At 36.5% G+C, this 57,671-nt stretch carries 54 protein-coding genes and 2 riboswitches (1 of these 56 running past the window's edge); of the genes, 48 read left to right on the top strand and 6 right to left on the bottom strand.

Annotated features, from left to right (window positions below):
* A protein-coding gene (locus Q0E20_RS01260; protein ID WP_295995120.1) for an aminoacyl-histidine dipeptidase crosses the window boundary here: on the bottom strand, window positions 1–618 show its 5' end (the start). Its footprint begins 831 nt before the window's first position; the window shows 618 of its 1,449 coding nt (coding positions 1–618); it begins with the start codon at window positions 616–618; its stop codon lies beyond the left edge, outside the window.
* Between the two features lie 233 nt (window positions 619–851).
* Here Q0E20_RS01260 and Q0E20_RS01255 point away from each other — a divergent pair, with 233 nt between their 5' ends.
* Genes Q0E20_RS01255 through Q0E20_RS01245 form a run of 3 tightly spaced genes read left to right on the top strand, consistent with a single transcriptional unit; the run spans window position 852 to window position 4,079 of the window.
* The gene (locus Q0E20_RS01255; RefSeq protein ID WP_295995117.1) at window positions 852–2,303 is read left to right on the top strand and encodes a nicotinate phosphoribosyltransferase; all 1,452 of its coding nucleotides are present in this window, start codon (window positions 852–854) and stop codon (window positions 2,301–2,303) included.
* Between the two features lie 8 nt (window positions 2,304–2,311).
* Window positions 2,312–3,082, top strand: a complete 771-nt coding sequence (gene nadE / locus Q0E20_RS01250) for an NAD(+) synthase (protein WP_295995115.1) — start codon at window positions 2,312–2,314, stop codon at window positions 3,080–3,082.
* Between the two features lie 19 nt (window positions 3,083–3,101).
* On the top strand, window positions 3,102–4,079 hold the full coding sequence (locus Q0E20_RS01245; protein WP_295995112.1) for an asparaginase: 978 nt from the start codon (window positions 3,102–3,104) through the stop codon (window positions 4,077–4,079).
* Between the two features lie 144 nt (window positions 4,080–4,223).
* On the opposite strand, the gene Q0E20_RS01240 is transcribed toward Q0E20_RS01245, so the two are convergent.
* Window positions 4,224–5,000, bottom strand: coding sequence for an adenosylcobinamide amidohydrolase (locus Q0E20_RS01240; protein WP_295995108.1), 777 nt, complete (start codon window positions 4,998–5,000; stop codon window positions 4,224–4,226).
* 171 nt (window positions 5,001–5,171) lie between these two features.
* Here Q0E20_RS01240 and Q0E20_RS01235 point away from each other — a divergent pair, with 171 nt between their 5' ends.
* The 3 genes from Q0E20_RS01235 to yfbR all read left to right on the top strand — a co-directional run bounded on the left by Q0E20_RS01235 (window position 5,172) and on the right by yfbR (window position 7,648).
* Window positions 5,172–6,083, top strand: a complete 912-nt coding sequence (locus Q0E20_RS01235; protein ID WP_295995105.1) for a mechanosensitive ion channel family protein — start codon at window positions 5,172–5,174, stop codon at window positions 6,081–6,083.
* A gap of 46 nt (window positions 6,084–6,129) precedes the next feature.
* Window positions 6,130–6,984: a D-alanyl-D-alanine carboxypeptidase family protein gene (locus Q0E20_RS01230; RefSeq protein WP_295995103.1), complete on the top strand. Its 855-nt coding sequence runs from the start codon at window positions 6,130–6,132 to the stop codon at window positions 6,982–6,984.
* 76 nt (window positions 6,985–7,060) lie between these two features.
* Entirely contained in the window at window positions 7,061–7,648 is a 588-nt protein-coding gene (gene yfbR / locus Q0E20_RS01225; RefSeq protein ID WP_295995100.1) for a 5'-deoxynucleotidase, read from the top strand.
* Between the two features lie 32 nt (window positions 7,649–7,680).
* Here yfbR and Q0E20_RS01220 read toward each other — a convergent pair whose 3' ends face one another.
* A complete protein-coding gene (locus Q0E20_RS01220) occupies window positions 7,681–8,559 on the bottom strand; it encodes an epoxyqueuosine reductase (protein ID WP_295995096.1) in 879 nt (292 codons plus the stop codon).
* Window positions 8,560–8,686: 127 nt separating this feature from the next.
* Between Q0E20_RS01220 and Q0E20_RS01215 the strand changes: the two genes are divergently transcribed.
* From Q0E20_RS01215 to Q0E20_RS01130, 18 genes are all read left to right on the top strand, one after another.
* On the top strand, window positions 8,687–9,469 hold the full coding sequence (locus Q0E20_RS01215) for a xanthine dehydrogenase family protein subunit M (protein WP_295995093.1): 783 nt from the start codon (window positions 8,687–8,689) through the stop codon (window positions 9,467–9,469).
* Window positions 9,469–9,921 carry a (2Fe-2S)-binding protein gene (locus Q0E20_RS01210; RefSeq protein ID WP_295995090.1) on the top strand — a complete coding sequence of 151 codons (453 nt, stop codon included), beginning with the start codon at window positions 9,469–9,471 and terminating at the stop codon, window positions 9,919–9,921. The genes Q0E20_RS01215 and Q0E20_RS01210 overlap by 1 nt, the downstream gene beginning before the upstream one ends.
* Window positions 9,921–12,212: a xanthine dehydrogenase family protein molybdopterin-binding subunit gene (locus tag Q0E20_RS01205; protein WP_295995088.1), complete on the top strand. Its 2,292-nt coding sequence runs from the start codon at window positions 9,921–9,923 to the stop codon at window positions 12,210–12,212. Before Q0E20_RS01210 ends, Q0E20_RS01205 begins: the two co-directional genes overlap by 1 nt.
* A gap of 33 nt (window positions 12,213–12,245) precedes the next feature.
* A complete protein-coding gene (gene yqeC / locus Q0E20_RS01200; protein ID WP_295995085.1) occupies window positions 12,246–13,004 on the top strand; it encodes a selenium cofactor biosynthesis protein YqeC in 759 nt (252 codons plus the stop codon).
* Between the two features lie 8 nt (window positions 13,005–13,012).
* Window positions 13,013–13,729 (top strand): nucleotidyltransferase family protein, encoded by a 717-nt coding sequence (locus Q0E20_RS01195; protein WP_295995083.1) that lies wholly within the window; start codon window positions 13,013–13,015, stop codon window positions 13,727–13,729.
* Complete coding sequence (yqeB, locus tag Q0E20_RS01190) at window positions 13,726–14,538, top strand: selenium-dependent molybdenum cofactor biosynthesis protein YqeB (protein ID WP_295995081.1); 813 nt, start codon at window positions 13,726–13,728, stop codon at window positions 14,536–14,538. Before Q0E20_RS01195 ends, yqeB begins: the two co-directional genes overlap by 4 nt.
* Window positions 14,522–15,253 carry an XdhC family protein gene (locus tag Q0E20_RS01185; protein WP_295995221.1) on the top strand — a complete coding sequence of 244 codons (732 nt, stop codon included), beginning with the start codon at window positions 14,522–14,524 and terminating at the stop codon, window positions 15,251–15,253. Before yqeB ends, Q0E20_RS01185 begins: the two co-directional genes overlap by 17 nt.
* Window positions 15,243–15,557 (top strand): XdhC family protein, encoded by a 315-nt coding sequence (locus tag Q0E20_RS01180; RefSeq protein ID WP_295995079.1) that lies wholly within the window; start codon window positions 15,243–15,245, stop codon window positions 15,555–15,557. The genes Q0E20_RS01185 and Q0E20_RS01180 overlap by 11 nt, the downstream gene beginning before the upstream one ends.
* Before the next feature lie 99 nt (window positions 15,558–15,656).
* Window positions 15,657–16,469: a diadenylate cyclase CdaA gene (gene cdaA / locus Q0E20_RS01175; protein ID WP_295995077.1), complete on the top strand. Its 813-nt coding sequence runs from the start codon at window positions 15,657–15,659 to the stop codon at window positions 16,467–16,469.
* The gene (locus Q0E20_RS01170; protein ID WP_295995218.1) at window positions 16,466–17,383 is read left to right on the top strand and encodes a YbbR-like domain-containing protein; all 918 of its coding nucleotides are present in this window, start codon (window positions 16,466–16,468) and stop codon (window positions 17,381–17,383) included. Before cdaA ends, Q0E20_RS01170 begins: the two co-directional genes overlap by 4 nt.
* Window positions 17,384–17,385: 2 nt before the next feature.
* Window positions 17,386–18,987: an NAD(P)/FAD-dependent oxidoreductase gene (locus Q0E20_RS01165; RefSeq protein ID WP_295995075.1), complete on the top strand. Its 1,602-nt coding sequence runs from the start codon at window positions 17,386–17,388 to the stop codon at window positions 18,985–18,987.
* 130 nt (window positions 18,988–19,117) lie between these two features.
* A complete protein-coding gene (gene glmM, locus Q0E20_RS01160; protein WP_295995073.1) occupies window positions 19,118–20,470 on the top strand; it encodes a phosphoglucosamine mutase in 1,353 nt (450 codons plus the stop codon).
* A gap of 215 nt (window positions 20,471–20,685) precedes the next feature.
* Complete coding sequence (locus Q0E20_RS01155; protein ID WP_295995071.1) at window positions 20,686–22,770, top strand: dynamin family protein; 2,085 nt, start codon at window positions 20,686–20,688, stop codon at window positions 22,768–22,770.
* Window position 22,771: 1 nt separating this feature from the next.
* A complete protein-coding gene (locus Q0E20_RS01150) occupies window positions 22,772–23,407 on the top strand; it encodes a hypothetical protein (RefSeq protein WP_295995069.1) in 636 nt (211 codons plus the stop codon).
* A 1-nt stretch (window position 23,408) separates the two neighbouring features.
* Complete coding sequence (locus tag Q0E20_RS01145; RefSeq protein WP_295995067.1) at window positions 23,409–26,624, top strand: ATP-binding protein; 3,216 nt, start codon at window positions 23,409–23,411, stop codon at window positions 26,622–26,624.
* Complete coding sequence (locus Q0E20_RS01140; protein WP_295995066.1) at window positions 26,611–27,345, top strand: HNH/ENDO VII family nuclease; 735 nt, start codon at window positions 26,611–26,613, stop codon at window positions 27,343–27,345. Before Q0E20_RS01145 ends, Q0E20_RS01140 begins: the two co-directional genes overlap by 14 nt.
* A gap of 4 nt (window positions 27,346–27,349) precedes the next feature.
* The gene (locus tag Q0E20_RS01135; protein ID WP_295995065.1) at window positions 27,350–27,757 is read left to right on the top strand and encodes an SMI1/KNR4 family protein; all 408 of its coding nucleotides are present in this window, start codon (window positions 27,350–27,352) and stop codon (window positions 27,755–27,757) included.
* Between the two features lie 3 nt (window positions 27,758–27,760).
* Window positions 27,761–29,476, top strand: coding sequence for an NERD domain-containing protein (locus Q0E20_RS01130; protein ID WP_295995064.1), 1,716 nt, complete (start codon window positions 27,761–27,763; stop codon window positions 29,474–29,476).
* Between the two features lie 45 nt (window positions 29,477–29,521).
* Here the strand turns inward: Q0E20_RS01130 and Q0E20_RS01125 are convergent, their stop codons facing one another.
* On the bottom strand, window positions 29,522–30,877 hold the full coding sequence (locus Q0E20_RS01125) for a hypothetical protein (RefSeq protein ID WP_295995063.1): 1,356 nt from the start codon (window positions 30,875–30,877) through the stop codon (window positions 29,522–29,524).
* 540 nt (window positions 30,878–31,417) lie between these two features.
* Between Q0E20_RS01125 and glmS the strand changes: the two genes are divergently transcribed.
* The 10 genes from glmS (at window position 31,418) to Q0E20_RS01075 (ending at window position 40,573) form a co-directional block, all read left to right on the top strand.
* Window positions 31,418–33,250 (top strand): glutamine--fructose-6-phosphate transaminase (isomerizing), encoded by a 1,833-nt coding sequence (gene glmS, locus Q0E20_RS01120; protein WP_295995062.1) that lies wholly within the window; start codon window positions 31,418–31,420, stop codon window positions 33,248–33,250.
* A 58-nt stretch (window positions 33,251–33,308) separates the two neighbouring features.
* Window positions 33,309–34,295, top strand: a complete 987-nt coding sequence (gene trpS, locus Q0E20_RS01115; RefSeq protein ID WP_295995061.1) for a tryptophan--tRNA ligase — start codon at window positions 33,309–33,311, stop codon at window positions 34,293–34,295.
* Between the two features lie 29 nt (window positions 34,296–34,324).
* Window positions 34,325–34,810 (top strand): hypothetical protein, encoded by a 486-nt coding sequence (locus Q0E20_RS01110; RefSeq protein ID WP_295995060.1) that lies wholly within the window; start codon window positions 34,325–34,327, stop codon window positions 34,808–34,810.
* A gap of 104 nt (window positions 34,811–34,914) precedes the next feature.
* On the top strand, window positions 34,915–35,727 hold the full coding sequence (locus Q0E20_RS01105; RefSeq protein ID WP_295995059.1) for an amino acid ABC transporter substrate-binding protein: 813 nt from the start codon (window positions 34,915–34,917) through the stop codon (window positions 35,725–35,727).
* A gap of 123 nt (window positions 35,728–35,850) precedes the next feature.
* Window positions 35,851–36,507 (top strand): amino acid ABC transporter permease, encoded by a 657-nt coding sequence (locus tag Q0E20_RS01100; RefSeq protein WP_295995058.1) that lies wholly within the window; start codon window positions 35,851–35,853, stop codon window positions 36,505–36,507.
* 9 nt (window positions 36,508–36,516) lie between these two features.
* The gene (locus tag Q0E20_RS01095; RefSeq protein WP_295995057.1) at window positions 36,517–37,275 is read left to right on the top strand and encodes an amino acid ABC transporter ATP-binding protein; all 759 of its coding nucleotides are present in this window, start codon (window positions 36,517–36,519) and stop codon (window positions 37,273–37,275) included.
* A gap of 55 nt (window positions 37,276–37,330) precedes the next feature.
* Window positions 37,331–38,596 (top strand): hypothetical protein, encoded by a 1,266-nt coding sequence (locus Q0E20_RS01090; protein WP_295995053.1) that lies wholly within the window; start codon window positions 37,331–37,333, stop codon window positions 38,594–38,596.
* A gap of 141 nt (window positions 38,597–38,737) precedes the next feature.
* Window positions 38,738–39,184: a universal stress protein gene (locus Q0E20_RS01085; protein WP_295995050.1), complete on the top strand. Its 447-nt coding sequence runs from the start codon at window positions 38,738–38,740 to the stop codon at window positions 39,182–39,184.
* Window positions 39,185–39,306: 122 nt separating this feature from the next.
* Entirely contained in the window at window positions 39,307–39,597 is a 291-nt protein-coding gene (locus Q0E20_RS01080) for a metalloregulator ArsR/SmtB family transcription factor (RefSeq protein WP_295995047.1), read from the top strand.
* A gap of 100 nt (window positions 39,598–39,697) precedes the next feature.
* A complete protein-coding gene (locus Q0E20_RS01075; protein ID WP_295995044.1) occupies window positions 39,698–40,573 on the top strand; it encodes a DMT family transporter in 876 nt (291 codons plus the stop codon).
* A gap of 30 nt (window positions 40,574–40,603) precedes the next feature.
* Here Q0E20_RS01075 and Q0E20_RS01070 read toward each other — a convergent pair whose 3' ends face one another.
* Window positions 40,604–41,593 (bottom strand): AEC family transporter, encoded by a 990-nt coding sequence (locus Q0E20_RS01070; protein WP_296032988.1) that lies wholly within the window; start codon window positions 41,591–41,593, stop codon window positions 40,604–40,606.
* Between the two features lie 213 nt (window positions 41,594–41,806).
* On the opposite strand from Q0E20_RS01070, the gene modA reads away from it, so the two are divergent.
* The 12 genes from modA (at window position 41,807) to Q0E20_RS01010 (ending at window position 54,550) form a co-directional block, all read left to right on the top strand.
* Window positions 41,807–42,595, top strand: a complete 789-nt coding sequence (gene modA / locus Q0E20_RS01065) for a molybdate ABC transporter substrate-binding protein (RefSeq protein ID WP_295995040.1) — start codon at window positions 41,807–41,809, stop codon at window positions 42,593–42,595.
* Window positions 42,596–42,690: 95 nt separating this feature from the next.
* Window positions 42,691–43,359: a molybdate ABC transporter permease subunit gene (gene modB, locus Q0E20_RS01060; RefSeq protein WP_295995036.1), complete on the top strand. Its 669-nt coding sequence runs from the start codon at window positions 42,691–42,693 to the stop codon at window positions 43,357–43,359.
* A gap of 8 nt (window positions 43,360–43,367) precedes the next feature.
* On the top strand, window positions 43,368–43,997 hold the full coding sequence (locus Q0E20_RS01055) for an ATP-binding cassette domain-containing protein (protein WP_295995033.1): 630 nt from the start codon (window positions 43,368–43,370) through the stop codon (window positions 43,995–43,997).
* A 401-nt stretch (window positions 43,998–44,398) separates the two neighbouring features.
* Complete coding sequence (locus tag Q0E20_RS01050) at window positions 44,399–45,964, top strand: nitrite/sulfite reductase (protein ID WP_295995030.1); 1,566 nt, start codon at window positions 44,399–44,401, stop codon at window positions 45,962–45,964.
* A gap of 299 nt (window positions 45,965–46,263) precedes the next feature.
* Complete coding sequence (locus tag Q0E20_RS01045; protein ID WP_295995027.1) at window positions 46,264–47,238, top strand: sulfate ABC transporter substrate-binding protein; 975 nt, start codon at window positions 46,264–46,266, stop codon at window positions 47,236–47,238.
* A complete protein-coding gene (gene cysT / locus Q0E20_RS01040) occupies window positions 47,219–48,061 on the top strand; it encodes a sulfate ABC transporter permease subunit CysT (RefSeq protein WP_295995024.1) in 843 nt (280 codons plus the stop codon). The genes Q0E20_RS01045 and cysT overlap by 20 nt, the downstream gene beginning before the upstream one ends.
* Before the next feature lies 1 nt (window position 48,062).
* On the top strand, window positions 48,063–48,890 hold the full coding sequence (locus Q0E20_RS01035; RefSeq protein WP_295995020.1) for a sulfate ABC transporter permease: 828 nt from the start codon (window positions 48,063–48,065) through the stop codon (window positions 48,888–48,890).
* Complete coding sequence (locus tag Q0E20_RS01030; protein WP_295995018.1) at window positions 48,890–49,951, top strand: ABC transporter ATP-binding protein; 1,062 nt, start codon at window positions 48,890–48,892, stop codon at window positions 49,949–49,951. The genes Q0E20_RS01035 and Q0E20_RS01030 overlap by 1 nt, the downstream gene beginning before the upstream one ends.
* Window positions 49,952–49,964: 13 nt before the next feature.
* Window positions 49,965–51,665: an adenylyl-sulfate reductase subunit alpha gene (locus Q0E20_RS01025; protein WP_295995016.1), complete on the top strand. Its 1,701-nt coding sequence runs from the start codon at window positions 49,965–49,967 to the stop codon at window positions 51,663–51,665.
* Window positions 51,649–51,963 (top strand): ferredoxin family protein, encoded by a 315-nt coding sequence (locus Q0E20_RS01020; protein ID WP_295995014.1) that lies wholly within the window; start codon window positions 51,649–51,651, stop codon window positions 51,961–51,963. Before Q0E20_RS01025 ends, Q0E20_RS01020 begins: the two co-directional genes overlap by 17 nt.
* 14 nt (window positions 51,964–51,977) lie before the next feature.
* Window positions 51,978–52,877, top strand: coding sequence for a sulfate adenylyltransferase subunit CysD (gene cysD, locus Q0E20_RS01015; protein WP_295995010.1), 900 nt, complete (start codon window positions 51,978–51,980; stop codon window positions 52,875–52,877).
* A complete protein-coding gene (locus Q0E20_RS01010; protein WP_295995007.1) occupies window positions 52,877–54,550 on the top strand; it encodes a sulfate adenylyltransferase subunit 1 in 1,674 nt (557 codons plus the stop codon). Before cysD ends, Q0E20_RS01010 begins: the two co-directional genes overlap by 1 nt.
* Window positions 54,551–54,660: 110 nt before the next feature.
* On the opposite strand, the gene cytX is transcribed toward Q0E20_RS01010, so the two are convergent.
* Window positions 54,661–55,839, bottom strand: coding sequence for a putative hydroxymethylpyrimidine transporter CytX (gene cytX / locus Q0E20_RS01005; RefSeq protein ID WP_295995004.1), 1,179 nt, complete (start codon window positions 55,837–55,839; stop codon window positions 54,661–54,663).
* A gap of 52 nt (window positions 55,840–55,891) precedes the next feature.
* A riboswitch (TPP riboswitch) is annotated at window positions 55,892–55,997 on the bottom strand.
* An 82-nt stretch (window positions 55,998–56,079) separates the two neighbouring features.
* A riboswitch (TPP riboswitch) is annotated at window positions 56,080–56,174 on the top strand.
* A gap of 99 nt (window positions 56,175–56,273) precedes the next feature.
* On the opposite strand from cytX, the gene thiD reads away from it, so the two are divergent.
* Both thiD and Q0E20_RS00995 read left to right on the top strand, forming a co-directional pair.
* The gene (gene thiD / locus Q0E20_RS01000) at window positions 56,274–57,107 is read left to right on the top strand and encodes a bifunctional hydroxymethylpyrimidine kinase/phosphomethylpyrimidine kinase (RefSeq protein WP_295995000.1); all 834 of its coding nucleotides are present in this window, start codon (window positions 56,274–56,276) and stop codon (window positions 57,105–57,107) included.
* 13 nt (window positions 57,108–57,120) lie between these two features.
* Window positions 57,121–57,671, top strand: a 551-nt coding sequence (locus Q0E20_RS00995; RefSeq protein ID WP_295994996.1) for a hydroxyethylthiazole kinase, incomplete at its 3' end; no start/stop codon positions are given.

Below are 57,671 nucleotides of genomic sequence, written 5' to 3'. Positions count from 1 at the left end.
AGTTAAAGCTAGCCCCGCATCATAACCTGGCAGATTATTTTCGCGTAATAAAGGTATTGATACATTAACGTGGCAACCGCCAGCACAGCTAACGCAGAATTCATGTTCTACTTCGGTGTCTAGGTTTATTAGATAATCACCTGTCACTTGTCCCTCTTTTACCGCTGCAGCACCATCCATACCTGTTTCTTCATTGGTTGTGAATAACACTTGTAAGGGACCATGTTGTTGGTTTTTATCCTCTAGGACAGCTAAAATCATAGCGCCGCCCATCCCATTATCTGCGCCTAATGTTGTATCATCGGCATGCATCCATTCTCCTTCGATAATATTGGCAATAGGATCTTTTGAAAAATCGTGGTTAGAGTCATGACCTTTTACACATACCATGTCGATATGACCTTGAAGAATAACGGATGGACGATTTTCATAGCCTGGTGTAGCTGGCTTTTTGATGACTACATTCCATTCGCTATCTTGTGTAGCTTCGAGCCCAAGATTATGTGCAAAGTTAACAATGTAATCACTAATGCCCTTTTCATTACCAGAACCACGTGGAATTTGGCTCATTTCCTTAAAAATTTCTAATACGCGTTTTGCTTGAACGATTGTGTCCATTTGGTACCTCTCATTCTAAAATATAACCTATATCAGTCTAATTTTTCTTGTATAGGTTTATTTATCTTTATTCATTAATTAATAAGTAATTATTATCTATAATATAGTTATATCATATGTACTATGAATAGAAAAGACAATGTATATAGTTTATAATAGTATCAAGCGTAATGAATAACGAACGCGCTGTATGCTGTATAATGTACTTTATATTTATTTAGGATGGTGAAAGTATGCAACATGAACGTCGTAACATTAGTATGCTTATGGATCTCTATGAGATGACCATGGCTCATGGGTACTTTACGAAACAAGACAATACAGACCGCGTTGCCTTTGACGTATTTTATCGTCGCAATCCAGACCAAGGGGGCTTTGCAATCTTTGCTGGATTAGAACAAGTAGTAGACTATCTTTTAAATCTCCATTTTGATGAAGAGGATATTGCGTATTTTAAATCGTTGCATTTATTTAGCGATGAGTTTTTAAAATATTTGCATAACTTTAAATTTACCGGTGATGTATATGCTTTTAAAGAAGGGTCCATTATATATCCTAATGAGCCAATTTTAACTATTGTGGCACCGCTCATTGATGCACAAATAGCGGAAACAGCCGTACTTACAATGATTAATCATCAATCACTGATTGCTACAAAGGCAAATCGTATTATGCGTGCTGCAGATGGTCGCATTGTATCCGATTTCGGTGCTCGTCGTGCTCATAATGTTGATGCCGCTGTATATGGTGCTCGTGCGGCGTATATTGGTGGTGTTCATGGTACTGCTACTGTGTTAGCAGGACAGCAATTTGATATACCTGTTAATGGTACTATGGCTCATAGTTGGGTTATGTACCATGATTCTGAGTATGAGGCCTTTAAAGCGTATGCTGAGGTATATCCGGAAAGTTCCGTGTTCCTCGTAGATACGTATGATGTATTGAATTCTGGCATACCTAATGCCATCAAGGTAGCAAAGGATGTTTTAGAGCCAAAAGGCCATCGGTTAAAGGGTATACGATTAGATTCTGGTGATTTAGCATATTTAGCAAAACATGCACGAAATATGTTAGACGATGCAGGAATGGAAGATTGTAAGATTATGGCGTCGAATAGTCTTGATGAATATACAATTACTTCTATCTTATCGCAAGGTGGTCCCATTGATATATTCGGTGTAGGGGAACGATTGATTACGTCGAAAACGGACCCTGTATTTGGTGCAGTATATAAAATAGTAGGTATTGAAAAGCAGGGCAAATGGGAACCTCGTATCAAGGTGTCAGAATCGGTTACTAAAATTACGAATCCAGGCCTCAAAAATGTGTATCGCGTCTATAGTGCAGAGGGGAAGGCTATAGCAGAATTATTGACCTTACCTGGTGAAAAGCCATCTACGAATTCCCCATATTGTTATATTGATCCAGAAAAACCATGGAAAGAATTATATTTTGAAAACTGTACATTTAAAAATATGCAAGAATTAGTTATTAAAGATGGTAAACAGATTGTGAAACCTCCAACATTGAAAGAAATTCGTGCATATGTACAGGATCAATTAACACATGAAATATGGGAAGAAGAGCAACGCTTTGAAAATCCACATAGCCATTATTTAGATATGAGTCCAGAGTATTATCATATGAAAATGGACTTGTTAAATCGTATTGGCCGTAAAAAATAGGAGGTCCTATGCTTATAAATCCAGAAAAGACAAGAGAGGAATTAGTAGCGTGGATCCGAGATTATTTTGATAACAATGGGCCAGGATGTACTGCTGTTGTAGGTATTTCTGGTGGTAAGGATTCTACCATCGTAGCAGCTTTATGCAAAGAAGCACTTGGTGCTGAGCGTGTTGTAGGGGTACTTATGCCTAATGATATACAATCAGATATTGATGATGCAAAAGCTGTCGTGGCTCATCTTGGCATACCTTATATGATTGTCAATATTGGCGATGCTTATCGCGCTTTAAGTAAGTCTATTGTACAAGGTGAAGGATTTACAAACGTGACGGGCCGTGTAGATTTAGCACATGATGCGGAAATTAATACACCTCCGCGTTTACGGATGGCTACATTGTATGCTATAGGTCAAAATTTACCACATGGTGCACGTATTGCTAATACGTGCAATGGTTCAGAAGATTATGTAGGATACTCTACAAAATTTGGCGATTCAGCAGGCGATTTTAGCCCGTTGGCACATCTGGTAGTGGAAGAGGTGCGTCAAATTGGACGTCTTTTGGATATTCCACTGCATTTAGTAGATAAAACACCGAGTGATGGGCTTAGTGGTCAGTCTGATGAAGATAAATTAGGATTTACCTATGCCATTCTTGATCGGTATATTCGGACTGGTGAAATCGATGATATAAAGACGAAGGAACGTATTGACTATTTGCAACGTATCAATCGTCATAAATTAGAGTTAATGCCATCCTTTATACCTTCTAAATTATAATGACTACAGGGAGAATATAATGACTAAGAAAATAGCAATCATCGGTACAGGTGGTACTATTGCTGGGCAAGGCGCTTCTGATACAGACTTAACAGGTTATACAGCGGGTGTACTGCCTTTAGAAGACATAATAGCTTCTGTGCCTGGTGTTAGAGACTATGGACCTTATGTTTGTAATCAATTTTGTAATATTGAAAGTTCAGATATAACGCTTTTTCAATGGGTTCGGTTATCTAAGTTAGTACAAAAATGTGTTGATCATGATGATATTGAAGGTGTCGTTATCACACATGGGACAGATAGTATGGAAGAAACGGCGTATTTTTTGCATCTTACGGTTCATACTAATAAACCAATCGTTCTTACTGGTTCTATGCGCCCTGCCGGTTCTATTAGCGCTGATGGTCCTATTAATTTATTACAAGCTATTCAAGTAGTTCGGACTCCCGCTTCTTATAATAAAGGTGTACTAGTGGTTCTTAATGGGTATATCGATGGAGCACGAGATGTTACTAAGATGAATACAACTAATGTAGCTACTTTTGGTAGTCCTAATTCAGGTCATTTGGGCATTGTTCAGGATGGGGTGGCACATTACTATACGAGTCCATTACGTAAGCATACGATGGAATCTGAATTTGGACTGCCTGATGATGAGGAGTTACCACGTGTTGAAATTCTTACATGTTATGCAGGCATAGAAGAAATTGTAGGGCTTGCCCTTGTGGCAACAAATCCATCTGGATTGGTATTAGCTGGATTAGGGCACGGTACAATTCCTCAGTCCATTCGTAAGGTAACATCAAATTTAGCGATTCCTGTTGTACGTGCGTCTCGAACAGGAAGTGGCATTGTATCCAATGTGCTTCAAGATGCAGAGGTAGGTTATTTTGTTAGTGATAGTTTATCTCCTCAAAAGGCCCGTATCTTGTTGATGTTAGCGTTACAGAAAGAGCGTACATGTAAGGATTTAAAAAGAATATTCCAAGAATATTAAGTGTAATAAAGGTTAGGGGTTAGACCTTATACTTGTGAGATATACAAAAGAACCTTTGCGATAGTATGAACTGCCCTCCTAAAATTGGACACAATTTTGAGAGGTTCCATTCAATGATTCACAAAGGTTCTTTTTGTATGTCAATTATTCAAATTCTACCGCATTTGCTAATGCACGTTGTACTCCAATATATACAGATTTGGCTAACGTGTCACCAAATAAAGAATAAGATCCTGCATCAGTTAGTACATCACCGTTTGTATCAATTGTTAGTATGATTCCATCTGTAGCGGTACCCGTAGCAGAAGTATGTTTTTCTTTGGCTAAACTGCGGTCTATATTAGTATTATATTTTGGTACTTCATTTGTGCTCTCTACTCTCCAATCTTGTAGTGCTGCCGTTTTGGCTTCTGTAATTGTCATGATAGCTTTTACCATAGCACTGTCCGTGAGAGCTTTATTGGTAAATACAAGAATATTAATCGTGCCAGGAGTATGAAAATCACCATTTTTTTCTTCGTAACAATAGCCTGTACCTGCACGATGAGCTGTTTTATTATAACCACCAGTGATGATTGTTTCAACAATTGTATCGTTCTCTTGGATTATTGTATAGGCGTGAAGTGAGATAGTAGCAGATGTTAATAGTGCTGTACTAAAATGAACAGGCACATCGATATATTCAAACTCTTGGGCTAAATAATTTGCTACAGAACCGCCTGGTAAATCTTTTTCTGTTTCTATATGATAGGTTAATTGTTGATTGCGCACACCAAGGGTGTGGTGAAATCCGCCGTTTAATTGTCCACTACTCAAAGAGTAGTGAATATCGTCAAATAGAATAGTTATAGAAGTAGATTCTTTGGTAATATGACCGCCTGTTATTAATGTATCAGGTGCTATATATGGATTGTTAGACATATAGGACTCCCTAGTTTATCATTGTTAGATATAGAATATAAAGCTATAATAAAAGATAACAATTTCTTGTTTTAATAGCTTATTTTTATCGTATGTAATGTTATATGTGAAATTATATCATATGTTTATCATAGATTTGAGTAGATTACTGTAAGATGTGTGGAGGTCTAGATGTACGAATTTTTAGCTGCTGCTTCACAGCTGTTATTTAAGGATGCTAATGTCTTATTAACGCTGCGAGAGTGGTTCTTGAGCCAAGCTAGTAATATTTTACTAGCACTCATCATATTTGTGATAGGCCGCTATATTATTCATTGGATTAAAGCTTTTGCGGTCCGTGTTATGTCTCGTGCACATTATGATTCGGCAGCGATGAGTTTTATGACTCAAATTATAAATTATGTATTACTCGTGGGATTGCTGTTGATTTGTTTTAATCAAATAGGTGTTCCTACAACATCTTTTGTGGCAGCTTTTGGTGCTTTTGGTTTAGGTATTGGATTGGCATTACAAAATAATATGTCTAATTTAGCATCAGGTTTGCTCATTTTAATTTTTAAGCCTTTTCGTGCTGGTCACGTTATTCAGGTAGGGGATATAGTAGGTAGTGTTACATCTATACAATTTATGTATACTATTATCACTACAAAAGATAAAAAAAGAGTGTATATACCAAACTCTATCCTTACATCTCAATCTGTTACTAATTATTCGTATATGAAGGAACGCATGATTCCGTTCGTATTTGATATTGGATATAACAACAATCATCATGAGGCTATTAAAGTATTAAAGGATGTTTTTGCTAGGGATAAACGGATTTTGAATGCTAAATATATGGAGATTGGTATATCTGAATTTGGTGAGAACTCTGTGCGTATTTCTGCGTTTGCAGAAGTTAAAACACATCAGTTTATTGATGTTCAATATAGTATAATGTCTGATGTGAAAGATGCTTTTGATAAACATGGCATCGATATTCCTTATCCGCAACGTGTAGTATATGTACAAAATGTAGATACTTCTACAGGTGAACGTAAAGAGACAAAGAAAAAAGCGACTGCAACGAATGTTGAACTATAGTTTATGTAAACAATAATTAGAAGTTAGAACTAGAAAGAAGAAGTATATGACAGATTTAATCATGAATAAGCGTTCGATATGGCAATATTTTGTATTGGTGCTAGCTTTCATAGGCATCATGTGTATTGGCACAGTCGCTCGTGCTGATGCCCCTACGCCGCCATCAACTGTTGGTGAAGCGGTAGTACTTATTGATGCAGATACTAAGGAAATTCTATTTGCTAAAAATCCAGATAAATGGATGCATCCAGCGAGTACCACAAAAATGGTAACTTTATTGACTGCTCTTGAGTTAAAAGGCACACAATTAGATGAATTGGCAACGATTAGCCCCTATGCGACGAGCATGGAGGAATCGAATCTTGGCGTACACGTAGGGGACCAAATTACCTTGGAAGGTGTTCTAGAGGGTATGATGGTGGCCAGTGGAAATGACGCTGCTGTTGTTGTAGCAGAAAATGTAAGTGGTTCTGTCGAGAATTTTGCTAAGGATATGAATCGTATAGCTGCTAAGGCTGGTGCTAAAAATAGTGTGTTCCTTAATCCTCATGGATTGACGCAAATGGGACATCATTCTACGGCGCGTGATTTAGCTTTGATTGCTGCATATGGTATGAAATATCAAATGTTCCGTGATAAAGTGGCGAATGACTACTATAAGGTGCCGTATCAAAACCGTACACCAGAAACAATTCGGACCACTAATCATTTTATTCGGAATAAATATCCTGGTGCTAACGGGTTAAAGACTGGTTTTACGAATGCAGCAGGAGAGTGTTTAATTGCATCCGCTACACGTAATGGTCATACTATGATTGTGGTAATGCTCAATGATGATAATCGTTGGAATGAGGCTGTTCAATTCTTAGATTATGGGTTTAAATTACGAGGTGTCATTTAATAAGACAGTTATTAAGTGATATATACTAAAAAAGGTCCTACCTTCTGGTGGGACCTTCGTTGTAAGGGGGATATGTATGAGTTCATTTTTTGCTTTTTTAAAACGGATGCGCTTTATTAATCGTTGGAGCTTGATGCGTAATACGGAAACTGAAAATATTCAAGAACACAGTCTTGAAGTAGCTCTGGTAGCGCATAATTTGGCGGCCCTTAAAAATGAATATTTTGGCGGAAGCCTCGATATTAATAAAGTGGCAGTGATTGCCATGTATCATGAAGTGAGTGAAATTTTTACGGGAGATATGCCAACACCGATTAAATATTTTGATCCTAAACTTCGCTCCTTGTATGGTGAAGTGGAATCCTTAGCACAGGAAAAAATGTTAACTACACTACCAGAACGATTACAAGCTGTATACAAACCTTATATTGTAGAGGCCGAAACATTGCCTGAATGGCCGATTGTTAAAGCTGCAGATACTTTGTCTGCATATATGAAATGCGTCAATGAATTACATGCTGGAAATGATGAATTCAGAGAGGCTCACGATACAATCTTAGCGAAGTTGAAAGCACTTAATATGCCAGAAGTAGATATGTTTATTGAAGAATATGTGCCAGCCTTGAGCCAGTCCTTAGATAAACTTAATTATTACAAAATATAAGGTGTATTAGAACTAGTACTTATGAAGTGATATCAAGATTTAGTGATATATTCATGGTTTCGTAATATTATCTTTTTTCCTCGCCATGAGAAGGCACGATGTCCGTATTTTGCTTTAAATTCCTTGTTTGTTAGTGATTCTAGTTCGTTGATGTCTACATAGGGTTCAATGGATTGAAATTCTGCAATAGGGGTTATAGGTATATCTTTGTTGTGAGGACACACCTCTTGGCACACATCGCAACCGAATAGTAAAGGTGATTTCTTGATGATAGATTGTTCTTCGTCGGTGAGATCACCTTTTTTTTGCGTTAAATAACTTTTACAAGTGGAGTACTTGAATTCATCAGTATTTAAACATTGGCCAAGACATGATGAAATGCATCGGTTGCAGCCCATACAAGTATTTGTCAGAGGAGAATTAGGTTCAAATTCTAGTGTGGTAAGTACAGTGCCGATGACAATATAGGAACCCCAAATTGGATTGATAAAGCATTTGTTTTTTCCATAGAAGCCAAGCCCTGCTAAATAGGCCATATATCGATCAGCTAATGGGCTTGTATCGCAGTGAATGGAAAATAATGCATTAGAATTTATATTCATTAACTCATCTATGAGATTCTGCAAATAATTTGTTACGACAAGATGATAATCGTTAGCCCATGTGTAACGAGACAGATTTTTTGGACCATCATATGGTACATGGTAGGGAAATAGGCAGACAATGGCGCTGCGTGGCATAAAGTCAGGTGTACCCGTTAAGCGTGTTTCTAAGTCGGCTGCTGTAAATGGACATGGGTTAGCCTCGCGTAAGATTTCACGTGCTTCAGGGGGAAGTGGCCATGATGTGGTACCAACTACTGGTATATGTAATTGTTTGCAAACTTCTTGTAATTTTATATTGTTTGTCATAGATTTACAGTCTAATAGTTGTTACAATTATATATATAATTAAAATAAAAGGTTTTATATCAAAATTACTAACGGTAAATGTATTAAGCTGATTATTATTTTTAGTATACCATTATGAGGATAGATTATGTTAGCCTTTTTGAAAGTATTACAACCGAAGACGGTGGAAGAGGCCTATGAAATGGCCGTAAAAAATAAGATGGCACCTATGCTTGCTGGTGGGTGTTGGCTGCGGTTAGGTCGTCGTACATGGCCTGCAGTGATCGACATGGCAGGACTAGATTTACGATATGTTCGTGAAGAAGATCATGAGTTTGTTATTGGTGCCATGGCGACTCAAGGCGATGTAGAACGGTTTGAACCATTACAACAATTTTGTGGTGGTGCCGTAGTGCGCGGCATCAAAGAAATTTTAGGTGTCCAATTTAGAAATATGGCTACTATGGGTGGATCTGTGGCTAGTAAGTTTGGTTTCTCCGATATTATTCCCGCTTTGTTGGCTGTTCATGCAGATATTGTAACCCATAAAGGTGGACGTATGTCTATGAAGGAATATATGAATTATCGAGAACGCGACATTTTGGTGGAAATTCGCATTCCAAAACAGGAAGCATCTGTTGCCGTTGAAGCGTTGCGTATTTCTCGTGGTGACTTCCCATATTTAACAGGTTCTATTCGCCATGATGATATAGGTTATGAGGTTTATATCGGTACGCGTCCAGGTGCTCCACAATTGGCTGAAAAAGCGAGTGCTTTGCTTTCAGAAAAAGGCGTAGCTGCATTGGATGACGCAGCACAGGTGGCATCAGAGGAGCTAGTATTCCAAAAAAATTCACATGCTTCAAAAGAATACCGTGTAGAAATGGCTAAAGCCATGGTTCGACGTTTAGTTAAGGAGGTGGCACAATAATGGAATTAGTATTGAATATTAATAATAAAAACGTAACCGTTAATGTGCCAACAGATGAAATGCTATTAACTACGTTGCGCAACTTAGGCTATTATAGTGTGCGTTGTGGGTGTGATACGACGAACTGTGGTTTATGTACTGTTTGGATAGATGATGAAATCACACTATCTTGTGCGTACCCTACATTCCGTGCACCAGGTCATACAATTATAACTCTTGAAGGACTGGAAGAAGATGCATCTTTACTAGCTGACTGCCTTGCATCTGAAGGGGCGGACCAATGTGGTTTTTGTACTACTGGTATGATGATGAGTGCCATCGCATTGAAGCGTAGAAATCCTAATGCCAGTGATGATGAAATTCGAGAATACTTGATTGGAAATCTCTGTCGCTGTACTGGCTATGAATCACAACTTCGAGGCGTTCGTAAGTATCTACAAGGAGGTTTATAATGAAGCACATTGGTAAGTCTTATGATAAAGTCGATGCCAAGGGGATACTGAGTGGTAAGCCTTCCTATACAGGGGATTTTGTACCAAAAGATGCCCTCATTATTAAGGTGTTGCGCAGTCCTCATGCGCAGGCGAGAATTAAATCTATCGATACATCTAAAGCTAAATTAATCCCTGGGGTAGAGGCTATTTTTACCTATGAAGATGTACCTAATACACGGGTTACCCTAGCTGGTCAGACGTATCCGGAGCCGTCTGCTTATGATGCATTGATTCTCGATCCTGTAGTTCGCTACGTAGGCGATGAAGTGGCCCTTGTTGTAGCTAAAGATGAAGCTACAGCATTAAAGGCAATGCCTCTCATTAAGGTGGAATATGATGTTCAAAAACCTGTGCTTGATTTGCATACGGCTATAGACCATGAAACAGTGGTTCATCCTGAGGAGGATATCCTTAATCATATTCCAGTGGGACAAGATTATAAACGTAATATTTGTGTATCGTATCATAAACGTGTTGGCGATATTGAAGCAGAACTTGCGAAATGCGACTATGTTGTAGAAGGCACTTATTTTGACCAAGCAACACGTCAATCCGCAATGGAACCATTTCAAAGCTTTGGTTATATCGATCATTTAGGACGTATTGTCATTGTAAGTTCCACGCAAATCGTGTTCCATGTACGTCGTCATATCGCACGGGCACTAGGTATTCCTGCCTCTAAGATTCGTGTTATTAAACCTCGTATTGGTGGTGGTTTTGGTTCCAAACAAACGGCTTGTACAGAATTGATGACTGCTTTTGTAACATGGAAATTACAAAAACCATGTTATTTACTATATGATAGAACGGAAGCACAAACTTGTTCTACCACACGTCATGCTCGTGAATGGTATATTCGCGTAGGTGCTACAAAGGATGGCATTATCCAAGTTATTGATATGGATTCTATTACTGATGCTGGGGCTCATGCAACCCACTGCTTTACGACAACTACAGCTGGGGAACATAAATCTGTACCATTGTATAATAAGGCAAAAGCTGTGCACTATGGTACAGAAGGGGTTTATATGAACCATACACCTGGTGGTGCCTTCCGTGGTTATGGGGCTACAGAATCTTTATGGCCATTGGAGTGTGCAGTTAACCGATTAGCAGATGAAATGGGTGTTGACCCAGCAGAGCTCCGTCAAAAGAATTTGATTGCTGCTGGTGAACGTAGCTTAGTCTATGATCCTGATGAAATTATGGATTCTGGCCTATTCCAAGAGACAGTTAATAAAGTTAAGGAAATGGCTCGTTGGGATGAACGACCACATAGTTGGGACATTGATGAACGTTATCGCGGTGGACTTGGTATGGCACTTGCTTTACAGGGGTCCGGTGTCGCTAATATCGATGTGGCATCAGTAGAAATTCGTCTCGGTGATGATGGTAACTATACATTGTATACGGGATCTTCCGATATGGGCATGGGGGCAAATACCATTCTTACACAAATGGCTTGTGAAGTCCTTGGATGCCCGATGGAATCTATGACGGTTATCGAATCTGATACGGATATCGTACCATTCGATCCAGGCTCTTATGCATCGAGTACCACTTATGTAACGGGGACGGCTGCGAAGATGGCTGCTGAAGAGTTGAGAGAAAAGATAATTAATAAATTAGCACAATTTATGGATGTTAAACCAGAAGAAATCGATTTTGATGGATTGGTTGGAACAACTAAGGACGGTGCTAAGCAGTTATCTGTTCAAGAATTAGCGCCTATGCTATTAGTTGGAACTACACCGGAACAATTAACGGGTTTTGCAACTTGGGGTAGCCATACGTCTCCACCACCATTTATGGCATCTATTGCTGAAGTCAAGGTTGATAAACAAACGGGACACATTATACCTCTACATATGTATAATTGTGTAGACTGTGGTACCGTTGTGAACCCTAAATTAGCGCGTGTACAAGTTGAAGGTGGTGCGGTGCAAGCTATTGGTATGGCTTTGTATGAAGATGTTAGATACTCTAGTAATGGGCGGTTAGAGACTAATAATTTTATGACCTATAAGATTCCTACACGTCAGGATATTGGTGAAGTGCATACAGCCTTTGTTGAATCATATGAGGAAAGTGGCGCATATGGTGTTAAATCCATTGGTGAAATTGTTATTAATACAGCTTGTCCTGCCATACAACATGCTGTAAAAAATGCAGTTGGTGCGGATGTTCGTACATTACCTATGACACCAGAAAAGGTATTTATGGGAATGGACGAAAAATATAAAGTATAACTATTCCTTCATTCCTAAAGGGGGCCTCGTGCTATGATATCACAAACGCAGTATTGGAATCGTCTTATTCAACCCGGCATTGTTGCATTGGTTGGTGCTGGCGGAAAAACAACGGTTTTATCTAAGCTTGTCGAGTATGGTAGATTGCAAGGACAACCTGTTGTAGTAACGACTACGACACATTTGTATGAATCACAAGTGGCTCAATATGAGCCCGTTTATACAAAGGACATTAACCATGTTGATGAGTATTGTACAAAACGTATTCAACAGGGGTATTGTGGGGCTTGGTTTAGTGGTATTACGAGAACTAAGGTTGATGCTGTAGATTGTGAAAGTATCGATGGCCTTAGTGCATTACATCCTAATTGGCAAATTGTCGTAGAAGCAGATGGTGCTAAGGAAAAATGGCTTAAGGCGCCTAAACATACAGAACCTGTTATCCCTAATCACACAAAGACAACTATAGGGGTAGTCAATCTTCAAATGTTGGGTGCATCACTTGATGAAGATCATGTGCATAATTTAGAATTAGTGCAATCCATTGTGTGTCGAGAAGAAGGTGCCGTTGTAACGCCCCATATGCTTGCTCAAATTGTTCTTCATAAACAAGGGCTTTTTCAGTATAGCAAAGGTAAGAAAATTTTGTTTTGTACTGGCTATGATACAGTACAACATCGCATGATTGATGATTTTATCAGTCATGTTGTGGATAGTGATATTACTGCTATTGTATTGGCTGATGGCTATAAAGCTAGCTGTGAAATTCGACGTATTATTCAATGTCGTTAGGTACCGAAATGGAATATAAGACATGTGAAAGCGCCTCCTTAGGGGGCGCCCTTTCACGAGAAAGTCCTCGTATTGGTATTGTTCTGTTAGCAGCAGGGCAGTCGCGAAGAATGGGGGAAAATAAACAACTACTCCCCTGGAGAGGAAAGACCATCCTTGATGCTGTATGTCATGCATTACAAGTTGGATGGGAACAAAGTAATTCTTCATGGGATTTAGAAAACTATCCTATGGTTGCCGTTACAGGTGGGGACCACGATATTGACCGTATTGCTAGCAGTTATGGATTTTCCATTGCTCATAATAGTTCTTCTGCTTTAGGTCAAGGTACATCTATCGCATTAGGCGTGCAATACTTGATGAATACATTTGGCACGTACCCTTTAGATGGTATTATATGCTCTGTATCTGATCAACCGTTACTAGATTCTATGGTTATTGAAAAACTTATCGCTAGCTTTCAACAACATAGGGATGAAACTAATAGGTCAATCGTAGTACCTAAATATGGACCTACGCAGCATCTCGGGAACCCCGTTTTGTTTGGGACCCATTGGTTTGAGGCTTTGCAACAAATCGAGGGGGATCAAGGCGGTCGAACGATTATTCGCGGTGCGGGGCATAATTTTGTAGAATATGTAAGTATTATTCCTGAATGGGGATTTGATATAGATACGCCAGAGGATTATAACGATTTACAACATCGTGAAAGTGAGGGTGTATGAAACCTTTAATACTTGTGCGCGGAGGCGGAGACATCGCCTCCGGTGCTATTTATAGATTGAGACGTGCAGGGTACCCTGTAGTGGTTAATGAAATAGCTATACCTACTATGATTCGTAGAGAGGTTAGTTATGGCAATGCTGTTCATTGCGGTGAAATGATTCTTGAAAGGTTAGTTGTCCGTCATGTGTGCATCGATGAAATTCAGGATACTTTAGCACAAGGAGTGATTCCTGTTGTTACATCGTCCTATGAAGAGCTATTAGAACAACTGCATCCAGATGTTGTTGTCGATGCCATTTTGGCTAAAAAGAACTTAGGGACTACGAGACTCGATGCACCTTTTGTTATCGGTGTAGGTCCTGGATTTAGTGCAGGTCGTGATGTGAATGTAGTGATTGAAACTATGCGTGGTCATCATTTAGGCCGTTGTATTTATGATGGCGAAGCAGAACCTAACACGGGAATCCCTGGTAACGTAGGTGGTTATACTCATGAACGTGTGATACATTCTCCAAAGAGTGGATTGTTTACTGCAAAACGCCATATTGGGGATGAGGTACAAGCTAATGAAGTAATTGGTTATGTTGATGAAGAACCAATACGTGCAAAAATTACAGGTATATTACGAGGTATTTTAAAAAGTGGTCTCATTGTATCTGATCATTTTAAATTAGCGGATGTAGATGCTCGTTGTGAGGAGTCTCATTGTTATAGTATTTCTGATAAATCCCTAGCTGTTGGTGGCGGTGTTTTAGAGGCTGTTACTGCATGGGACTATGAAAGGAATAGAGATGGAAAGCATTTATGATATTATGAAAGACCGACTACAGGTGATGGAACCAACCTTTTTGGTGACTGTTTTATCGGGACCTCGCCAAGGGGATAGGACAATTTATACTCAAGATGGTGATGTCTTATATGGTGATGCAATAGAAGGTTTTACATCAAAGGCGATTAAGCCGAATGCTCTATGTATGTTTGGCAGTACAGAGTGTTTTGTTGAACCTGTTGAAAAGGATCCCTCTGTACTTGTACTGGGGGCAGGCCATGTGAGCCGTGCTATTACAGACTTACTTTTATTTATAGGTTGTCGTGTTACAGTAGTTGATGATCGTCCAGAGTATGTGGTGCCTGAATTCTTTGATGAGCGTGTAACAAGAAAATGTTTGCCTTTGAATGATTTTAGAGACAAGTTACCTCTTGATGAATATAATGGCTTTATTATTGTTACGAGAGCCCATGAATTTGATAATACGTGCTTGGAACAATTGAGAGATCGATTGCCTACTTATATGGGCGTTATGGGTAGTCAACAACGCATTCATTATGCATTGGAGAATTTAAAATCTAAAGGTTGGACGCAAGAAGAGTTAGACATGATTTATGCTCCTATTGGTTTAGATCTTGGTGCTCAAACACCAGAGGAAATTGCATTATCTATTGTAAGTGAATATCTTGCAGTCGTACGTGGTAAACAAGGTCAATTTTTACGTAGAAAGAGAGTGGCAACACATGAATCGTGAGTTTGTAGAATATTTGAGTCAACGCACGAATGAAACGCTAGCGGTAGCTACGATTCTTCATACTGCTGGCTCTACGCCTCGTAAAGCAGGTACTTCGATGGTCGTATTTCCAGATGGATCTATTTTTGGTACTATCGGTGGAGGTCGAGCTGAAAATGAAATACGCTTAAGTGCTATTGATTCTATGAAGAAAAAAGAACAACATCGACGTATTGAAGTAAAACTAAATGATGATGTAGCTGTAAAAGAAGGTATGGTATGCGGTGGTTGCATGGATGTGTGGATTGAAACACAAAATGTGTAGCTTCGTTTTAAATTTACAGTGCTCATAAAATACGATAAAATATAAGGTGCAGCTAAAATGATAGTTGTACCTTATTATTTTGTATAAGGAGTTGCGAATATGCATTTTGAAGCTCTCATACATACCTTTAGGGTCCTTGATGTTATCGACATCTTGACGGTTGCTATTGGTATTTATTATATGTATAAACTCTTAAAGGATACACGAGCTGTAGCCTTGTTAAAAGGGTTATTGTTTTTGGCTATTTTGAATGTATTAAGCCATGTAATGAATTTGTATGTAATTAACTGGATTCTTCAACAGGGGATGACGGTTATTCTCTTTGCTTTGCCTGTCGTATTTCAACCAGAATTACGCCGTGCCTTAGAACAATTGGGGCGGGGACGTATTTTTAGTAAAGCACAGAATGTAAACGAAGAAGAAATGGATATGGCCATCAATGAAGTGATGGCTGCTGCTCGTGTGATGTCTCGTGAACATACGGGGGCTCTTATAGTATTTGAACGTGAAGTAGGATTAAATGACTTTATCGATACAGGTATTATTGTTGATGCGGTACTGAGTCGGGAACTGATTAAAAATATTTTCGTTCCTAGTACGCCACTTCATGATGGTGCCATGATTATTCGTAATGGACGTATTCAGGCTGCAGGTTGTTTGTTACCACTTACAGAGGATCGTACATTGAGCACTGAACTTGGTACTCGTCACCGTGCAGCGATTGGTTTATCTGAACAAACGGATGCTGTTGTCGTTGTTGTCAGTGAAGAAACAGGCGTTATTTCGTACACATATGGTGGTCATATTTATCGTCATTTGCCAGAAGACCAAATTAAAGAGGCTCTTCGTACATTTATGGAAAGACCTCGTCAAAATATTACGAGTATGTGGAAATGGGGTGGCAAGAGATGATGATTCACTTAAAACGTAACTGGCCTGCAAAAATACTTTCATTATTAGCAGCCATCGTCATGTGGTTTTTCATCATGCGTGACCAAAACCCTGTGATGGAGGTTTCTTATACGGTACCTGTACAGGTGCAAAATTTAGCATCTAATTATATTATTGAAGATACACCACAATTTGTTCGTGTTACGCTTAGTGGACCGCGTGATACGATTATTAATTTAAAATCTGAAAACCTTAAGGCCTATATTGATGCATCTGGTGTTACCACTGGTCAAAATAATGTAACGATTCGTTTTAATCCACCATCGGGTATGACGTTAGTAGAGGTTAAGCCTGATACGGTAACGATTAATGTAGATGAATATGCATCAAAAAAACTACCTGTTGAAATTGTACCAATAGGTCAAATTCCAGATAATGTAGCCTTGAAGTCAGTTACAGTGATTCCTAAGGAAGTAACGGTATCTGGTCGTAAACAACAAGTAATGGCAGCAACACGTGTAGTAATGAAGGTTAATGTAGCTGGACAAACTAAAAACTTTAGTGCTGTAGCCGATTTAGAAGCTTGGGATAATGCGGGAAATGTGCTTAGTGTGAATATCAGTCCAACACAAGGTCAAGCACAGTACGAACTAAACTTACTTAGAAAAGATAAAGCTGTACCTGTATCGGCGACGACTATAGGTCAAGTAGCGGACGGCTATGAAGTTAAAGGAATTACGATTCAACCTGTACAAATAACAATTACAGGACGTGAAGAAATGGTGGATGCTGTTTCTGAATTAAAAACAGAAGCTATTGATATTAGTAATGCTACAGCACCTATCGATTCTACCTATAATTTAGTAATTCCTGATGGTCTTACAAGTAAGGTGACTACGGTTCATGTAACAGTAGATATACAAAGAAAAGCATAGATATGATAAGAATAATAAATCTTCGCGTAGCTGTCACTGTAAAGGCTACAATTGAAGACATAGTAGAAAAGAAATACCCTCAATTAAAAGGGCATATACAAAGGATACATGTTGTGAGACGGGCTGTAGATGCACGTAAAAAACCTAACATTGTATTTGTATATACTCTTTTTGTAGAGGCGCAACATGAAGAAAAACTTATTAAAAAATTAGGTAAGCAAAAGGATGTTACCTTGTTTACACCAGAGGACCCTGAACCGATTGTAATTGGTGACAGACCTCTCGCACATAGACCTGTTGTCATGGGGTTTGGTCCAGCAGGTATGATGGCTGCTTTTTATTTAGCCCGTGAAGGCTATCGACCTATCGTGTTGGAACGAGGGCAGGATGTAGATACGCGTGCAAAGGATGTGGAAACATTTTGGAAAACGGGATCCTTTAAACCGGAATCGAATGTTCAATTCGGTGAAGGTGGGGCCGGCACATTTTCTGATGGTAAGTTGACTACTCGCGTTACACATCCGCGGTTGCATGAAATTTCTAAATATTTTGTAGAGTTTGGTGCACCTGAAGAAATCTTATATAAACATAAACCTCATGTAGGAACAGATAAATTGCGTCATATGGTAAAAGCTATGCGTGAGCGCATTATTGAGTGGGGCGGTGAGGTACGCTTCGGTGCTAAAGTGACAGATGTATTCATTGATGATGGCCGTATAGTCGGTATTGAGGTGAATGGATCTGAGCGTATTGATACAACGTTGGTTTTATCTGGCGTTGGTCATAGTGCCCGAGATACATATGAGATGCTATTTAAACGCGGTATCGATATGATAGCTAAGCCATTTGCTATTGGTGTTCGTATTGAACATCCACAAGAAGTTATCGATCATTCTCAGTATGGTGTGGATCCGAAGAGCTTAGGTCTAGGTGCTGCGGAGTATTCCTTGGTATATCATGATAAGAAATCGGGGCGTACAGCTTATAGTTTCTGCATGTGTCCTGGTGGACAAGTGGTAGCATCTGCATCTGAACCAGGTGGGGTTGTAACCAACGGAATGAGCTTATATGCGCGTGATAGTGGCGTGGCTAATAGTGCTATCGTCGTGAACGTAGGTCCTGATGATTTTGGCACACATCCATTAGATGGCGTAGCTTTTCAACGGGAATGGGAATGCAAAGCATATGAGTTAGGTGGTTCAAACTACAATGCACCAGCTCAAACGGTGGGTGCTTTCTTGGGGCAATCTGATGCGCCATCTGTTGAAAGTACTATTCATAGCTATGAGCCTCATATTGTAGATTGTGATTTGCATCAATGCTTACCTGAGTATGTATCCGCTGTTTTAGAGCGAGCTTTACCGTATTGGGGACGCCGCATCAAAGGGTTTGATCATCCTGATATTTGCATGACTGGCGTTGAAACACGGACATCCTCACCTCTTCGTATGGGCCGTGATGATAATCGTGTATCCACTACGGTGGGTGGCTTTTACCCAATGGGGGAAGGTGCTGGCTATGCAGGTGGTATCATGAGTGCTGCCTTAGATGGTGCAGAAACAGCAATTGCTTGTATGAGCATGTATGCTAAACCTAATGCTTGATACTTTCATACATAGATATATATGTATCAATTTTGTGAAAGTCTACTTGATTTTATAAATAGTACAAACTCGTGTGATATAATACACACAACATAGATAGAAATACATTCGTTTGTAGACGGAGGAAAATATGGCTCGATTATTTGGTACTGATGGTGTACGTGGCGTTGTTAATGAATTTTTAACACCTGAATTGGCATACCATTTGGGACGTGCAGCAGCAACACATTTTGGTAAAGAAAAAGAACATCCTACATTTTTAATTGGTAGAGATACGCGTATCTCTGGATCCATGTTGGAATGTGCATTGGCATCTGGTATTTGTTCTGTAGGTGGTAATGTAGTTATGGCAGGCGTAATTCCTACACCTGCTGTAGCCTACCTAGTAAAACAACAAGGCTTTGATGCGGGCGCTGTTATTTCTGCATCTCATAACCCATTCCCAGATAATGGTATTAAATTTTTTGATGGTAGTGGCTTTAAATTACCAGACGAAGTGGAAGATCAATTAGAAGTATATGTACGTCAAAGTGCAGATAATGAATTACCTCGTCCTACAGGTGCTGGCATTGGTCATGTAGAGTATAATGCAAATCTTGCACATCACTATGCTCACTTTGTTCGCCATACTATAGATACATCCCTCGAAGGTATGACTATCGTTTATGATGGTGCTAATGGTGCCGCTTCTAGTGTAGGTCCAGAAATTTTGTCTGGCCTTGGTGCTAAAGTAATCAATATCAATGTAAATCCAGATGGATTGAATATTAACCATCACTGTGGCTCTACACATATTGAAGGATTGCAAGTAGCTGTTCAACAACACCATGCTGATTTAGGCATTGCCAATGATGGCGATGCTGACCGTTGCTTGTTAGTAGACGAAAAAGGTCAAGTCCTCGATGGAGACCAAATTATGCTACTATGTGCTCTAAAATTGAAAGAAGAAGGCAAACTCAAAGGCGATACTGTAGTTGGTACCGTTATGAGTAATATCGGCTTCCACAAAGCGGCTGAAGAACTCGGTATGAAAACCGTTTCCACTGCTGTTGGTGACCGTTATGTATTGGAATATATGCGTGAACACGACCTTTCCATTGGCGGTGAACAATCTGGTCACGTTATTTTCCTCGATCATAACACAACTGGTGATGGCATGTTGACTGCTGTTCAAGTGGCGGCTCTTGTAAAAGAAAAAGGCCAACCACTTTCTGAATTGGCTGGCATCATGACAAAATACCCACAAGTTCTTGTGAACGTTCGTGTTGCTACAAAGACTGGTTGGGAAGAAAACGATATCATCAAAGCTGCTATCGTAACAGCTGAAGGTGAACTTGGTGACGAAGGTCGCGTACTGGTACGTGCATCCGGTACAGAACCACTCATCCGCGTAATGGCTGAAGGTCCAGACCAAGAAGCATTACAATCCTTATGTCAAGAAATTGCCGATATTATCGGAAGAGAACAAGGGTTGGCTGAATAAGATTAAGAAATATAATTTATTAAATCCTGTATAGGTACTATCTTTGTAAAAGATGAGATAGCATCTATACAGGATTTTTTACTTATAAAGTTTAATGAAATATAGATGTGTAAGTTTTGTCACGTCAAATCTAGAGCATATTGACTGATAGTATTATGTAACTTATAATTTAGCCATAGAAGATTCATGAATTTAATATGAAGGAGCACGGAGACATGGTAATTAGTTATAAAAAAAAGAAAGAAGAAGTTTTATCAATTTATAATGATATGGAAATTTTTTTGCAGGAGGTTTTGGAATATTATAAGAATATAAATATAAGTAATCCATTGAAGAGAAAAGAGGGGCTTATAAATAAAATTCAGGCTGATATAGAGAAGATTAAAGAAGATAAGTTTAAAATCATAGTAGCAGGAGAAGCGAAAAGTGGGAAATCTACATTTATTAATGCATATTTAGGCATAGATTTATTGCCTGTAGATGTGAAGCAGTGTACTAGTGTTTTACTTGAAATAAAATATGCTAATAAATTTAAGCTGGTTGCAACTTATGCTGATGGTAGGATAGAAGTAGTTAATGAACCAGAAGCCGTTAAATCTTTTTTGAGGAAACATGCTGCATTAGATGATAATTATAGAGATATTCCTGTGCCTACAATTAATGAAGAAATATTAGTAAAAGCAGGTAGGAAGGCTAATAATAAAAATAAAAAAATAAATATACTGGAGAGTGATATTGATAATTTGATTGCATCTGAGTCAGTTCAAGCTGCTAATATCTATCAGTTATCTTTAGATAAATATAACAATAAAATTAAAGAATATATAAATAAACATAAAGATAATTGGTTTAATATAGTAACTAAAATTGAGATTTTTTATCCTTTAAATGAGTCATTAAAAGGTATTGAAATTATAGATAGTCCTGGTGTATGTGCAAAAGGTGGGGTTTCTGAGGTAACAACAAAGTATATAAAAGATGCTAACGCAATTATTTTTTTGAAACCTATAACTGGACAAGCTATAGAGTCAGCTCAGTTTTCTCAATTTGTGAATAATACAATTATTGGACGAAATAAAGAAGCACTTTTTTTGGTGTTTACTCGTGTAGCTCAAATGCCTGAAAATGATTTTATGTGTTTACAAGAGGAAGCTTATAAGCAATTCAAGCAATTGAATAAAGAAAATATATTGTTTGTAGATAGTAAAGCTGAAATTTCAGCAAAGATTTTTAACTCATTGGCGACGATTAACGATGTACATAATAAAGTAAAAGAATTAATTGACTCAAAAGAACTGGAGGATTTTATACAACTATCGTATTACAATACAATAGGTGGATATGCAAATGGGAGTATGAGTGATTTTATTTCTTCCTTAGAGTCCAAATCTAGATTTAGAAGTGTTTATAGTCTATTAGAAAAGTTTGGGAGAAAGTCGCATTATATATTATTAAAAGATGTTTTAAAATCTATAATTCGTTTATATGATGGATTATATCAAGAATTTGATGATCAGATTCAATCTTGGGGAAAAAAAGTAAAGAATCCTAATGATATAGAGACTAAAATAAAAGAATTAGAATCCGAGAAGGAGCGGATTGAAAATAGAATCTGGCGTGGTACTGGAGATATTAAGAATAATTATATTGGTGATGAAAATGGCAAAATAAAGAAGGCTGCTGATACTATAGTTCATGAGTATAAAAGTAATAAAGCTTTATTAAACCCAGAGGAAGAAGGCTCTGTTGATCGTTTAAAATCTCTTTCATTAGAAACTATAGAGGAATGTAAAGAGATTTCTGAGAGAATTCAACGAGATGTGATAAAGGATTGTAATGCTTTATTAGAATCAATCTCAGAAAATCTAAATCTGATTGATTTCATAAAGCCTGATTATGAATCAATTAACTTTGAAAATATTGAAAATTTAAGTAAAGAAGATGCTCAAGAATTAATTAAAATAAAAGAGGCTGGAACCTTTTCAGATGCAAAATATGAATCAAGATTTTCCCAGAAAAAATATTTCAAAAAGTTTTCTGATAATATTGATAAAAGACTTGATGAGATAAGAGGTAGATTAGTAGCTGAGTTGAATAACTTTGTCTCTCATGCAATTAAGGAGTATAAGTCTGAATTAAATAATAATGTTGAGAATAAGATTAATGAATTGAAAGAGATTAATGAAATAAAAGTAGAGAATAGTGAAATAATGAAATATATTGAAGAAATAGAGTTATTTTGTAGTTTCTTAAAGGGAGTACAAGGAGATTTAATGACTATTGAGAAAGGGATTTTATAATATGTATAGTGATACTATAGTTACAAAGATTAATGCTCTATTCTCGGATTTGTTTGAAAAGTCTTGTAAAATTGTAGACTTATCTATTGACTTAAAGACGATTAATGATGAAATATATAATATTGTCTCTTTAGAATTATCTTGTAGAAGTAAATCAATGATGAGTGATTTATTATATATGGCCTCCAAGAAATATTTAAGTAGTATGGACCCTATGGATATTAGGTTACAAAACAAGTTCTTGGGCTTGGAGTTAACAGATGTATTGTTGAAAAAGTTTGAATTCCAGTTGCCAGAAAAGGTGATTTTTAAAGTTAATAATAATAAAAGATTTATATATGATGGTGGAGTTGCTTTAGGGGTATTTACAATTAGTGGGGGATTTATAAAATTTGTAATGGGGACTTTGGTGGGGGGATATATAATTATTCCTACAATGAGTTCTTTGGTAGCTGCAGTACTATTAGATCATTTTATTATAAAAGATAAAGTAGAAAAACAAGAAATTAAAAGGGCAATATCATCATATTTATTAAATTTAAAAGAGCAATTTATTCATAACTTGAATTGTGTTGAAAGCGAATTTTATGAAAGATTAGACGATTTTGAGTCTTCATTTGCATTACATGAGGTCTAAAATGAATAGCAATGAAATTAATAAACTATCTAAAGAAATTAATATTCTTAGTGATGATACTTTTAAATATTTGCAATTAGTGTCTCCTGCATATACTATAAGTCCGAATAACATAGAACAGTATTTAGAAGATAAAAGTTCTGCTCTGATAAAAAATATGACATTTTATAAAATTGTATCTTGCACTACTGAAGAAATAAATTTTGTTGGAGAGGAACTTAATGGAAAAATAGAAAAACTATTTATTAGCTTGAATTCTTTAGCTGTTCCAATTACATATGGAATTATTAGTCAGGATGGGATTGCTAATATAGTAATTGGTGTTTTGGGGGATAGTGATAATGTAAAATCCATTACTGAAGGGTGTTTAACTGGGATTGAACTTGAGCATTATAGACCAGAATTTGTTGAGAATGTATCAGAAGAGAATTATTATGGTTTACTAGCTGGAATTCCTACGATAAATATTGATGGTGAAAAACAAAAATTTAGTATATCCTCTATACTAAGAACTTTAAATGGAAAATCTTATACACTTTTATTTTTAGCAAAACCTATTCCTCGTGTATCGACAGAAAATCGAATCTCTGGTTTAATTAATATTCGCGATAGAGCTTTCGCTCTAAGTAAACAGACAATGGCGGATTCATTTGGTACATCTAATTCTAAAACTGTAAGTACAAGTAACTCGGAGTCTGAATCTATTAGTAAAGCTAATATGAGTGGACATATATTGGGAGGGCTTGGAGCTGCTGGAGGTGCTGCTATAGGTTCAGTAGTCCCCGTAATTGGTACTGCGACAGGTATGCTATTAGGTGGTCTTATCGGAAATGCACTAGGTATTGTAGCGGGTGCTGGAAAGACAGAATCTTATAGCACTAGTAGAACAATTAGTGAAAGTATAGGACAAACTATATCTGAGAATAAATCTATTTCAAGAGACATTCAAAATGGCTTTGCATTGGAATTAATGTCGTATGCTGATACCGCTATAAATAGAATGAAAATAGGCCGATCTTGCGGTATGTGGGAAGTATCAATCGCATATTCTGCATTATCTTTAGATGCAAAAAAAGTTATAGAAGCTTGCTTGTTAGGGGAACTTTCAAAACCTAGCATAGAGCAATTACCTATGATTACATTTACAATTGATAAAGAGAGTAGAGAATTAATTCAAATACCAAGATTCTTGAACGGATATAAAGTTAATAGTTATGAAGAAAATCCATTGTGTTCTTCTTTAACTTCAACAGAGTTAGGCTTATTATGCACATTACCAACTGAAAGTGTTCCTGATTTTGAAGTACGTTATGAAAAATCATATCCTCTAGTTCGCTCGTCTACTGAAAAAGATGATATTAAAATTGGATATTTATTAGATGGTAGTCGTATTTTAAATAATATGCCATTTACTTTTAGTAAACGTGATTTGAATAAACATACTTTTATTTGTGGACTGACAGGTAGTGGCAAGACTACAACTGTAAAAAAGATACTACATGAAGCTGGTATGCCTTTTTTAGTTATAGAGTCAGCCAAAAAAGAGTATAGAAGCTTTAGTGATGTAGATATAGATGGAATATATACGATGGGAAACCCACAGCTTAATTGCCCACAAATCAATCCTTTCTATATCATGCCAGGAGTTAATTTACAGAGTCATATTGATTTATTAAAAGACTTATTCAATGCATCGTTTGGATTATATGGACCTATGCCATATATATTAGAAAAATGTCTCTATTCAATTTATCAGAAGAAAGGTTGGGATTTAACATTAGGTTGTCATCCATTATTGGTAAATTTAGATTCAGAACTGTATTTATATGATGAACAATATATTTTTGAACAATATCAAAACAGTGCACATCGCTATTTATTTCCAACTATGCAGGATTTAAAAAATGAGATAATTCGTTATATAGAAGATGAACTTGAATATAAAGGTGAAATTTTAGATAATATAAAGTCCGCAATGCTAGTTCGCATAGAAAATCTATGTTATGGGTCTAAAGGCTATACATTTAATACATCAGAATGTATAAATTTTGATCAATTATTAAATAAACGTGTTGTATTTGAACTTGAAGATTTAGCTGATGATGCAGATAAAGCTTTTGGAGTGGGACTTCTTATTATTTTTGTCAATGAATATAGAAAAATAAAAAAAGAGTTGCAAGGATTTTATAGTGAAGGCTTACAACATCTTTTAGTTATTGAAGAAGCTCATCGCTTATTAAAAAACACAGTACCAGAAGTAAATTCGGAATTTAATGGGAATGCGAAAGGCAAGGCTGTAGAACATTTTGTTAATATTCTTGCTGAGATGCGATCTTATGGTCAAGGTGTTATTGTAGCGGAGCAAATTCCATCAAAATTGGCGCCTGATGTAATAAAGAATTCATCCAATAAAGTAGTTCAACGCCTTGTATCAAAGGATGATCAGAATGTGATGGCTAATACTATTGGTATGCTTAGTGAAGATGCTATACAGTTAGGGACTTTAAAATCTGGGTATGGATATTGTCATAGAGAAGGCATGTCTAATCCTACGCGTGTTAAAATTGAGAATACTACAGTTGATGAATCTGGAGATTTTTCAGGATTGAACAGATATATAACTGATGAAGATATATATGGTTATAATTATAATAGATTTAATTTATTGAATTTGAGTACTGTCACTAGAGCATTTGATGATGATATAAAAGTGCAGCGTTTGATTATTGCCTTTTTTAATACAATTTTAGTAGAGTCAAAAGAAAATATAAAATTATCAATAGAACAAATATTTGTAGATTTAGTAAAAATAGCTAATCGGAAGTCGTTATCATTATTATTCTGCGATAATATTAGAATTCTTATTAGAGATTATTTATTTATATCAATATTAAAGTTACTTGTAACTGGTATTTATTCAGTAAAACAGTTACCATCAGGTGATTTAGCTTCTACTATAAAAGATGTATTGAATTTACGTACTGATGAAGCCATTGTTAGGTTGAAAAACTTATTGGAAAAGTCTTATAAACGAGATATTTTATTATATGGACGATTTATTGTGATGAGTTTGATTGCTAAGGATAAAATTGAAAACTTAGATTTAATGGGGACTATAGATAATTATTTTATAGTTATTTCAAAAACAGAAAAGAGTCGTATATATAGAGGTTTAATGGAGATACGAGATGGGATGTCTGAATATGATAAATACTAATAATATTAGATTGGATGATTTTGAACAGACACAAAATGTTTCAGAACTCAATGAAATCGATTTGAGTAAAACTATTCAAAAATCGATAGGAGAGATAGATTCAGAATATATTTTTACTACCGCACCTAAAGAATTAAACTATATCTTTGATGATGAGAATATTATTTGGCAATCTGCATTAAATACTCAGAACGAAGAGGGGATAGTGGATAACGTTGAAATAAATAATATTGAATTTTCTGATCCATTACTTTCAAAGTTGACTGAAGACGAAAAGATTAAAGTGAAATCAGAAACAGGTTGGTCTGATGAAATTATTGATAATATTGAAAATATGAGACAATATGAGATTTTAAAAGATGCAGATCTTGTAGAGGTTGAGATTAATGGACGGCCATGTTTGATTAAGAAAGATATCAATTTAGATTATACAGATGCTGATGGAATTAGTAATAGAGATCGTATAAAGAGGGGCTTAGCACCTATTGATGAAAAAACTAGAAAGCCATTAGAATTACATCATCTTGGGCAAAAAGCGGATTCTCCTCTTGTCGAATTGTCAATAGAAGAGCATCGGACAGGTGAATATGTAGATGGTAAGAAAAATCAGACTCTATGGCATGATAATACAAAAGTAACAGAAGTTCATGGTGAGGGTAATACTTGGGATGAAGAGCGTAAGAGTCATTGGAAAACAAGAAGTGAAACTATAAAGGAGTAGATTGATGAAAACTGATATAACTACTACAATTAATTCGTTGCCAGACCTTCTTTCATTAAAAAAAGCAACAGAAGAAATGATTAATAGTGCTGAAGAAGAATTGGATTTGACGTTTGCTGATGAATTTAAACAGTATTTGAGGGAGTTTGGGGCAATTATTGCAGAAGGGATTGAGTTAACTGGAATTGCTAATTCAGAATATAGACATGTTGTACCAGTAACAAAAGAGGCCTGGAATTTGAATCCGAATATACCTCATAGATTTTATGTGATAGAGGATACACATGTAGATGGGATTGTTATTTGGCAAGAGAGTTCAGGTAAGGTATATAGAAGTGCTCCTAATTCTCAACTTGTATTTATTGCAAACAGTATGAAACAATACATAGAAAGAAGATTTAATATAGTATAAAATATGGCTAAATTTTATCCTACGATAATAAATGGTTTTCATTCTAGTGAAGGAGAACGCCTTGTATATGAGGCGTTCTCAAAATTAAATAATGAGTATATTATTTTCCATTCTTACCATTGGTTAGGTGAAATTAACCAACGGCGGAGTGAAGGCGAAGCAGATTTTGTTGTTTTGCACCCTAAAAAAGGTATCTTGTCTATTGAAGTTAAAACTGGAGGTATCTCGTATTGCAATGGTAATTGGGTTCAAACGAATCGTTATACAAAAGAAAATAAAATAATTGACCCATTAGGTCAAGCTGCAGAAAGTCAATTTAGGATTCAGAACTATTTACGTAAACATTATCATGGGCAAATGCCTGTAATTGGGCGTGCGGCATGGTTTCCATCAGTATCTATTCATGATAAAATTACACTACCCTTAGAAGTTAATCGCGATATTATATTTGATGTAGGTTCATTAATTAACCCATCAGAAGATTTAGATAAAGCGTTTTTATACTGGAAAGAAAATCTTGGATTTAGGCAAACAGAGCTTTGTATGCATGATTTTAAAGATGTAATCAAGTTATTAATGCCTAATTTTAGAATCGTGGAGTCCGTCGCTAGTACTGCATTAGAGGCTAAGCGTAGTTTTATTCTAATGAACAGACAACAAGCATCTATATTATATTTTTTACAGGAGCAACCTACTGCTGTTATTCATGGACCTGCTGGTACGGGTAAGACAATGCTAGCTATAGAGAAAGCTAAAATACTTGCAAGTAAGGGTGAAAAGGTCTTATATCTTTGCTTTAATGAGTTTTTATTGTCTTATTTACAGGAGCATTATAAACAGAGTAGTATTATATTTCACAATGTCCGTTCTCTTGCGGAGGAGTTAATGCCACAACAAGAATATTCAATTTCAGAAATTATCCCGATGTTTATTGAATATTTTTTGAATGAATATGATGACTGTTTATGGCCTTATGATCATGTAGTTATTGATGAAGGTCAGGATATTCCGGAATCTATTCTTGAACATATTTCGATATTAACAGATATGTTAAATGGTCATTTTTATGTATTTTATGATAAGAATCAATATATTATGATGCATAAATCAACATGCTGGTTGGATACATATGGTGATTGTCGTTTAGTCTTATATAAGAACTGTCGGAATACTGCAGAAATTGCTCGTACTATTGGTACCACTGTCGAAAATATAAAGGAAGATATTTATGTCAATGATTTATCCGGTATAATTCCCAAAGGTTCTTTTTATCAAAACGCAAAAGAGTTGATGTGGATTGTATCGAATTTTGTAATTCGAATGATAGAAGATAAGTTAAAAATTGAGGATATTGTAATTTTGACGACGAGTAGTATTGAAAACAGTATATTGCAAAATATTAAGCGTGTTGGGGGAATTCCAATTTCTACAACTCCAAAGAAAAGTCACATTTTATTTACATCTGTAAGAAAATTTAAAGGATTAGAAGCTAAGGCAGTACTTCTTATTGATATTTATGTAGATAAGCTTAATGATGAACTTCATAAGCGATTGGTATATGTTGGATGCTCAAGAGCAAGTACATATTTACAAATGGCTTTTTATGATAATGTAGAACCATCAGAATATAAAACTATTATTAAACACTATTCTGATAAAGCGGTATCAGAAAACCCTAAATCAGATTTATTAAATCTATTTAGGATTGATATAATATAATAAGAATAATAGGAGTCATCATTACTTTGGTGACTCCTATTATTCTTATTGTTTGTTTTTTATCATGAGTTTATATCCATTCAAGTGAATATTACTGCCTGTTGTGTCTTCGTTAGTTAAAGATTTTACATAGCTATCGCCTGTAAGTGTCCACGTGGAATCTTTGCTGAGTTTCAGTGTAATTTCTTTTGCAGTATTGTCAGTGTTGATAGCGCCAACAAGGCTAGATCCATTTGTCATGTCTAGCGCAATGGTGCTAATTGCATCGGCTACAATATTGCCGCTTAAGGCTTGGTTGGAGGTGCGAAGTGTAAGGTGACCGCCATTTTCACCGGTTTTTCCCCAACGGGAGTCGGCCGCTGCTTTCACTAGTGTAGTAGTATTGGGAGTAGAGATAGCATTGCCAGTAAGGTCTACCTCTGCAGTGGTGTTGTTTACATAGATAAATGCGCCTGTAGCGTGAGAGGTGAGTGCATTATTTTCGGCTTTGAGGCGTGCAATGCCGCTTTCAGCATCTCCAGAAAAGCTTTGATATAGCATAAAACCATTGTCTTTGTAGCCTGTTACATTAGAGTTGGTAAGAGTAATGGAGTTTTTACCTTCTACAACACCAATTTCACTATTTTTAGCTTCCCCCGTAATGTAGTCAGCTGTAATGTTGCCAGTGGAGTAGATGATAGGGCTACCTTCGCCAGATGTCGTTAGTTTGGCAGCTTCGGCAGTAATCGTACCTTCACCACGGTCTGTAGCTAATGTAGCGGAGTGAGCCCCTTCGGTTGTAATTGTAAGATGTTTACCGTTTACAGTGCCTTTATAGGTAGCGTCTAAACCACGAGAGGAATTGCGTTTGGTATGAATATTAGTATTTTCTACTGTGATGACAGAACCTTCACCAGTGGCAAATACAGCATTTGAACCATTGGAATTGGATGTAATATTGCTGCCTTTGATATTGATTTGGCTACCGTCGATGCCCAGAACTACTGCATTTTGACCATGAAAATTACTGTTGTCATCGCTGGTTGTGTTACCTGTTTTGTCGAATACACTGTTTTCGATATTTACGATAGCCTTGTTTTTACCGATAAAAGCATTTTGATCAGATGTTGTATTGGACATCAATTCATGAGCAATAGATTTATTTTCTGTTACTACAGTAGTACCTGTGAAAGTATTAGGATTAGCTTCTGCCTTTGGTGTTGGACCATTAGGTGCACTCATAGGTGGATTCCCAGTTGGTGGAACACTTGGTGTTTCTTGCGCAAAGGTTGGAAGAAAGGCCAATGTAGAGAGGGCTGCACCTAATATGGCAGGGAGTACCCAACGACGCAATTTTCTATAGGAATGTTTGTGTTTTGTAGATACAGATTTATTATGTGTTTTATGTTTAGATGTATTCACTTTAATCTCTCCTGACAACAAATACTTATTGTGTAAATTTTAATAAATATGATTGTATAAAATTAATATAATGTGTAGTATAGTGATATTATATGAGTAATTTATGAATTGATGTAGTAGGTGATAGTTGGTATAAGAAAATAAAGCTTAACTTGTGTTACGTGCTTTCATAGAGCCTATATTCTTTACATTCATTACATCGATTTAGTATAATATAGTTTAGTATGATTACAATTATACTAGATCTGTCATATAACAGTGAAAGGAGTCCCAAATTCGTAAAGGCGAATAGCGCATGTACCCGTGGAGACAGCCATTAGGGTAGACGAGGGGAAGGGTTATCGAATCATCAGCGGATGCTCTTCCGGCATGTTCATGTCGTAACAAATATTAAAAATCCTATCGGTAACGATGGGGACAAAATATATTTGATTGAACAATAGGTAGAATAGTAATTAGTATATTACTGAGAACATTAATTTGTTAGCCTTAGTTTTTGGCTGGGGCTATGAATGCCCCCAGTTTTAGGAGGATATACATATGTGCGGTATCGTTGGATACATTGGCTTTAATCAAGCATCTGATTTTTTATTGGACGGTATGTCTAAATTAGAATACCGTGGTTATGACTCGGCAGGTATTGCCATCATCGGCCCTGAAAATGTAATTAAAATTCAAAAGAAGGTTGGCCGTTTAGCTAATTTAGAAGCCATCGTGAAAGCAGACCCTAATGAAGGTACTGTAGGTATTGGTCATACACGTTGGGCTACACATGGTCGTCCATCCGATATGAATGCCCACCCTCATGCATCTGAAGATGGTAAATTTGCTGTAGTTCATAACGGCATTATTGAAAATTACATGCCTTTGAAAGAGGAACTTCTTGCAAAAGGGTACCATTTCAAATCTGAAACGGATACAGAAGTAGTGGCTCATCTATTAGAAGATATGTACGATGGTGATTTTGTAGGTACTGTTCGCCGTATGCTTGATCGTGTTGATGGTGCATATGCGCTTGAAATTATCTGTGCTGATGAGCCAGATAAAATCATTTGTACTAAAAAAGAAAACCCATTGGTTATCGGCCTTGGCAAAGGAGAAAACTTCGTTGCTTCCGATATTCCAGCAATCATTAACTATACACGTGATACATATATCTTAAATGATGGTGAATTAGCTATCGTTACTCGCGATAATGTATCTGTATTTGACCGTAAAGGCAATCCTATCGATAAAGAAGTGTTCCATGTTAACTGGAATGCAGAAGCTGCAGAAAAGGGCGGTTATGAACATTTCATGTTAAAAGAAATTCATGATCAACCTAAGGCTGTACGCGATACATTCGGTACTCATATCTCTGAAGATGGCAAAACAGCAATTTTTGATGAGTTAAATTGGACAGCTGAAGATGTAACTGCTTTCAATAAAATTCTTATCGTTGCTTGTGGTACTGCTTATCATGCAGGTCTTGTAACTAAACAATATATCGAAAATTTAGCACGTATTCCGGTGAATGTAGAAATCGCATCTGAATATCGTTATAGCAATCCGTTGACAGATGACAAAACATTATGTATCGTTATCAGCCAATCTGGTGAAACATCTGATACATTGGCTGCTTTGAAAGAGGCTAAACGCTTAGGTGCTAAATCATTGGCGATTACGAATGTAGTAGGTTCTAGTATTTCTCGTGAAGCAGATAACACTGTTTACACATGGGCTGGCCCTGAAATCTCTGTAGCATCTACAAAAGCATATACGACTCAATTAGTAGCAGGCTTATTGTTCGCTGTATACCTTGGCCAATTGAATGGTAAGATGAATCCGGCTTTAGGTGAAGAAATTCTTAGTGGCATTAAAAACTTACCTTCTTTGATTCATGAAATCTTTGAAGTAGATGAGGATATGAAAGCCTTTGCTAAACATTATGGTTTTAAATCTGATGCATTCTTCTTGGGCCGTGCCATTGACTACGCAGTAGCCATGGAAGGTGCTTTGAAATTGAAAGAAATTTCTTACATCCATGCTGAAGCATATGCTGGTGGCGAGTTGAAACATGGTACATTGGCTCTTATCGAAGAAGGAGTGCCTGTTATTGCATTGGCTACACAAGAAGATGTGTACGATAAGATGATTAGCAACATTCGCGAAGTAAAAGCTCGTGAAGCTGTTGTCATCGGTATTGGGATGAAAGGTGACGAAGAATTGTCTAAACACGTCGATCATACAATTTATGTACCTCGTGCAAATAAATTCATCGCTCCGATTTTAGTAGTTGTACCATTGCAATTATTGGCATACTACGCAGCGATTACACGCGGTGCAGATGTAGATAAACCACGCAACTTGGCTAAATCTGTAACCGTAGAATAATATATATAACCAACAGTGCTTTGGCACTGTTGGTTTATTTCAATATAGGGAGACTATTATGGCAGTTATATTTTCCGGCATCCAACCAAGTGGTGAATTGACACTTGGTAATTATTTGGGAGCTTTACGTAATTTCTTAGACTATCAAGATACTGATGAATGTTATTATTGTATCGTTAACCAACATGCGATTACGGTACCGCAAGATCCAAAGGAGTTATTTCAAAATACTCGTAATTTGGCTGCATTGTATCTTGCTGTTGGTCTTGATCCTAAGAAAGTAACATTATTCGTTCAATCCGAAGTACCTGAGCACGTTAAACTCGGTTGGGTTATGCAATCTATTAGTTATGTTGGCGAATTAGAGCGAATGACTCAGTACAAAGATAAGTCTCAAAAGCAAGGTGATTCTATTCCTACAGCGTTGCTTACATACCCACCATTGATGGCGGCAGATATTTTGTTATATGGTACAAACTATGTTCCTGTAGGTGAGGATCAAAAACAACATCTTGAATTGACTCGTAATTTGGCAGAGCGTTTTAACCGTAGATTTGGCGAAACTTTCGTAGTACCTGATATCAAGGTAGGTGAAGGTGGTGCTCGCGTTATGAGCTTACAAGAGCCAACTAAGAAAATGAGTAAATCTGATGATAACCAAAATGCTACAATTCGTCTTTTGGATGCACCAGACTTGATTGTGAAAAAATTGAAACGTGCTCAAACTGACTCGGATAATGCAGTACGTTACGACAAAGAAAATAAACCTGGTATTTCCAATTTGATGGGGATTTACCGTGCTATCACAAAAGATAGCTATGAGAAAATTGAAGATATGTATGCCGGTAAAGGGTATGGTACATTTAAATCGGATATTGCTGATTTGCTAGTAGCTACATTGAAACCAATTCAACAACGATATAATGAACTGATTACAAGTCCAGAACTCGATATCATCTTAGATGAAGGTGCAGCAAAAGCACATGTTAAAGCATCTGTTATGTATCGCAAGGTTGAACAAGCAATGGGTCTTTGCCGTAAGTAGGTGTTTACATACATTTTTTGAGGTCAAATATGACGAAACAAGAGGTAAGCGAACGATTTTCGGGCGGCCGTGTCAAACATATGGTTACCACTCATAAGGCAGTGCAGTGGCTAGGGCGAATTTTAGGTATCATCATTTGTGTTGCGTTGATTAAATGGGCCCCCCATGATATAGGCAATCGTATGCTTTGTTATGCAGTAGTTGTTTATTTATTATGGTGGGTACACGGTCTTGATGTCATTCTCGTATATATTTGCGAAAATGGTTTTGTCATTAAGCAGAGACCGACTAATTTACGTGATTATTTTCGCAGTGCTATTAACACGGATGAGTATTATGTATGGATACCTTTTGAAAATGTAGTTGGATTCACTCCTAATTGGAAAGAATTACAAGCTGTTAATATGCATGGTGGTATTTATGTAGTGCCATTAGATTTACAACTTGCGCCTTATAAGGATAAATTACGTCTTCAAGCAGCTATAAAACATTATAGGGATACACATGGTCAGTAATGATTAAAAATTTATTGATTTATCTATTTACAACTTTAATATACTAAAGTATAATAGGTTCATAAGCTAAAGTACGAGATGTAATGAATTGCATGGAGGACATTATGAACTGGAAAAAGATTATGGCTGTAGGTTTGGCTGCGGTCTCTATGATGGCTTTTGTAAGTGGTTGTGGTAGTAATACTAAAAATGCTGATACGCAATTACCTAAAAAAATTGTTATCGGTTTAGATGATAGCTTCCCACCAATGGGCTTTAAAGATGATAAAGGTGAAATCGTAGGTTTAGATATCGATTTAGCAAAAGAGGCTGCTAAGCGTGCTGGCATGGACGTTGAATTTAAGGCGATTGACTGGTCCAGTAAAGAAGCTGAGTTGAAATCTAAGAAAGTAGACGCATTGTGGAACGGTTTAACTGTTTCTCCTGAACGTGAGAAAAACATCTTGTTCTCGAATGCATACATGAAAGATAAACAATATCTTATTGTTCGTAATGATGATAATTCTATTAAGAATAAATCTGATCTTGCTGGCAAGGTTGTAGGTGTACAACAAGCTAGTACTGGTGAATCTGCATTACAAAATGATCCTAGTGGTAAAACTGTTAAAGAAATTAAATCGTATGCTGATTTCGTAAGTGCTTTTATGGATCTTGGTATTGGTCGTCTTGATGCAGTTATCGCTGATGGTGTTATTGCGCGCTACTTGATGACTAAAGAACCTGGTAAATATAAAATTGTAGAAGGTACTGATTATGGTGTAGAGAACTTTGCCGTAGGGTTCCGCAAAGAGGACACTGCATTACGTGATAAAATTAATGCTATCTTAGTTGAAATGAAAAAAGATGGTACTGCTGATAAAATTGCTGAAAAATGGTTAGGTTCTGGTGCCGATTTAGATAAGAGCGATGCTAAATAGTACGATTCGTGATATACTTATAGTGCTATGGTCAGTATGTATAAGTGATAATTAAAGAACGGAATGTACACTAGAGAAGAGGCCAGGTGCCTCTTCTCTAGTCGTGTTTTGAAGGAGTATTTCATGTTAGACTATTTATTGCAGATTATCCCAACCATTGCTGATGGGCTTAAAGTCACTATTGCACTTTTCTGTGTTGTATGGGTGCTATCTATCCCTGGCGGGATTGTATTGGCTTTATTACGGTTATCTAAACTTCCAGTAGTTGATAAAATTGTAGAAGCCTTTGTCTATTTAATGCGTGGCACGCCGTTGATGCTACAAATTTTATTTATGTATTTTGCATTGCCTATCATGACCGATGGGGCCATTCAAATGGATGATGCGACGGCAGCTGTCGTTACATTTGTACTTAACTATGCTGCGTATCTTTGTGAAATCTTCCGTGGTGGTATTCAATCGATTCCGCGTGGTCAATATGAAGGGGCAAAAGTTCTTGGTTTTACCTATGGTCAAACGATGCGTACCATTATTTTGCCACAAATGTTTAAACGTGTATTGCCACCTCTTGCAAATGAAACGATTAACTTATTGAAAGATACATCTCTTGTATATGTATTGGCAATGAACGATATTTTGCGTATTACAAAGTCCATTGTTCAACGTGATTTTGATATTTCTGCCTTTCTTGTGGCTGCAATATTCTATTTATTCTTTACGTTCATTTTGACGAATATCTTTAATTATTTAGAAAAACGTTTCTCTGTATATGATGAGTAAGAGGTAATTATGACTTTTGTAAATATGGAACGCATAGAGAAACACTTTAATAATAATGTGGTATTAAAAGATGTTTCTTTGCAAATGAATAAAGGTGAAATCGTATCTATTATCGGCCCATCTGGTTCCGGTAAATCTACGTTTTTGCGTTGCTTAGGCCAGTTAGAAACTATTGATAGAGGGAATATCACTGTCGATGGTGTAGAATTGGTTTCCACTGATGCTAATGGTGTTGTTACCTATGCAAATAAACATACTATGCATGATTTACTACTTCGCATGGGGATGGTATTCCAATCATTTAATTTGTTCCCACATATGACTGTTCTTGAAAACATTATGGTGGCACCGCGTATGGTGAAAGGCATGAAAGATACCGATATCATGCCAATCGCAGAACGCTTACTTAATAAGGTAGGTCTTTGGGATAAACGAGATATGTATCCATCGAGATTGTCTGGCGGTCAACAACAGCGTGTAGCTATCGCTCGTGCATTAGCTATGAATCCTGAGATTATGTTGTTTGATGAACCTACTTCTGCTCTTGATCCAGAGTTGACCGGAGAAGTATTGAAAACGATTAAGCAGCTAGCAGATGATCGGATGACTATGATTATTGTTACCCATGAAATGAACTTTGCTCGAGAAGTTTCAGATCGTATCATCTTTATGGCAGATGGTATAATTCAAGAAGAAGGGGAACCAGAACAATTATTTACAAATCCACAATCCCCTAGAACTAAAGCTTTTTTAGAAAATATGTTATAATCCTTACCACCTATGAAATCATAGGTGGTACCTTCGCATATATGAAAGGAACTTTATGAAATTATCTATCGCATTAGTATTAGCTGGTTTGTCCATCGTATCTAGCGTTGCTTACGGGGCCTCTCCTGAACATGCTACACCAAAGGCTATTGTAGCCTCGCAAGCAGATGCTCTCTCCGTATTGCCAGAGCAATACAAATCGTATGCTACTAAGATGAATACAGTCGTAAAGGATACGAAAAACGGTTATACTTTCACAATTCCATGGCGTGTTAGTGATGGTGTCATGATTGATATGGATGTACGTAGTGAAAGCGAACATATACAAGGGTATTCGTTTAATTTATCAGGTCCAAATCAAGATGATGCATATACAGTGTCATTTACAAAGCGAAATAATACACCGCAAGGCAATGTATCGCAAAAAGTATGGAATACAACTTGGTATGATGTGCCAATTAAGGGGATGACTGATGAGGAGTATCTTCGCATTTGGCGTCAACATAGTAATGTATTCGATAGTAATGATATAGTGGGTGGTTTCTTTCCAAAGAAAGGTGCACAAGCAGCTCGTTGGAGTCGTACTACGCCTAAATCGTATGCAGAGATGACATCTACTGAACAGGTTCATTCTGTATTTGAAGCTGAATTTATCATGGAAAAGGATCCAACTCATCGATATAATCTAGTAAGTACGTATCCACCTAATCAGGCTAAATTTATGGAACAAGGTCTCATGGAAACTGCTATTCCTACGTTTTCTTTACTAGATACAAAGAAAAATGATTCCACATTGCATAGTGTTAAGAAAATGTTGTCTGGATCCGGTGATATTAATGTAGCAGAAGGCTTGAAGTTTGTTACTCCTAAAGGATTTACGCGACTTAATGAGCCTAAAAAGATTGCTTTTACAAGAGATAAAATTCGTCTTGATGTAGAAAACTTTTCTGTTCCTGTTCAAGCGGTGAGCAGTGCTATGCCAACGATGATGGGTAAGCAGATGTTGGGCGACCAATACGTAAAATCTTTGGTTGATGTCAACAAGGCTACTATTGAACGATATGAAACACATATTATTGATGGTGCAGTTATGTTTTATGTAGCTGGGACTATGAAAAATCCAGAATCAGCAGATACAGATGTAGCGGAAACTGTTGAATTTGGGGCTACCATTATTCTAGGTAATAATGGGAATGTTGGCGTGGCGCGTATGATTGCACCTATCGGTACTATGCTATCAACCCCTGAACTAGTTGATATTTTGGATGGTTTCAAGTTAACGAATTCCTTAAATATTAATAATTCTTCCCAAGTTCTTTAATCTGTAAAAAAATGTGCTATAATGTATATAAATCCTAATTGAAAAAAGAGGGGTTTTCCTAATTGGTCTAGAATATTATAAGTAGACTAAATGATTTTTAATCATATCCCTTCATGGGGATTGGAAATAGGAGGGGTTAATATGGTTACCTATAAAACTATTGTTGTACCTACTGATGGTTCTGAAAATGCTAAACGTGCACTAGAACATGCACTTGCTGTAGCAGATCGTAACAAAGCAGAATTGATTGTTGTTCACGTAGCAAATATTGTATCTGCTATTTCTAACTTTGATCAAACACCAATTTCTGGTGGTTATGTATCTGAACAAATTGCAGAAGATATGGAAGAAACAGGTAAAGAAATCTTGAACGATGTAGTGAAAGAAATTCCTGCTGGTGTTACCGTTAAATCTGTATTTGAAGTTGGTTCCCCAGGTCCAGCATTGTTAGCTGTTGCTAAAAAATATAATGCTGATCTTATTGTAATGGGTAGCCGTGGTCTTGGACCTTTGAAAGGCTTATTCATGGGTAGTGTAAGTAGTTATGTAACAAGTCATTCCTCTTGCCCAGTATTAGTCGTTAAATAATATCATATAATTTAAGAGACTTTGTCATTGTGTGCAAAGTCTCTTTTTGTATATAATAGGTATAATAGAGATAGTGTTCTGATTGAAATATTAACCGTATTAGTATAAAAGAAAGGAGCCCTATGAACGACGGAAACGAATCATTGTTAAAGTTAGCAGAATTGTTTAAGATTCTTGGAGATCCAACACGCCTAAAAATTGTTGAATTATTATTAGAAAATGAAATGTGTGTTAATCATATTGCTGAAACAATGGGAATGGGGCAATCTGCTATTTCTCATCAGTTGCGTGTATTACGACAAGCACGTCTTGTAACATATCGTAAAGAAGGGAAAACGGCATATTATTCTTTGAATGACGATCATGTAGAAGGACTTGTTCGATTGGGCATGGATCATGTGGCACATCAATAATCAGTTTTATTATAATGAACATCTTTTATCATATTATGAATGAAAGGTGTTTTTAGTTGCGTTAAATATGAGGATGGATATATATATAGTGAATCTGTTAATGAAAAATATAGGTATATTTGTGGTATTTCTTGCCACGGTATTTTTATCAACCAAATCAATTTGGGCAAAGTTAATTTATCTAGATTCATTAAGTCCTTTGAGTGTTCTGGCATACAGAGCTCTTTTATCATTACCTTTTTTTATCCTTCCAATGATTCATTTTAATTGGCGGAGTGTGAGTAAAAAACAAGTTTTTAAGTATTCTTTTGTTGGATCAGTTCTTTATTTAACTTCGTCTATGGCAGACTTTATAGGTTTATTATATATTTCTGCTTCTTTAGAGCGTGCCGTTTTATTTACATTTCCGATCTATGTATTTTTACTATCTTCAGATTTATCTAGGATTACGATTTCAAAGATTGTGTTAATTATTTTTACTGTTTTAGGATTAGGACTTATGTTTAATCCTACTGTTGACAGTTATTTTACTAATACTTTAATAGGCATATTATTAGTTTTAGTTTCTGCTATATCTTGGGCTTTATTCATGATTTATAGTAAGCGGGTTGTTTTAAGTATTAGTCCTACTATCTTCACTAGTACATATATGTGTATAACTACAGTGCTTTTACTTTTGGGCTTTATACTAAATAGTGGTAGCTTTTCAGAGGTTATAGCGCTCCAACCTCATACTATAATTTATTTAATTTTCTTGGCTATTTTTTGCTCTATAGTTCCATCATATTTAATGTCCTTTGGGTTAAAGAAAATTAGTGCATCACTTGCGGCAGTTATTAGTGCAATGGGGCCAATAGTTACTTTAGGTCTAGATGTAGTAATTCTTAATCATCATCTAGGATTAAATGAAATTATAGGTGCTATAATAGTTACAATTTGCGTAACTTGTTTGACAAGATTAAATGATAAGGCATAAAAAAATCACCCATAGTTGATTTTTTCTATTTTAATATAATGGGAAAAGGTAATAGGCTATAGTGATGAAAAGCGGCATAGTTATAGCAGATAATATTGTAGTTCCCATTACGATTTGTGTAGCATATTCCGGATTGTTTTTCATTTCTATGGCAATGAGGGCCATGTTGATTGCTGTAGGCACACTGTATGTAATGATAATCGTCTGAGCTGCTATTGGGTGCATGGGTCCGTAGAATATGATAAATAGTATTGTTATAATGGCAGCCAATAGAGGACTGACGATGAGTCGTAATGCAGTGGCGAGCATAATATCAACTTTAAAGAAATTCAATGGTGTTCTGTTGATTTGAACTCCTAAAGCAATCATAGCTACACCGACAAAGGCATTTGCAAAGATATTAAGGGGAGCAAAGAAAAATAAGCCGTGTAAATCAAATGGTAATAACTGACATAGTAAGGCTAGCGGTATGGCATATACCATAGGCATATGGAATACAACGTTTAAAGCATCTCTTGTGCTTAATCGTCCGGCACCTGCTTGGTAGAAACCGTAGGTGTTGCTCGTGATGGTTTGAATGATCATAATCGATACAACGCTGACGAGTCCTAAGTTGGCATAAGGCGTAGCCCCATCGATCACATATGGTACATTGGCAAATACAAAGAGAGCAAGGGCTATGCCCATGTTTCCAACGTTATTAAACATAACACAATTTTTTAGTGTTGCTGTTTTTGCTACATCGTAACCTTGTACACGTCCTACAATTCCAGAGATAATGGAGTTTAATATAAGCACACACAGTGCACAAAAAACAATTTCTAATGTACTAGAAGTAAATTTGGCTTCATACATAGCCCGAAATACAAACGTGGGCAATAAAATGTAAAAATTAAGTTTACTTAATGTGTATAAATCGAGTTTAAATTTTTTATCTAACACAAATCCGATACCTATAAGCATAAATATAGGTATCATGGAATTCATGAAAATATGCCCTATTAATGTTATTAAATTCATAGTCTCACCTAGAGTCTTGTAATATATAATTGTGATTAAAATCATGGTATATATTAACTATGATAAAATATAGTATATGTATTATATGCATAGAATATATATAATTCAATCACTTTATATGACCTTATATTAATATCATACCATAGGATGTAGAGTTTAGGTTTATATTTTTTTGTATTTATATGTATTAATCCCGCATGGGCAGGAGGTTTTATGAGAAAGTTTCTGTTGCTATTAATTAGTATTTGCATGTTGGGTTTTGTTCTGGGCTGTGGTAATGATACCAGTAAAACTACAGATAGTGGGAAACCAACTACATCTGAAAAGATTACGGTACAAGCTGCTGCAAGTCTAAAAGGGGCTCTTACTGAATTAGCAGAAATCTATAAAAAAGATCATCATTTAGCAGATGATCAAATTGCTATTAATTTTGCGGGCTCTGGCACATTAAGACAACAAATAGAACAAGGTGCACCAGCTAGCTTGTTCATTTCTGCGGACGAAAAGAATATGAACATGTTACAAGATAAAGACCTTGTAACAGATGTAAAACCATTAGTAACTAATGAATTAGTTCTTGTTGTTCCTAAAAATGCGGAGAAGATTGAATTAAATCAAATTACATCCGCAAAACGCATTGTATTAGGAAATCCTGAAACAGTACCTGCTGGTAACTATGCTAAGCAAGTATTAATAAAATCAGGCGTATGGGATCAAGTAGAATCTAACGTAGTATATGCGAAAGATGTAAAAGCAGTAACGGCTTCCATCAGTCAAGCTGCTGGTGATGCAGGATTTATCTATAAAACTGATGCTATCGCCGCTGGTGATGCTGTTCAAATTGCTGCGGTAACACCAGCAGATTCTCATGATCCTGTCATCTATCCAATTGGTATTATCAAGAAATATGATAATGCATTAGCTCGAGATTTTTATAAATTTGTAATGAGTCCAGAAGGTCAGAACGTATTAGAAAAATATGGTTTTTCTACTGCTAAGTAAAAGTCAAACGCTAGCTATTAGGGCTAGCGTTTTCTTATGATACAATAGAGTTATAATTGGATGATATATATTTGGCAATGAAAAGGGGGGATGGTATGAGTCCGTTTTGGTTATCATTGTGGGTAGCGAGTATTGCTCTGATTATTGTAATAATAACTGGTTTAGCTACATGTTATTGGATGAAACGTTGTCAGTGGAGTGGTATCGCTATACTCGATGCTCTTATTACATTGCCACTTGTATTACCTCCGGTAGTCGTTGGTTTTGCTTTACTCATGGTATTTACGCCAGGATATGCATTTGGGGCTTGGTTAGAATCGCATGGCTTAGGTGTCGTATTTACTGCCGTTGGTGCAGTTATAGCCTCTTCTGTTATTGCCTTTCCTTTGTTTTATCAAACGGTACGCTCTGCCTTACAATCCGTTGATCATAATATGGAGGATGTTGCGCGTACACTGGGGGCCTCTGAACTCCGGATCTTTTTTACTATTTCTGTACCATTAGCATGGAAGGGAATTGTAACGGGGAGTATATTAGCTTTTTGTCGGGCTATGGGAGAGTTCGGCGCTACTATATTAATTGCCGGGAATATTCCTAAAATTACACGCACTATGCCACTTGCTATTTATTCCTATGTGGAGGCAGGGCAGTATATGGATGCCTTTGAGCTTGTTATCTATATTTGTGTACTTACATTAGCATTATTGAGCGGTATTCATCTTATTACAAAAGGTTCATTATTCCGCCATACAGAAGCTAACTAGGAGGTTCTATGATTACATTTTCTTTTACTGTAGCTAGACCTTCTATGATTGTGAAAGCAGAAGGTAGTTTATCATCGGGAATTACCGTATTAACCGGTTCGTCGGGAAGTGGTAAAAGTACGGTTATTAAATGCATTGCAGGATTGGTGAAGCCTACAACTGGAATTATTCGTTGTGATGAACAAACATGGGTTGATAGAGATCAAAATATATGGGTTCCAGCTCAGCATCGCCAGGTGGGCTATATGCCACAAGGGAATATTGTATTTCCTCATTTATCCGTGGAACATAATATTACTTACAGCAAACGAGGTACACCGGATATGTGTGAAACCTTATTAATGCGTTTAGACCTAGAAAAGTATCGTAAGACCAAGGCGGGAAATTTATCTGGTGGTGAACAACAGCGTGTGGCATTAGGACGGGCATTGTATTCAAAACCGACGATATTACTTCTTGATGAGCCATTATCTGCTCTTGATTGGAATCTTCGTAAACAAGTGCAAGAGGACCTTATTTCTATCATTCGTGAATGGGATGTGCCATGCGTATGGGTGACTCATGATGAAAGTGAAGCAAAAACCGTAGGTGATGGACATTGGACCTGTGAAGAAGGAAAAATTATTGTTGTTAAATGAAAATGATATTCGGGATAATAAAACCCAGTGTATAAAAATCTATTTTTTATACACTGGGTTTTATTTATATTGTAATGATAGTATCTGTAGCATGTATGTAGTATTTAATTTTTATATTTTAAATCCTAAAAACTTTATCCTATAAAACCTTGAAATTAAATGTTTGATGAAATTTAAAAAAAGTTATATGTGATTTTTATCACATATATAGACCTCGGGATAGTAGATAAATAGTGGCTTCATAAATTCCTATAAAAAACGTGAATATACATCGGCTCGATAAAATATACAATATGAGTGTTGACAGGTAAATGAGAAAAGAGTAATATCCTACTCAAGACATAGGTTATGAAAGATAATTAAAACATATCTACATGATATGGATTGAGGAGGATGTTATCATGGCTATTTCAAAAGAATTAAAAGAAGAATTAATTGTTGACTATCCTACATTTATAGAAAATACAAAAAAATTCTATAATAAAGGAATTTCTGTACAAGATTATAAAGGCTTATCTGGTCCATTTGGTAGTTATGCAGAAAAAGGCGCTAATACAGGCATGAGTCGCTGGCGTTTTCCTGGTGGTGTTTTAGATCAAGATAAGATTCGTTTTGTTGCTGAGACTATACGTCGTTATGATTTGAAAGTCCCTCATTTTACGACAGGTCAATGTATTCAATTTCATAATTTAGATGGTGACACTATTATTAAACTTTTTGAAGAATGTCATAGACATGGCATTTATAACCGTGGTGCTGGTGGGGATCATCCAAGAAATACGGCTGCATCTCCATTGTTAGGATTATATAAAGACGAAATATGGGATTTTTCTCCGTATGTAAAAGCTTTATCTGAATATGTCTTAACTTTTATTAAGGATATAAAGTTTCCACGGAAATTTAAAACTGCTTTTTCTAATGGTCAAGAAAACTCAGCTCATGTGACGTTCAAAGATTTTGGTGTATTAGCTCATCCTGAGGATAAAACGTTTTCTATTTACGTTGCTGGTGGCCTTGGACCAAATCCTAAAATGGGCGTTCTTGTAGGAAATCATATTCAACCTGAAGAGTTATTATACTATGTTAAAACGTTAGCCTTAATTTTTTCTGAACATGGTAACTATAAGAATCGTAGTAAGGCACGTGTACGTTACTTACAAGATATACTGGGAGGTCCTGAGGCATTACAAAATACATTTAAAACATATTTAGCTAAAGTTAAAGAGACAGAGAAGTTGACTATTAATCCATCTGAATTTATATATTCTATTAATAAACATGGACAGGTTGATCCTAGCTTACAGAATTCACGCGTAGGAGAACAAAAACAAGAAGGATTGTATTATGTAAATTGGCATCCATATGGAGGTAATCCTTCTCAAAAACAATTGTTACAAGTACTTGAATATGTAGGTGGTCTAGATGACGAAGTTCAAATTCGATTGAGTTCAGATGAGTCTATGTACATCGTTAATTTAACAGCTGATGAGGCCCGTCAGGTTTTGGCAATTACAGAAAATGGAGGTACTAATGATTTTTATAACTCTGTTTCTTGTATAGGGGCTACAATCTGCCAAGTAGGGTTACAAGATTCGTCAGGGTTACTAATTAAAATCTTTGATGCTGTACGTAAAGCGACAAATGTGAATAGCGACTTATTACCTAAATTCCATATTTCTGGATGTCCGTCATCGTGTGGTACTCATCAAATTGGCACTATAGGATTTCATGGAGCTATGAAGGTCGTTAATGGTGTTCCTACACCAGCATTTAGAGTGTTCCGTGGAGGCAATGAAAATTTAGAACATGAACATTTTGCGGAGCAGATTGGAACAATCGTAAGTTCAGATATCCCTTCCTTCTTTGTAGAGCTTGGCCAAATTTTGACAAAAGCGAATCTTACATTTGATGCATGGATTCAAATTCATGATGCGGACTTTGATGAACTAGTGTCCAAATATGAATAAGCATAGTCATTTATAGAGTATTTATAAACTTGATAGTAATAGATTTGCTATATATAAATAGTTAGAAAGGTTGGTGCAATATGAACGTAGATGATAGCATTTATTTTATAATTTTTATCCTAGTAGGATATATAATAATTGGCTGTATTCATATGTGGCGACGTCAATTATACCCTAGTTTTATTGTTACCAATCTGATTAAGTATTTAGTTATTTTACATACAACTCTTAGTATAGGTATCTTGTTAAGTTAGTTCGAGGTGCTCATGAAATATATACTAGTTGTCATATGTTTACTTATGTTAGTAGTATATGGTGGTTGTGGAAAAGAGAATAAAGTAGATGGGAACCATGTTAGATTAACTAATGTTTCATATGACACGACACGTGAGTTTTATGAACAATATAATCAACTTTTTCATGATACATACTTAGCTAATACAGGATTTGATATTAAGGTTTCTCAGTCTCATGGTGGATCAAGTGGACAAGCTCGATCTGTGATGGAAGGTAACAACGCCGATATAGTAACACTTGGGTCGGAGCAAGATATTAATTTATTGGCTAAAGTCCACTTGCTATCAGATGATTGGATTAATACATTTCCATGCCATTCCGCACCCTATACATCAACTATTGTTATGTTGGTTAGAAAAGGGAATCCGCTTGGTATACACGATTGGAATGATTTAATACGACAGAATATACAGATTATAGCTCCAGATCCTAAAAGTAGTAGTGGTGCTTGTTGGATTTTTCTTGCCGCATGGTATTATGGAACACAATATTATGGAGATGATGAGGGTGCTAAATCCTTTGTGCGCCAGTTATATCGTAATGTGATTATTCTTGATTCAGGTGCACGTAGTTCGACTACAACATTTGTAGAAAATGGACAAGGTGATGTGCTTTTATTATGGGAAAATGAAGCCTTACATTTGTTAGCCCAGTATCCTGATCGTTATGAATTAGTGACTCCTTCTGTTAGTGTACAAGCGGAGCCAAGTGTAGCCGTTGTAACTGGGGTAACAGATAAAAGTGGCACAACTCAATTTGCCAAAGACTATATTTCTTTCTTGTATAGTGAGCCAGCTCAACGGTTATTAGCTGATTATGGATTTAGACCTTCTAATAAAGAAGTGATGAAACAATATACTCATCGCTTTAACACGCAGATAAAATTGATTACAATTCGTGATTTTGGTGGTTGGAGTACGGTATATAATCGATTTTTTAAGGATGGAGGTGTATTTGATGAAATTTATAGCTCCTAAAGAAAATACACTAATTCCTGGATTTGGTATAACGTTAGGAATTACACTTTCCATGATTTCATTGTTAGTATTGATACCCCTATCATCGATTGTATGGTTTGCCACTACTATACCTATTGATGAATGGTGGCGACTTATTACTGCTCCTAGTGTATTGTATGCATTTGCTACTAGTATTGGAACATCATGTATTGCAGCTATTATTAATGTTGTTTTTGGAGTCTTAATTGCATGGGTACTTGTTCGATATGAATTCCCTGGAAAAATGCTCATCAATGGTCTTATAGAAATACCTTTTGCACTACCTACAGCCGTGGCAGGTATTACTTTATCTAAATTATATTCTTCGAATGGAGTAGTAGGTAGCTTATTTTATCAATGGGGAATCCATATATCATATAGCCATATAGGTATTGTTATTGCACTTATATTTGTAGGGATTCCTTTTATTGTAAGAACTGTGCAACCAGTATTGGAACAGTTTGATAGAACTTACGAAGAAGCTGCTCATGTATTAGGCGCATCTAAGTGGATTTTGTATCGCCGCATTATTTTTCCAGAAGTGAAATCTGCTATTTTAACAGGATTTGGCTTGGCTTTTGCGCGAGGCATTGGTGAATATGGAAGTGTTATTTATATTTCTGGTAATAGTGTTCGAGAGCATACACAAGTTGTATCATATGTGATTATGCAAAAGCTTAACTATGCAGATTATGCAAGTGCTACGGCAGTAGCTATTGTATTGTTACTTATTTCCTTCCTTGTTATGTTTACCATTAATTCTATACATATTTTAAAGGCAAGACGTGTAAGGGGGACGTAGAATGAAAAGTAGATCTGTTGATGAAATAATTGCTATCGTTCTTGTCTTTTTATTTGTTATAAGCATGTTAGTGATTCCTTTGATTAGTGTTTTAGGTAATGGATTTTCAAAGGGCTTTGCATTTTTTATTGACTCTATATCAAATGATTATGTAATGTCTGCTATTAAACTTACTTTTCTTACAATGATCATTACGGTACTTGTAACAGGTATATTTGGTTTAGTTGCTGCCTATTGCATTGGTAAATTTGAATTCCCAGGAAAATCCATATTAACCACTGTAATTGATATTCCATTTTCTGTATCTCCAGTTATTGCAGGGCTTGCCTTTATTATGACGTTTGGTCGTATGGGGTGGTTGCATTCTTATATTGAAAGTATTAATGCGTATTTTAATTTAGATATTCGTGTAGTATTTGCTATTCCTGGTGTGATATTGGCAACTATTTTTGTAACATTTCCTTTTATCTATCGTGAGATTATTCCTGTTTTATTTTCACAAGGAAAAGAAGAGGAAGAAGCAGCAGCTTTAATGGGTGCATCTGGATGGACTATCTTTTGGCGCATTACATTTCCAGCAATCAAATGGCCGTTTATATATGGAGTCATTCTATGTAGTGCTCGTGCAATAGGTGAATTTGGTGCAGTAGCTGCATTATCTAAAGCGAGAGGCGAAACATTTACATTGCCGTTGGAAATAGATGCTTTATATATGTCGGGTTCTGAAAATGGTATTGTAGCTGCTTTTGCTGCGTCTTCAATTTTAGTATGTATATCGTTAATTATGTTATGTATCCGTAGTGTTGTAGAAAAGAAAGGACATTCCTAATGTATGTAGAGTTGTGTAATGTTAATAAATATTATGGCACATATCATGCGTCAAAAGATATTAATATTAGTATTGAACAAGGAACTGTTCTTGCGTTGTTAGGACCTAGCGGTAGTGGTAAGACAACTATTCTACGAATGATTGCAGGCCTTGAAATTCCTGATTCTGGAGATATAAAAATTAATGGTGCTGTTGTTAATACTATGAAGCCTCGAGAGAGAGGAATCGGTTTTTTATTCCAAAATTATGCATTATTTCGTTATATGACTGTTTTTGAAAATATTGCCTTTGGTCTTGAAATGCAAGGAATTAGTAAAGCAGAAATTAAACGACGTGTTACAGAGTTATTAGATCTTATTGGTCTTCGTGGCTTAGAAAAACGATATCCTAGTGAGTTATCTGGTGGACAAAAACAAAGGGTTGCTTTTGCACGTGCATTAGCACCAAGACCCAATGTACTATTGTTGGATGAACCGTTTGCAGCTATTGATGTTAAAGTAAAAGAGGAGTTACGGAGTTGGTTGAAAGAGACTATAAAAAAAATAGGAATTACAACAATATTTGTGACACATGATCAAGAAGAAGCTGTGGAGTTAGCCGATTACATAGTTGTAACCAAGCAAGGACGTGTTGAACAGATGGGGACACCTAGGGATATTTATGGAGCACCTAAAACACCATTTGTAGCACAATTTATGGGTAAATCTACGGATATCAAAACGTATCATCATTTAAAAGGATTTAATATGGATATACAAGGTGATTCGGCCATTATTAGACCTGAATGCGTTAGAATCTATAAAAAAGGTACGTTACGGCAATATATGAGTGCTGCTGAAGAAGGCATCATTGAACGGATTTTATTTAAGGGAAATCATATGGAATTATGGGTTCGAATTGATGAAATCTTAATTTATAGTAATGCCAGTATAGATGATGAAGAGTTCAAAGTTGGAGAATCAGTAGATGTTTTGATATATCGTTTATATGTATTCGACCAAAATAAAACGTATGTGATAGAGAACAGTAAGATGAATACAGATAACTTATATTATATTTAAGGTGGTGAGTTCTATGGCAATAACAGATACTCAGCAATTCCATACAGATGTCTTAATTATAGGTGGTGGCACGGCAGGGTGTTATAGTGCTTTAACATTGAGAAAACATAGTGCGGCATCTATTATTATTGCGGAGAAAGCTCATATTAAACGAAGTGGATGTTTAGCTGCTGGTGTAAATGCATTAAATGCGTATATTGTACCAGGACGTACTATTGATGATTATATAGATTATCAAGTAAAAGATGCTAATGGTATTGTGCGTGAAGATTTAGCGCGTACCATGTGTGAGGGGTTAAATCGTGTAACGGAGGAACTTGAAAAGTTAGGGCTAGTTATCCTTAAACATAATGATGGATCTTATGTAGCAAGAGGTAACCGCAATATTAAGATAAATGGAGAAAATATTAAGCCCATATTGGCGGAGGCAGTACAAAAGTTAGATGATGTAATGATTATTAATCGTCTAGTGATTACGGATTATATTGTAGAAGATAATACCATTAAAGGAGCTATAGGATTTCATATTGAAACAGGTGTAGCTTATGAAATTCGTGCTTCTTATGTCATTGTAGCTACAGGAGGTGCTTCTGGGTTATATAAACCGAATAATCCTGGCTTTTCGCGTCATAAAATGTGGTATTCTCCATTTAACACAGGTGCGGGATATGCTATGGGCATACGACATGGTGCAGAAATGACTACCTTTGAAATGCGTTTTGTTGCCTTACGTTGTAAAGATACAATAGCCCCTACAGGAACGATTGCACAAGGTGTTGGGGCAAAGCAAGTAAATAGTCGTGATGAGGTGTATGAAACTAAATATGGACTTACTACTTCTGAACGTGTATATGGAACGGTAAAAGAGAATATTGATGGTCATGGACCATGTTACTTAGATACGACTTCTATTACGGATCAACAGAATCATGATCTTCTAAAAGCGTATTTAAATATGGCGCCTAGTCAAACTCTCAAATGGATTGATACTGGGTATGGACCTAAGCAGCAAGCTGTTGAGATTGAAGGTACGGAACCTTATATTGTAGGGGGGCATACGGCCAGTGGATATTGGGTTGACACTAATCGTGAAACAACGATACATAATCTATTTGCTGCTGGTGATGTAGCCGGTGGGTGCCCGCAAAAATATGTTACAGGTGCTTTGGTAGAGGGCGAGATTGCAGCTTTGGAAATTGTTAAGCGATTATGTCAATCTGCTCCAGTAGAAGAACATAATTTGAGTGGTGCATTAGAACAGGCGATACAAGAATATAATCATTTTTTGCTTTCACCAGATGAGGAAAAACCTAGATTTTCTGTTTCTGATTTAGAAGAAGCTATGCAAAAAGTAATGGATACTTATGCTGGTGGTATAGGAACTATGTACCAATATACGACAAATCAATTAGAGCGAGCGCAATTAGAAATACAACGAATTAAAACATTAGTCCCCATGTTGCGTGTTCAAACGATTAGGGAATTGGTATTCATCTATGAGTTAAAAAATCGATTGACCATTTGTACTGTGTTAATTGCTCATTTGTTAGAGCGTCAAGAAACTAGATGGCACACATTTGGTGAATATTTAGACTATCCTAAATGTGATAGTAATGGATTATGTTTTATAAATTCTAAAATGGTGGATGGGACTGTTACAATGATACGTCGACCATTGGTAAGAAGGGAGGATTCGTATGAGCATAGCTATTGATTCAAAACGGTGTATTGGATGTAAGCGTTGTACTGTAGTGTGCCCAGGAACACTGATTGAAATGAATGAATTTGGAAAAGCTCATATGGCATATCCTCGGGACTGTTGGGGCTGTGTTTCTTGCGTTAAAGAATGTCCTGTGCAAGCAATCTCCTTTTATTTAGGGGCAGATATGGGCGGACAAGGTGGCATGATGACAGTGGAAGAAAAAGGCCACTTTTTATATTGGCATATTAGGACTGGTGATGGTCGACATGAAACGATTACTATTAATCGACAGGAATCTAATCAATATTAGAAAGGATAAAAGTTATGAGTACATTTTCTCATTTAGATGAATTAGAGGCAGAAGCTATCTATATCATTCGTGAAGTAGCAGCCCAATGTGAAAAACCGGTTATGTTGTATTCGATTGGTAAAGATAGTTCCGTTATGTTACATTTGGCGTTAAAAGCATTTTATCCAGAAAAACCACCATTTCCATTTCTTCATGTAAATACAACGTGGAAATTTAAGGAAATGATACAATTTCGCGATGAAACTGCTAAAAAACTTGGCATTGATATGATTGAATATATTAATCAAGATGGCGTAAAAAGAGGTATTAATCCATTTGATCATGGCTCTGCTTATACTGATATTATGAAGACGCAAGCTTTGAAACAAGCGCTTACTAAATATGGATTTGATGCGGCTTTTGGTGGTGGGCGTCGCGATGAAGAAAAATCGCGAGCTAAAGAACGCATTTTTTCATTCCGCAATGAAGAGCAAGCATGGGATCCTAAAAATCAAAGACCAGAAATGTGGAACTTGTTTAATACCAAAATTAATAAGGGTGAAAGCATGCGTGTATTCCCTATATCGAATTGGACAGAAACAGATATTTGGCAATATATTAAACGTGAAAAAATTGATATTGTACCACTTTATTTTGCTGCAGAACGCCCTGTAGTAGAGCGAGATGGTAATATTATCATGATTGATGATGATCGTTTTCCTTTGAAACCAGGTGAAAAACCTGTTATGAAAAGTGTTCGCTTTAGAACTTTGGGATGCTATCCTTTGACGGGTGGTATAGAATCAACTGCACATACATTGGATGAAATTATTGATGAAACGTTGAGCGCAGTATCTTCGGAACGAACAACACGGGTTATTGATAGTGAAGCTGCCGGTAGTATGGAACGTAGAAAAAGAGAGGGGTATTTCTAATGAAAAGTTTATTGAAGTTTATCACCTGCGGGAGCGTAGATGATGGTAAATCTACATTAATTGGACATATCCTATATGATTCTAAACTATTATATGCAGATCAAAAGAAAGCTTTAGAATTAGAAAGTAAGGTGGGTAGTCGCGGTGGTGAAATTGACTATTCCTTATTATTGGATGGGTTGATGGCAGAACGTGAACAAGGGATTACGATTGATGTGGCCTACCGATATTTTACGACAAATCATAGAAGTTTTATTGTAGCAGATACACCAGGACATGAAGAATACACACGGAATATGGCTGTAGGAGCTTCTTTTGCTGATTTAGCTATTATTCTTGTGGATGCCAAACAAGGGGTGCTTGTGCAAACACGACGACATGCTCGTATTTGTAAGTTGATGGGCATTGAACATTTTGTTTTTGCTATTAATAAAATGGATTTAGTAGGATATGATGAAGACCGATTTAATGAAATTAAGTCTGAAGTGTTAGCTTTACAGGCTGAATTAGAACTTCATCAAGTTGAATTGATACCAGTATCAGCAACAGAAGGGGATAATATTACTACATTATCTACCAATATGCCGTGGTATGTAGGCCCTGCTTTGTTGCCATATTTGGAGTCTGTAGATATTGAAACTAAAGAAGAAGTTGGTTTTTATATGCCTATTCAACGTGTATCAAGGCCAAATCATACATTTAGAGGATTCCAAGGGGAGGTACAATCAGGTACCATTCATGTTGGTGAAGAAATCAAGATTTTACCAAGTGGTGAAACAGCCAAAATTAAATCAATTATTATTGGGTTTGAAACAGTAGAGAGTGCAACTAAAAATCAACCGGTATCTATCCAACTTGATCGTGAAGTAGATGTATCGCGAGGTTGTGTATTTTATAAAGGTACTGATCTTAATGTTAGCGCTAAAGTAGATATAAATTTACTTTGGATGGATGATAGCGAGTTGAGAGAAGGTACAGAATATTGGGCAAGTATAGGTACAAAAATAGTATCTGCTGTAGTCACTAAAATTAGATATAAAATTGATGTCAATAATGGTGAGCGACTTCAAGCTGATGAATTACATAAAAATGAAATAGCACATGTTGTACTAAAATTCCAAGAACCTGTAGTTGTCGATACATTTGAAAACCATAAGGGTCTAGGTGAATTAATTTTAATTGATAGAGTTACGCATATGACATCTGCATGTGGAACTGTTTTGGCGCGACTTGACGATCATCAAGAATTATATACTTTTATTAATGGAGCAGTAAAAGCTCGTGGTGATATATTTGAAGAATTTTTCTATGATATAGAAGGGTTTAATGTTAATAAAGAACATAATGATATACAAGTATATAAGGTAGGAGATAGAATTCCGATTCAAGGTGAAAGTTATTCTTATCCGGTAGATTTTGATATTCTTGTATTGCGTGATAAAGTAGCAGTTAAGGTGCGTGACTCAACGATTATAGCTATAGAGTCGTTGCGTGAATACACATATCAAAATTTACCACTGCTTAATGGACGAGGCTTTTCTATTAATATTCAAAATAGTGCTGTATATGATATTTTTAAACAATCGTTGGATACAGATGAAGCTTTTACTGTACAATGGTATAATACATGGTTGAATTTTGGCACTTATCGGCGTATCGTCTTTAAAAAATAATATAGTTAGTACCATATACATGATTTTATAATTTCATTTATATCGTTATAAATAGAAGCCCCCTATATTTAGTAACCACTACAATTACTAAATACAGGGGGCTTATTGTATTATTGTTGTCTATGTGTTTGTAAACGGCCGACAAGTATAGTTGCTATAAATGCAACGATAAAGGCTGGGATAGTAGCGCCAATAAAGTTTTCAGTATGTAACATATAATGGTATACACCAACTGAAATCAGCCAAATAATAGCGCGAATGATATGTGCAATTGTAGTTTGTGTCGCTTGTTGATTGATAAAAAAGTCAGCTAATAATATACCAATCATTGGGGTAAATACAGAGCCGATAAGGTAAAGAAAATCCGTAATGTCATCCATAGGATATACTAGAGCTGCTATGGTTCCGATAATTGTAATAACAATGGCTACACCTTTGGTAGAAAGTGCACGACAGATGGCAGTACTGGAAACACCTGCTGAGTAGGTCCCCATAAATGCAGTAGTTACAGTGGAAAATATAATTACAATAAGTCCTGTAATGCCAAGCCCTGCATTCATTAAAATGGCAATAATAGAGTCTCCACCACCAAATAAAGCGGTACTAAGACCCAACGCATACATAGCAATACTAGTGATTGTATATACACCAGCACTGATGAGGGAGGCTGATAATGGTTTTTGACTTTCTCGTGTATAGTCGCTGATTAATGGTAACCAGGATAATGGCATAGCAATAGATAATTCAAAAGCTGCTATAAAGCTCATGGAGTTATTGCTAATAGATAATGTATGAGATGGCCAATCGGATATGATGTGGTATCCCATATATATGGTGAGAATAAGTAGTAAAGTAGATACAATACCGTGTATATAACCGGTATTATGAAGTCCGATAAAAAGCCATAAAATAACAAGACAACCAATTGCAATAGCCCAAATATGAGGATCAAAAGGAATTAGTTCTTGAAGAGCTAACATAGAATCATATATCATAATGCCAGTCCAACCTAATAATTGTAAAATGTTTAAGATGGCAAAACCTTTTGCGCCCCATGGGCCAAAGCTAAAAGCTGTTGTGTTCATACTACCTTGGCGTAATCGGCCGCCAATGAGTCCAGCCCCAAATAATAGTATGCCACCTACAATATGACCTAGGATGATAGCATACAAACCTTGTGTAAGGCCTAATGGAGCTAGATAGGTACCGGTCATGATTTCTGCAATTGATAATGCAGCACCGAACCATATCATAGCGAATTGTGGTTGTGTGATGTGTGTGTCTTTCATACGTCCTCCTTGCCAGGAAGTCATAGAAAAAGCCGAGTCCATAGGAACTCGGCTATTAATCCTCTATGTTCCCTACGTTGGCATTATCCAAATCAGGTTATGGGTTAAAGCAATAGCTTACTCTCAGCCCACTCTTGTGAGCACCCCGTTATGGGTTTTATTATACGAGTTCAATTGTAAATGGTCAAATGTTTTCTTGCATATTTTGTATAATAATGCTATAACTAAATCATAAAAATATATTGCCACTAGGGGTGCTTTTGCTGAGATTGATCATTCAAAACCCTAGACCTGATTCAGATAATGCTGGCGTAGGAAAGTGGAGTGAAACATAATATTACACTATTACGAGACCATTCCATATGAGGTGGTCTCGTTTTTATTTTTGAATAGTAGTATTTGTACTGATTTAATCTATAATACAAGGAGGCATAATGAAATTACATACTGCATTAACAATTGCTGGTACCGATCCAAGTGGTGGTGCTGGTGTTATGGCTGATTTGAAGTCTTTCCAAAGTCGTCATGTATACGGTATGGCTGTAGTTACATCTGTAGTAGCCCAAAATACCATGGGTGTACATCATGTGGAACATTTATCTTTGGAGAGTATAGAAAAGCAATTACATGATGTATATTCAGATATTATTCCCCAAGCTGTTAAGACTGGGATGATTGCTCTCCCTGAGATGATGGATCTTATCTATCCTTATGTGAGTAAAAATCTTCCCTATGTAATGGATCCCGTTATGATTGCTACTAGTGGCGATCGACTCGTATCGGATGAGGCTATAAATTTATTGAAATCTAAACTCATACCTACTGCAACTGTTATTACACCGAACCGTAGCGAGGCAGAGGTCTTAGCAGATATGAAAATTAGTTGTGAAAGTGACATAACAACGGCGGCTAATCGTATTTTACATGAGTTAGGACCAAAGGTAGTCATTATTAAAGGCGGCCACATTGGCGATGATGCGACGGATTATGCATTTGCTGAGGACGGTAGTGTGCGTACGTGGACGAGCCCTAAATATGATACCGTGCATACACATGGTACTGGGTGTACCTTCTCAGCGGTTATTACCGCTGAGCTAGCAAAGGGCCGTGACATAATGGATGCCATAGGGATTGCCAAGGATTATATTGCCATTGCTATTAAATATAATCCTGCACTAGGAAATGGTTGTGGCCCTGTTAATCATATGGCTTATGGACTGTTATCTAATGGACCTGAAACGATGGATGAGCTTTTGAAAAAAGATTAGAGGAGATAGTAATATGAACTATGAAAATCCATATATGAAGGGGCTAACCTATTCTAAGCTAAATATATTAGAGACTTTGCGCCAGAGAAATCCTCTCGTTATTTGTATTACCAATGATGTGGTACGAACCTTTACGGCTAACGGTTTACTAGCTATCGGTGCTTCGCCTGTGATGAGTGAGTGTAGTGAAGATTTGAAAAACCTCATCGTTCATGCATCGGCGCTACTCATCAATATTGGCACTCTTACCCCAGACAAGGTTAGTTACTACAAAGATGCCATAGCACTGGCGAAGAAACATGAGGTTCCTATCGTTTTAGATCCAGTGGGTTGTCATGCGGGGGCTTATCGTTTATCTGTGGTTTTAGACTTGATTCATACGGGGTCTATCTCTTTGTTGAGGGGAAACCAAAGTGAAATCAAAGCTATTTATGATGCACTTAATCCTGATAATAAGAAGGATGACTCTACTACCGGTAAAGGTGTAGATGGAGCACAGATTGAGGATAGTGCTGTTATCGCATATCGTTTAGCGCGCCTTATCAATTGCCCTGTTGTAGCTAC

It is taken from the genome of uncultured Veillonella sp., assembly GCF_934230905.1.
Lineage (GTDB): Bacteria > Bacillota > Negativicutes > Veillonellales > Veillonellaceae > Veillonella.
The sequence above is the reverse complement of the archived record's forward strand: the minus strand, read 5'-3'. Positions and strand labels throughout refer to the sequence as shown.

Coding starts and splice junctions, on each gene's coding strand:
- Q0E20_RS01255 (WP_295995117.1), top strand. CDS start 852: ATGCAACATGAACGTCGTAACATTAGTATGCTTATGGATCTCTATGAG.
- nadE (WP_295995115.1), top strand. CDS start 2,312: ATGCTTATAAATCCAGAAAAGACAAGAGAGGAATTAGTAGCGTGGATC.
- Q0E20_RS01245 (WP_295995112.1), top strand. CDS start 3,102: ATGACTAAGAAAATAGCAATCATCGGTACAGGTGGTACTATTGCTGGG.
- Q0E20_RS01240 (WP_295995108.1), bottom strand. CDS start 5,000: ATGTCTAACAATCCATATATAGCACCTGATACATTAATAACAGGCGGT.
- Q0E20_RS01235 (WP_295995105.1), top strand. CDS start 5,172: ATGTACGAATTTTTAGCTGCTGCTTCACAGCTGTTATTTAAGGATGCT.
- Q0E20_RS01230 (WP_295995103.1), top strand. CDS start 6,130: ATGACAGATTTAATCATGAATAAGCGTTCGATATGGCAATATTTTGTA.
- yfbR (WP_295995100.1), top strand. CDS start 7,061: ATGAGTTCATTTTTTGCTTTTTTAAAACGGATGCGCTTTATTAATCGT.
- Q0E20_RS01220 (WP_295995096.1), bottom strand. CDS start 8,559: ATGACAAACAATATAAAATTACAAGAAGTTTGCAAACAATTACATATA.
- Q0E20_RS01215 (WP_295995093.1), top strand. CDS start 8,687: ATGTTAGCCTTTTTGAAAGTATTACAACCGAAGACGGTGGAAGAGGCC.
- Q0E20_RS01210 (WP_295995090.1), top strand. CDS start 9,469: ATGGAATTAGTATTGAATATTAATAATAAAAACGTAACCGTTAATGTG.
- Q0E20_RS01205 (WP_295995088.1), top strand. CDS start 9,921: ATGAAGCACATTGGTAAGTCTTATGATAAAGTCGATGCCAAGGGGATA.
- yqeC (WP_295995085.1), top strand. CDS start 12,246: ATGATATCACAAACGCAGTATTGGAATCGTCTTATTCAACCCGGCATT.
- Q0E20_RS01195 (WP_295995083.1), top strand. CDS start 13,013: ATGGAATATAAGACATGTGAAAGCGCCTCCTTAGGGGGCGCCCTTTCA.
- yqeB (WP_295995081.1), top strand. CDS start 13,726: ATGAAACCTTTAATACTTGTGCGCGGAGGCGGAGACATCGCCTCCGGT.
- Q0E20_RS01185 (WP_295995221.1), top strand. CDS start 14,522: ATGGAAAGCATTTATGATATTATGAAAGACCGACTACAGGTGATGGAA.
- Q0E20_RS01180 (WP_295995079.1), top strand. CDS start 15,243: ATGAATCGTGAGTTTGTAGAATATTTGAGTCAACGCACGAATGAAACG.
- cdaA (WP_295995077.1), top strand. CDS start 15,657: ATGCATTTTGAAGCTCTCATACATACCTTTAGGGTCCTTGATGTTATC.
- Q0E20_RS01170 (WP_295995218.1), top strand. CDS start 16,466: ATGATGATTCACTTAAAACGTAACTGGCCTGCAAAAATACTTTCATTA.
- Q0E20_RS01165 (WP_295995075.1), top strand. CDS start 17,386: ATGATAAGAATAATAAATCTTCGCGTAGCTGTCACTGTAAAGGCTACA.
- glmM (WP_295995073.1), top strand. CDS start 19,118: ATGGCTCGATTATTTGGTACTGATGGTGTACGTGGCGTTGTTAATGAA.
- Q0E20_RS01155 (WP_295995071.1), top strand. CDS start 20,686: ATGGTAATTAGTTATAAAAAAAAGAAAGAAGAAGTTTTATCAATTTAT.
- Q0E20_RS01150 (WP_295995069.1), top strand. CDS start 22,772: ATGTATAGTGATACTATAGTTACAAAGATTAATGCTCTATTCTCGGAT.
- Q0E20_RS01145 (WP_295995067.1), top strand. CDS start 23,409: ATGAATAGCAATGAAATTAATAAACTATCTAAAGAAATTAATATTCTT.
- Q0E20_RS01140 (WP_295995066.1), top strand. CDS start 26,611: ATGATAAATACTAATAATATTAGATTGGATGATTTTGAACAGACACAA.
- Q0E20_RS01135 (WP_295995065.1), top strand. CDS start 27,350: ATGAAAACTGATATAACTACTACAATTAATTCGTTGCCAGACCTTCTT.
- Q0E20_RS01130 (WP_295995064.1), top strand. CDS start 27,761: ATGGCTAAATTTTATCCTACGATAATAAATGGTTTTCATTCTAGTGAA.
- glmS (WP_295995062.1), top strand. CDS start 31,418: ATGTGCGGTATCGTTGGATACATTGGCTTTAATCAAGCATCTGATTTT.
- trpS (WP_295995061.1), top strand. CDS start 33,309: ATGGCAGTTATATTTTCCGGCATCCAACCAAGTGGTGAATTGACACTT.
- Q0E20_RS01110 (WP_295995060.1), top strand. CDS start 34,325: ATGACGAAACAAGAGGTAAGCGAACGATTTTCGGGCGGCCGTGTCAAA.
- Q0E20_RS01105 (WP_295995059.1), top strand. CDS start 34,915: ATGAACTGGAAAAAGATTATGGCTGTAGGTTTGGCTGCGGTCTCTATG.
- Q0E20_RS01100 (WP_295995058.1), top strand. CDS start 35,851: ATGTTAGACTATTTATTGCAGATTATCCCAACCATTGCTGATGGGCTT.
- Q0E20_RS01095 (WP_295995057.1), top strand. CDS start 36,517: ATGACTTTTGTAAATATGGAACGCATAGAGAAACACTTTAATAATAAT.
- Q0E20_RS01090 (WP_295995053.1), top strand. CDS start 37,331: ATGAAATTATCTATCGCATTAGTATTAGCTGGTTTGTCCATCGTATCT.
- Q0E20_RS01085 (WP_295995050.1), top strand. CDS start 38,738: ATGGTTACCTATAAAACTATTGTTGTACCTACTGATGGTTCTGAAAAT.
- Q0E20_RS01080 (WP_295995047.1), top strand. CDS start 39,307: ATGAACGACGGAAACGAATCATTGTTAAAGTTAGCAGAATTGTTTAAG.
- Q0E20_RS01075 (WP_295995044.1), top strand. CDS start 39,698: ATGAAAAATATAGGTATATTTGTGGTATTTCTTGCCACGGTATTTTTA.
- Q0E20_RS01070 (WP_296032988.1), bottom strand. CDS start 41,593: ATGAATTTAATAACATTAATAGGGCATATTTTCATGAATTCCATGATA.
- modA (WP_295995040.1), top strand. CDS start 41,807: ATGAGAAAGTTTCTGTTGCTATTAATTAGTATTTGCATGTTGGGTTTT.
- modB (WP_295995036.1), top strand. CDS start 42,691: ATGAGTCCGTTTTGGTTATCATTGTGGGTAGCGAGTATTGCTCTGATT.
- Q0E20_RS01055 (WP_295995033.1), top strand. CDS start 43,368: ATGATTACATTTTCTTTTACTGTAGCTAGACCTTCTATGATTGTGAAA.
- Q0E20_RS01050 (WP_295995030.1), top strand. CDS start 44,399: ATGGCTATTTCAAAAGAATTAAAAGAAGAATTAATTGTTGACTATCCT.
- Q0E20_RS01045 (WP_295995027.1), top strand. CDS start 46,264: ATGTTAGTAGTATATGGTGGTTGTGGAAAAGAGAATAAAGTAGATGGG.
- cysT (WP_295995024.1), top strand. CDS start 47,219: ATGAAATTTATAGCTCCTAAAGAAAATACACTAATTCCTGGATTTGGT.
- Q0E20_RS01035 (WP_295995020.1), top strand. CDS start 48,063: ATGAAAAGTAGATCTGTTGATGAAATAATTGCTATCGTTCTTGTCTTT.
- Q0E20_RS01030 (WP_295995018.1), top strand. CDS start 48,890: ATGTATGTAGAGTTGTGTAATGTTAATAAATATTATGGCACATATCAT.
- Q0E20_RS01025 (WP_295995016.1), top strand. CDS start 49,965: ATGGCAATAACAGATACTCAGCAATTCCATACAGATGTCTTAATTATA.
- Q0E20_RS01020 (WP_295995014.1), top strand. CDS start 51,649: ATGAGCATAGCTATTGATTCAAAACGGTGTATTGGATGTAAGCGTTGT.
- cysD (WP_295995010.1), top strand. CDS start 51,978: ATGAGTACATTTTCTCATTTAGATGAATTAGAGGCAGAAGCTATCTAT.
- Q0E20_RS01010 (WP_295995007.1), top strand. CDS start 52,877: ATGAAAAGTTTATTGAAGTTTATCACCTGCGGGAGCGTAGATGATGGT.
- cytX (WP_295995004.1), bottom strand. CDS start 55,839: ATGAAAGACACACACATCACACAACCACAATTCGCTATGATATGGTTC.
- thiD (WP_295995000.1), top strand. CDS start 56,274: ATGAAATTACATACTGCATTAACAATTGCTGGTACCGATCCAAGTGGT.